Genomic DNA, 57,671 nt, shown 5'->3' with positions numbered 1-57,671 from the left:
TAAATATGCACAAAATACTCATTGAAACAAATCTCCCCGCTAGATCATCGGAGGAAGGTTAGACTGTCCCGCGGATTTGAAGGGCAAATCACAATAAGCATCAATCTGACGTACCGCGGTACTCCGGCATTGTCGCAACGCCGTCGGCTGAAACTCCGGTACGTCGAAGTACGGTCCGAACGGTCTCGACCAGAATTTGACTGTCGAGAGCCAGGGAACGATTATCGACATAGTAGATGTCGTGAGAGAATTTCGCCTCCCAGGAGATTGCGTTTCGTCCACGAACTTGTGCTAAACCAGTAATGCCAGGCCGAACAATATGTCGGCGCTTTTGCTCTGGACTATACAAAGGCAAATACTTCGTCAACAGGGGGCGAGGACCGACGATGCTCATATCACCCTTGACGACGTTCCATAACGTCGGCAACTCATCGAGGCTCGTGGAACGCAGAATATTTCCAAATGGCGTCAATCTCTGCTCATCAGTGACCAGGCCGTGTTTCTCATTTGGGGTCTTCATCGTTCGAAACTTGAGCAATGTGAAAATTTCACCGTTAAGACCGGGGCGTTCCTGTCGAAACAGTATTGGTCGTCCAACTTTTATCAAAACCAACACGGCTAGAGCGCCCAACAACGGCCCAGTCAATACAATACCCGTCGTCGCGACGGTAAAATCCAAGAACCTCTTCATGCGGTCGTATCCTGATTTTTGAACTTTCATTTCAGGCGCGCCTCACAGCAAAGAATGAATCGAGTGCCTCCAGCACTCGAGAAATGTCATCGTCCTTCAGGACAGACCCACTTGGCAGAGTTAGGCCATTCTCAAAGAGATACTGTGAATTGCCATTCACTAGCGCCCTTTGACCTTCGAACACAGGTTGCAAATGCATTGGCTTCCATAGTGGTCGGCTCTCAATTCCAGTAGCGGCCAAATGTATCTGAAGTTCGCTGGCGTGTAGCCCCGTAATCACAGGATCAATCACTATGGCGCTGAGCCAGCAATTGTCGTCATTGTAGTCCTCGCCTCCAAAAAGTTCGACGCCTGCAATGCCCTGCAAATGCGAGTGGTAGGCCCTGCGGTGGCGGCGTCTGACAGCGATCATCGAGTCGAGCCGACTCAATTGCGCACGTCCCAAAGCAGCCAAGATGTTACTCAAGCGATAGTTATAGCCAATTTCAGTGTGCTCGTAGTGAAGGACTGGCTGCCGAGCCTGCGTAGCGAGGTACCTAGTCTTTGCAGCGACATCACCATTGTTAGTCGTCAGCATTCCCCCGCCGGAGGTGGTCATGATTTTGTTGCCGTTAAAGGAGAAGGCCGACGCCAGCCCCCAGCTGCCGGCGGCTTGGCCGCGATGCGTCGCGCCGAGCGACTCGGCTGCATCAGAGATCACTGGGATGTCATAAGCTGCAGCCAGGCGACAAATATCCGTGTAGTTTACAGTCTTGCCAAGTAGATCAACTGGTACGACTGCAGCCGGTCGGACGCCCTCGGCTACGAGCTGAACCAAGGCCGTCTCAAGGAGTTCGGGATCCATGTTCCCGGTTTCTCGTTCGCAGTCGATGAATACGGGTTTGGCGCCAGTATAGGAAATCGCGTTGGCTGTTGCGGCGAACGTCATCGATGAAGTGATGACTGCATCCCCCGGCTGTACCCCTGCGACCAACAAGCCAAGGTGAAGGGCTGCCGTACCAGAGCTCAGCGCAATGGCGTGCTCCGCTCCGACACGATCTGCCATTTCGCGTTCAAAAAGGTCCACATCAGGCCCGAGGGGTGCCACCCATCCGGACTGTAAAGCCGCGAGCACATACTGCTCTTCGAGGACGCCGACATCTGGGCCTGACAACAAAACTTTTGACATTACTAACATTCCTCTTCAGAGACTGAACCGAACCCGCGGATGAGCGGGAATAGACATCAAACGCCCACCACTCGCAAAGTCAGCGGGCAGGAACGCCCATCACGACGGCGCCTTCCGCTACGTCTTTCACGACAACCGCACCTGCACCAACAACCGCTCCGGCTCCAATCGTTAGCCCTTGGAGGACAACGGAACCGGCGCCTACTAAGACACCCCGTTCCACACGAACTCCTCCAGAAATAATCGCGCCTGGGTTCACAGACACGCAATCGTCGAGGAATGCGTCGTGTCCCAGAATCGCAGCGGGGTTAATGTGGACATTCTTACCGAAGGTGACATTGGTAGAGATCTGAGCTCCTGCGCAAACGATAGAACCTCCCCCTGCATGGAAAGCAGAACCAATTACAGCTTTGGGATGAAGTGCTGTTGCAGGGACCATTCCCATTTCGCGGCAGCGGACATCCAGTCGAGTTCTCACTGCTGGATTACCTACGCCGATCAGAAATCGTGAGCCCTGGGCGAGGCGCGATAGCGCTTCCTCAACTTTTCCGAGGTAGCGGATCCCCCTGGCCTCCAGGAGGGCCAGATTTTCTTTCGAAGGATCGTCGTCAACAACTCCCGAAACGACGAAATCTGCGTTCTTACACACCGTGTACTGTGCTTCCACCACATCCAGGGTCTCGCGACCAAATCCGCCCGCACCGACAACGACCAAATCGGACATTTTCAACAAGATAGGACTTTCGGTTGGACCAGTTAACTCACTACTAACCAAGCGATTCACTCCAATATCTCTTGAGCACGCGCGTTGACGGCAGGGGCAGTCCTGGACGCGGCTAATCAATTAGCTCGAGTTTCCCAAAGACGACTCCACCCGATACGACCCCTGAACATTCGTTCTGGCAGAGGTCGCTGTCGCCCATTCCTCCTTGCTGAGGTCTGATCTGCGTAGAGGGGGTACGGCGGTGTGGGTTATCTTTTCGTGGAATGGGCGCTCATCGAGTTCGGTGGCCCCGATCAGATCTTCATGCAGCTTTTCGCCATCCCGCAGTCCTGTAAAAACAATCTCGACATTCTTGCCTGAAGCAGCAATCATTCGTTGGGCGACATCCAAAATCTTTACGGGCTCTCCCATATCCAAGATCAAGACCTCTCCAGGCCGCCCGATTGCCCCAGCCTGGATTACTAGCTCACAGGATTCCGGAATGGTCATGAAGTACCTGGTGACGTCCGGATCGGTTACCGTCACGGGTCCCCCCGCCTCAATCTGTGCAATGAATGTAGGAAGCATTGAGCCGCGGGAGCCGATCACGTTGCCGAAGCGTACTGAGAGGTAGGTCTGCTTCGTTTCTTCTGCTGCGGCCGATGCGAGTCTCTCCGCCAACCTCTTCGATCGTCCGAGGACGCTTGCTGGGTTCGCAGCCTTATCTGTGGAGATATTCACGAACGTTTCAACACCGACTCGTCTTGCAGCATCAAGGACATTCAGTGTTCCGATAACATTCGTTTCCCAGGCTTCTGACGGATATTGCTCGAGCATGGGCAGATGTTTGAGGGCCGCGGCATGGAAGACAACTTGGGGTTGCCGCGAATCGAAAATGCGAGCCAGCGCTATAGTGTCCCTAATGTCGGCTAAAACCACATCGTTACTGTCCAACAACCCGTGGCCAACGATTGACATCTGAACGCCATGCAGCCCTGATTCATCGCGATCCAACATGATTAGCTCACTGGGTGAGAATTTCGTCAGCTGTCGGCAGAGCTCGGATCCGATCGAGCCGCCCGCTCCCGTTACCAAGACGCGTTTCCCCGCAACATATCCTGCTATGGACTCAACTGCGGTATCGACGGGGTGTCGTCCGATCAGATCCTCGATGGCCACATCGCGGAGGTCTGCTATTTTCACCCCACCCTGCAAAATGTCGGACAACATCGGCAAGACCATCATCCTAAGTCCCGCCTCATCGGCACGGTCCGAGACCGTCCTGATGAATTCGGCGTCCGCCCGCGCGATGCACAGGACTATCGCTGATGCACGTTTATCTCTGGCAATTTTCGCGAGCTCGGATCCACGTCCGAGTACGGAAAGATTTGAGACCCTGAGATGCCTCTTGTGCGGATCATCATCGATAACGCCAACGGGGAGATACGGAGAATCTGGGTCGCTAAGCATTCGTTTGACGAGGTATTCGCCAGTATGTCCTGCACCGTAGATGAGGGTCCGTTGCGCGGTTTCTCCCGGTCGAAACCGCCTTTCAGAAACCAATCGTTGCAGGTGCCGGCTTCCTCCCATCAAGACGAATGCGATAGGAAGGGCCACCAATGCTGTACTGCGGGGTAGGCCTGCTGGATTCAGGAGAACCAAACTAACCAGCGCGAGTCCTCCAGCCACGGACGCTACAGTGGCAAGCAAGGTCTGAGCTTCATGGAAGGCGCCCTGCTGATGCTTCCCCCTGTAGAGCGCCAGACCCCAACCGATGCCGGCTTGCAAGACAATTGCAAGGATGGCCAACAGGCCCAGAGCGAACCAGTTGACCCGTTCAGCGACGAAATCGAATCGGAACAGCACAGCCACAGTCAACGCTATGACCCAGGCTTCGGCGTCCACTGTGTACTGCAACACTCTGAAAGCCCAACGCGTGCTTCGTTCGCCCGCGTATGTGCGCTTCAAGGCTGCGTCCATCGGTCCCAAGTGTCCCCCAAAGAGTTTTGCGTATTTGTCAGTTGTCGAGAGTGCGAGGCCATTTCGTCTCAGCTAGCGAACCGAACGTGTCCCGCCACTACTCGTCATCGTTGCTGCCGGTACGCCGACTCAATTAAAGCACTTTGCGACGGTGGCGCCGACAACGTCGCTTTTTGTGACTAGTAAACCTTTGCATACGTCGTATGCATGGCGATTCGCGGGTCAAATCTGCGGGGGGGCATCATGTCTAGGCGCCTCCGCGAACCGTCAAAGATGAAATGCCTCGCGCCAGCAGGGATAAGTCCTGCAGGTAGGATGAACGGAGACTATCGTCGTACAACCACCTCCGAAAGGGGCTCAACCTTGGAGCTGAAGGACTATTTGCGTGTTCTGCGACGGAGTTGGGTTGTCGTTGTCGCATGCGCTTTGATCGGCATATTGGGGGCCGGCGCCGCGTCTCTTCTGGCCAAAGCTAGCTATATATCTGAAACTCAGTTGTTTGTGGCGCTCCAAAACTCTGGGACAGTTAGCGAATTGCAGCAGGGCAACATTTTCTCCCAGGCGCGTGTGCAGTCATACGTCAAGACTGTCGGTACTCCAACTGTCTTGCAGCCGGTCATTGACGGCCTTGGACTAAAAGTCACACCACAGATTCTTGCAAAGAGCATTACGGCGTCATCGGACGCCAATACTGTGCTCATTAGCATCTCAGTCTCAGCTGAATCGCCTGAGCAGGCCGCAGCAATTGCTCAGGCTGTCGGAACCAGCCTGGTGAATGCTGTGGACCAGCTCGAAAAGCCCTCCCTCGGGGAAGTCTCCCCAGTTCGATTGTCTATCGTGACACCAGCCACTGCACCGGCTTTCCCGTCCTCGCCGAATGTGAAGTTGAATATTGTTTTAGGGCTATTCTGTGGTCTGGCTGTCGGGGTTGCACTGGCGGTCCTCAGGTCCGTTCTTGACACGAGGATCAAAGGTGAAGCCGATCTGCGCCGGATCACAGATGCGGCAATCCTCGGCGGCATTAGCTTTGATTCAGACGCTGCCAAGAAGCCTCTCTTGACCCAGACAGCACACCAAAGTCCACGAGCAGAATCCTTTCGTCAACTTAGGACGAACCTGCAGTTTGCGCACGTTAGTCACGACTCCAAGACGGTTCTGGTCACATCCTCTGTTCCTGGTGAAGGCAAGAGTACAACTGCGACAAACCTGGCGATCGCACTGGCTCAGTCAGGTCAGAGTGTCGCGCTGGTGGATGCTGACCTACGCAGGCCGATGGTGGCAGAATACCTCGGTTTGGAGCGCACCGTTGGACTCACAACCGCACTACTAGGCACAGCAAGCGTTGATGAATTGTTGCAGCCCTGGGGCAGTAGTCAGCTGTATGTGCTGGCCGCTGGACAAGTTCCGCCCAACCCTAGCGAGTTGCTGGGATCGCAAAAGATGAAGGATCTCATAGGAAGCCTCGAAAGTTCGTTTGATGCTGTGGTCATCGACGCGCCACCTCTGTTGCCTGTTACAGACGCAGCCGTCCTCGCACAGCAGGTCGGCGGGGTAGTTATCGTTGTTGGAGTACAAAATGTTCGTACTACCGACTTGGAACGCTCCCTAGCGGCCTTGGAAATGGTCGAGGCGGACCTACTTGGCGTGGTACTAAACCGACTACCGACCAAGGGTCCGGACGCCTACTCGCACAGCTACTACTCTTACGAAACCGCGTCGACTGAGCCTAAGCCTGGGCGTAATCCACGATCGAATACAAAGCCCTCGCGAAAGCAGGTCAGCGATCGCTTCGATGTCGAAATACTCGGGGGCGACACCCGGGAACCGACCCGGCTCAGCAACGGACGGGGCCAAGAACGCAGTGCGCGTTAATAGTTTGCATAGTGACCATTCCCAAACCAGCCAAGCCGTCGCCGGGGGCTAGGCGGCGTGCGGACACATCGACGCGCCAGCCGACGAAAGCTTAGAACCGTCGCGAGATCAACGGCTGCGCTGGCGATCCTCGCAATAGTCGTCGCGACGGTCTGCGGCTGGCTCGCATACCGTGCACTCGAACTCAGGGCAGAATTGAGCGCAGCGAGCCAACTGCTTCCGCAGTTAAAAAGCCAGGTGCTCGCTCAAGATGCCTCCGAGGCGGCGAAGTCGCTTACGCTAATTCGGTCCCACACTCTCGCGGCAAAATCGGCGGCAGCAGATCCCCTGTGGAAAGCAGCTGGGGTCATTCCATTGTTCGGACCAAACTTCTCGGCTCTCACTGAGGTTGCACTCGCGGCGAATGAGGTTATGGATGGCACGGCAGACCCGATGGTGCGGGTCTTCGATTCCTTGGACGCCGATGCGCTGACACCCGTTAACGGCAAGTTCGATGTTGGACCCCTCGCAGAAGCTTCGCCAACCATAGTGGATGCTGCGAACACCGTTTCTCGCGTCCACATGCGTTTGGGCTCGATCGACACCACTAAGTTGATTCCGCAGATCGCAGAACCGCTCTCAGCGCTCACTAGTCAACTAGATGAACTTCGGGCGACCATGGAATCGGCCGCCAACATTTCGAAGGTTCTGCCGTCCATGATGGGCGAAAACGGGCCCAGGAACTACCTAATTCTTGTCCAAAACAACGCGGAAATTCGTGCTACCGGGGGGCTCCCAGGAGCACTGGCCCTCGTTCGTGTTGATCAGGGATCAGTGGAACTTATTGATCATTCAAGTGGTTCAGCTCTGGGTAAGTTCGATCCGGCCGTGGATGTCGATGACGTTCAGACGACAATATTCTCTGAGCGGCTGGGCAAGTACATCGGCGACGTCAACCTCACTCCTGACTTCCCCACCGCGTCCCGAACTGCCAAAGAAATGTGGGAAACGCGTTATGGCGGATCAATCGACGGTGTGGTGGCCATCGACCCCATCGTCCTCGCACACATCTTGGAAGCGTCTGGGCCAATCCCGCTTGACGAATTCGGGGGGTCCGCCGTGCCTGTCGGGTTGCCGACCGCACTCACTTCGCAGAACGTCGTTCCAACGCTGCTTTCGGATGTCTACCGCAATTTCAAAACCAATCGGTTGCAGGACGAATACTTTGCCGGTGCTACACAGGCCATTTTTGAGGCGCTTGCCTCTGGTCAGGCCTCGGGCGCGAAACTTTTGAAAGCCTTGTCGCTGAGCTACGAAGAGAACCGGCTGCATGTTTGGAGCGACCACGATAAAGACCAGGACGTACTGAGCGCCACCTACTTGGGAGGTTCCATCTCGGGCACGAGTGCGCTTGGGCCGGCGTTCGGCGTCTATTTCAATGACGGCACGGGCGCCAAGATGGACTACTACGTGCAACGAACTGTGCAGCTGATTGAGGTTTGCACAAACAATGACTATGCCGAGTACAAGGTACGAGTTAGAACTACCAACACCGCCCCAGCTGACGCGGCGAGTTCTCTACCGGTTTCGGTGACGGGGGACGGTAGGTACGGCCCACCTCCTGGCTCAGTTCAAACCAACGTAGTGGTCTACGGCCCAGCCTTGTCCCACGTTGATACTGCTACAGCGGACGGACAAATGGTTGGCTTTGGATCCCATAAACATGGCGATCGCCCGGTCGGCATTGTCACCACCCGGCTAGCGCCGGGTCAGTCTAGCGAAGTTGAAATGAGCTTCGTCAAGGTGGTACAACACAATGATCCGGCTCTCTCTGTCACACCAACTGTGCAGGAAGTCAAAGATGTGATGCTGCCCATAGAATATGCTCGGTGTCGCTAGAAACTCACATATACCTTAACAGTTGGTAAACCGATTGGATTGACGTTGCTCACAATCCTATGCGGATGGTAGATTCTATGAGGGTTCAAGACTCGACATATCTGCATAGGTCTCGTGCGGAGAGGAAAATCCTCAATTCGGGTACATCAAATACTTACGTCTCCGGGGGGACACCAATGAAGAAAACACTCGCAACACTCGCTCTTGCAGGCTCACTTGCACTTGTTGGCGTCGCGCCGGCACTGGCGGTTGGCTACCCAGCCAGCGAACCCGCAGCCGCCGTCGACGATGCAGCAGTTGCGCCCGGCGAGCAGCTTATTTTTAGCGGCGGCGGAATGCTTGCCAACGAGCCGGTTGACGTCACCGTCACCCTCATCGATTCTGCAGCACCGGCGGCCGGCACCCAGAGCGTCGGCGCAAAGATCAACGTCTTCCTGGCGCCAGAGACCTTCTCAACCACGGCCAACGCCGAGGGGAAGTTCTCCCTCCCTCTCAGCTTCAGCGACAGTGGTACATACTCGATCACCGCCACCGGCCGCATTTCCAAGACCACCGTGGGACCCGTCACTGTACAGGTTGACACCACGTTTGCCGAGGCCGGCGCAGGCGCTTCCCTCCCTAACGCCAACGGTGGCGCCGCCCTGGCCAACACCGGCGCTGACGCCAGCCTGCTCCTCTGGGGCGCAGCGGGGGTAGGCGTGCTCGGCTTGGGCGCTGCTGGCGTTATTCTTGCTCGCCGGAACAAGGCAACTGCTAACGCATAGCCTTTAACGCACTCAGGGTGGGTGTTTCTTCGGAAATCCGGAGGAGCACCCACCCTCTGCATTTAAGGTTTCGACGGGCTCAACCACCGAACGGTCAGGTTCAACACCGAACTGTGGTATTTATTAGCAGTATGGGGCGACATTGGCGCAGAACACCTTGGCAGTTCGATTTCTCCTTCCCCTGTCCCACTCGCAGGAGCTCCCCTACTTACTCTTGGTGCTGTTGGCCGGGGCTTCGCTGGCAGTGGCCACGTTTGCACTGCTGAGAACCAACTAAGAGCCCCTTGAGCGACTCAAATAGCCCCAGGCTGTGGCGGTGGCGTGCTGTCCTCTTGGCCATGCTCCTTCCGCTGGCTCTGATCGCGTTCTGGACCAGCCCTGTGGATCAACCCGTGCAGGGTTAGCTCGCCAGTGTCCTGAGATTCCTCCATGACCGCGGAATTCCCACCTAGTTCAATTACCAATTCGTCGAAGCATCCGCCAACGTAGCGCTTTTCATTCCCTTCGGCGCAGTTGCGGCCCTGGCATATCCGAAAAAACGTCATGGCAGATCGGAATTTTTGGACTGGTATCACACAGGTGCATCGAACTAGGCCAGCTGCTGCTTCTTCACAATCGATTCGTGAGTCCGCTAGATCTTGTCACAAACACAAGGGGGGGGCTGTAATTGGCGCCCTCTTGGTCGCTGAGGCCCTTAAACACCTTCAGGCCCGCCGTTGGTCAGCGGCCGGCCTGTATGGAGGAACAGAAGCATCAGGAGTTACCCGACGAAGGCCTTCAGCCAGGTCTTCAAGTCCTCGCCGAACTCCACGCGCTCCGAAGCCAGCGTGATGACTGCCTTGAGGTAGCTCAGCTTGTCGCCGGTATCGTAGCGGCGGCCCCTGAAAACCACGCCTTACACGCCCGAGCCATCACCCTCGCTTGCGGCCAGGGTCTGGAGGGCATCGGTCAGCTGGATCTCCCCGCCGTGGCCCGGCTCAGTGTTCTCCAGAACGCCGAACACCGACAGATGCAGCACGTACCGGCCGATGACGGCCAGGTTGGAAGGCGCTTCGCCTACAGCAGTCTTTTCCACCAGACTGTTGACCCGGACGAAGCCTTGGCCCTTGATAGCGGTGATATCCGCACAACCGTAGGCGCTGATCTCAGAAGGATCGACCTCGATCAACGCGATAACGGAACCGCTGGTCGTCTGCTGCACCTCCATCATGGTGGTGAGAAGGGTTTCAGCCTCGTCGATGAGGTCGTCACCAAGCAGCACGGCGAAGGGCTCATTTCCCACATTTCGACGGGCTCAATCACCGGGTTTCGATGGTTTCGACAGGCTGGTTTCGACAGGCTCAACCACCGAATATGGGCGCCCGCTTCTCCTGGAACGCCCTGAAACCTTCGGCATAGTCGGCACTTTTGCAAAGCCGTGCCTGCTCGGCGTTTTCCTCGGACATCGCGTCCCACAGGCCGAGCCGCTGGTCGCGGATGTGCGCCACCAGCTCCTTGCTCGCCGTGAACGCGCCCGTGGCGCCGGCGGCAACCTTCGTCACAATTTCCCGGGTGTTGGCCAACAGTTCATTCGCCGGCATGGCCCGGCTGAACATCCCCTGGGCCACGGCTTCCGTGCCTGACATGAGCTCGGCCGTGTAGATCAGGTCCAGGGTCCGGTGCATGCCAAGCCGCTCGGTGAAGTACCAGTGCCCGCCCGAATCCAGCGTGGCGCCCAGCTTGGCGAACGGCGAGCCGAACTTGGCGTTCTCCGCCACGTACACCACGTCCGTGGCCAGCAACAGGCCCAGCCCCACGCCCAGGCAGGCGCCATGGGCGGCGGCGAACGTCGGTGCCGGGAATGCGCTCATCTTCTTCAGCAGCGGCTGCACCAGCCCGCCCAGGTATGCTTCCGCGTCGTCCGTCTCCGGCGTCACGCCCGAGATGTCCCGGCCGGCGCAGAAGGCGCGGCCCTCTCCCCTGAGCAGCAGCGCCCGCACCTCACCGCGCGTGGCGGCGGCAGCGGCGTCGTCGTACGCCTGTGTTAAATCCGCGAGTGCATGCTCGTCGAGGGAGTTCAGCTTGTGGGGCGCGTCCAGAACGATTTCGGCGACGTTGTTGGCGATGGAGAGGGAGATCAAGATCATGGGTTCCTTAGACGTCGAAGTCGACTGTTACTTCTTTGCTGGTGGGGTGGCTCTGGCAGGTCAGGACGTACCCCTTGTCCAGTTCATCCTGCTCCAGCGCGTAGTTTTCGTCCATGGTCACGGTGCCGGTGACCAGTTTGGCGCGGCACGTGCCGCACACTCCGCCGGCGCAAGCGAACGGCACATCCGCGCGGACCCTCAGGGCCGCGTTCAGGATCGACTCGCGGGCGTGCGTGGGGCTGGCCACGTCGCCCTGCAGGCCGTCCAGCTTGAACGTGATCTTGTAGGTCTCCTGCGATTCGTCCACCACCACCGGACGGCCGGCGTGGCCCTCCGGGCGGTCCGGCTTTCCGCTCGTGAACAGTTCGAACCGCACGTGCTCCGGCTTCACGCCGCGCTCGGCCAGGGTGTCCCGGCACAGCTGCACCAGCTCGAACGGCCCGCACAGGAACCACTCGTCCACATCGTCCGCGTGGATGGCGGTGCCCAGCAGCTGCTGGAGCTTCCCGGCGTCGATCCGTCCGCTGAGCAGCGGCGCGATCCGCTGCTCGCGGGACAGCACGTGGTGGATGGCCAGCCGCTGCGGGTACCTGTCCTTCAGGTCCGCCAGCTCCTCCAGGAACATCACGTCCATGGCGGCCTTGTTGGCGTAGATCAGGTCAAAGCGCGTCTCCGGGTTGGCCGCCAGCAGCGTGCGGGCGATCGCGATCACCGGGGTGATGCCGCTCCCCGCCGCGATGGCCACAAACGTGCCCGCCCCCTGCGAGGCCGCCTCCCCCGCGAGCTCCTCCGGGTGGTTCATGGAGTTCATGACGTTCTGCTCCACGGCCTTGCCGTCCCGGCCGTGTTTGGACACAAACGCGCCCATGGGGCTCATGACGTCCAGGGTGTCCCCCGCCTTCAGCTCCGCGTTGGCCCACGTGGAGAACAGCCCGCCCAGGTCCTGCTTCACGGCCACCCGGATCTCGCTGCTGCCGTCCGGGAAGCTGCGCGGCTCGGCACAGATGGAGTAGCTGCGGCGGATCTCGTGCGGCTCGCCGGTCTCATCCGGCAGCGTGGTGCGCAGGGCCACGTACTGGCCCGGCAGGTAGTCGAACTGGCCGGCGAGCTCCTGGGGGACGCCGAAGGTCACCTCGATGGCGTCCTCGGTCAGCCTTCTTACCTCGGTGACGGTGAGGGTATGGAAGGACGGACGACGGCGGCCGCTGGCTAGCGCCGATTCGGCGGCGGTCTGGCGCACAACAGGCATGGGGATTCCTTACAGGACTTTGAAGTAGTCGAACGGTTCCAGGCAGTCCTTGCAGACGTACAGCGCCTTGCAGGACGTGGAGCCGAAGCGGGTGAGCTCCCTGGTGTTCAGGCTGGAGCACTGCGGGCATTTCACGGCCATCTGCAGGCGGACGGGGCCTGCGTGGCGGGCGGCTGCTGCCATGCCCGACGGCGGGGCGATGCCGTACTCCTTGAGCTTGGACTTGCCTGCGTCCGTCATCCAGTCCGTGGTCCAGGCCGGGGCGAGCACCAGGTCCACCTCTGCTTTGTAGCCTTCCTTGGCGAAGGCTGTCTTCAGGTCGTCGCGGATGGCGTCCATGGCCGGGCAGCCCGAGTACGTGGGCGTGATGGTGACCCGGACTTGTTGGTTCTCTGTCACTTGCACGTCGCGGAGGATCCCCAGGTCCTCGATGGTGAGCACCGGGATCTCGGGATCGCAGACCGTGGCGGCGATCTCCCACGCCTGCTGCTGGTGTGTCTGCTCTTGCGCAGCGATGGCCACGGCGGTCACCAGCTTGCTCCGGGGTACTCGCGCGCCAGCACCTGCATCTCCGCGAGGAGGTAGCCCAGGTGCTCGGAGTGCCGGCCATGCCGCCCACCACCGGGGGCAGCGGGCACGACCGGAACCTCCAGCTCCGCTTCCGCGAGGATCTCCCCGGTCAGGCGGTCAAAGTCCGCTTTCAGGCTGGAAGGCTCGACGGCGGCGCCGGTTTCCGTCAGGCGCGTGGTCAGCTCGTCGTCCTGGAAGAGCTCGGCGACGTAGGGCCACATCTGCTTCAGGCCCTGGATCATCCGTGTGCGGGATTCGTCCGTGCCACCGGCCAGGCGCAGGACCCACTGGGCACTGTGGTCCCGGTGGTAGTCCACTTCCTTCACGGCCTTGGCAGCGATGGCGGCGAGTGTGGCGTCTGTGGATTGCGTGAGCCGGCGGTAGAGCTCGAACTGGTAATAGCTCACCACGAACTGCCGGGCGATGGTGGCCGCGAAGTCGCCGTTGGGCTGCTCAAAGATGGCGGCCGACCGGAACTCGTGCTCGCGCCGGAAGTACGCCAGCTCGTCCTCGGTCTTGTCCCAAGCACCGCCGGCATAGGTGAGGAAGCTACGGGCATGGCCCAGCTGGTCCAGGGCGATGTTGCCCAGGGCCACGTCCTCCTCCAGCTCGGGGCCGCGGGAGATCCAGTGGCCCAGCCGCTGCGCGAGGATCAGGCCGTCGTCCCCCAGGCGCAGCGCGTACTCGGCCACGTCCTCAGTGGGCTTGGCCAGGCCGGTGCGGACCTCTAGGGCGATGTCCTCCGGGCGCAGGGCGTTGCCGGGCGTGATGCGGGTGGCGGATTCCCCGCCCATGGGTGCAGAGTTCACAGGTGCTTCACCCCTTCGCTCTTGGTGTAGTACGTGGCATGCCGGTAGTCCTTGCCCTGCGGGGACTCGAAGAACGAGCCCTTGGAGTCGGGATCGCTGGCGGCGATGGCGTCCGCCGGGACCACCCAGATGGACACACCCTCGTTGCGGCGTGTGTAGAGGTCGCGGGCGTTGCGCAGGGCCATGGCGGCGTCCGGCGCATGCAGGGACCCGGCATGGACGTGCGACAGGCCGCGGCTCGACCGGACAAAGACCTCCCACAGGCCCCAGGCCCTTTCGGTGGTTGAGCCTGTCGAAACCTCCGGGCCTTGTGTCTCGCTCATGCTGCGTATTCCTTTGTCTTCAGTGACTGTTTTGCTGCATACGCCGCTGCTGCTTCGCGGACCCAGGCGCCGTCGTCGTGCGCTTCCCTCCGGCGCTCAAGGCGCTGGGCGTTGCAGGGGCCGCGGCCGGCGAGGACTTCGTGGAACTCGTTCCAGTCCAGCGGGCCGTGCTCCCACTTTTTGGTGTCCTCGTTGAAGCGGATCTCGCTGTCCGGGAGGGTGAGGCCCAGCACGCGGACCTGCTCCACCATCATGCCCACGAAGCGGCTGCGGAGTTCATCGTTGCTGAAGCGCTTGATGTTCCAGGCCATGGACTGGCGGGAGTTGGGCGAATCGTCGTCCGGCGGGCCGAACATCATCAGCGCCGGGGCGTACCAGCGGTTCACGGCGTCCTGGGCCATCTGCTTCTGCTCCGGGGTGCCGTGGGCGAGTTCCAGCAGGATCTCGAAGCCCTGGCGCTGGTGGAACGACTCTTCCTTGCAGACGCGCACCATGGCGCGGCCGTAGGGGCCGTAGGACGCGCGGCACAGCGGCACCTGGTTGCAGATGGCGGCGCCGTCCACCAGCCAGCCGATGGCACCCATGTCCGCCCAGGTCAGGGCCGGGTAGTTGAAGATGCTGGAGTAGCGGGCCTTGCCGGCGATGAGGTCGGCCATCATCTTGTCTCTCGTTTGACCGAGCGTCTCGGCGGCGGAGTACAGGTAGAGCCCGTGGCCGGCCTCGTCCTGGACCTTCGCCATGAGGATGGCCTTGCGCTTCAGGCTCGGGGCGCGGGAAATCCAGTTGGCTTCCGGCTGCATCCCGATGATCTCCGAGTGGGCATGCTGGGAAATCTGGCGCAGGAGGGTCTTGCGGTAGGCGTCCGGCATCCAGTCTTTTGGTTCAATGCGGGAGTCCTCGGCGATCACGCGGTCAAAGTTGGCCTGACCGTCCGCGTCTTGGCGGTCCTTGTCCTGGCTGTCCGCGTTGCGCTGGGCGTTGGCTTCCATGGTTGCTCCTATGCACCTGCCTGGATTGGTTCGATTTATTTACCGACCGTTCGTTCAGGATATGCGCAGGGCGCGGAGGGCGTCAAGGAGGGGCCCAATCAGGCTGGAGCCGATACGGCCGCAATACATAATTGCCTGAATACACGTGCTGATGTACCTTAGCTCTTATGGAAACCCTTACGCATGCCCCAGTGCTGGCCCGGTTCGGCTACGCGGTCTCCGACCCCACCCGGGCGCGGATTCTACTGGCCTTGGCAGATGCGCCCACGTACCCGTCGGACCTGGCCGAATTGCTGGGGGTTTCGCGGCAGAGCATGTCCAATCACTTGACGTGCTTGCGGGGCTGCGGCCTGGTGGTGGCTGTCCCTGATGGCCGGCGGACCCGGTATGAGCTCGCTGACGCCAGGCTGGGCCACGCGATCAGGGATCTGCTCGGTGTGGTGCTGGCTGTGGATCCTGCCTGCTGCGCCCCGGACGGGACATGCCTGACATGACCACCACAGTTCAGCCTGCGTCTATGCCCGCCCGCCGTGCCGTCCTGGGCCGCCGCATCCGGCTGTTCGCGGCCGCGACCATCACCTACAACGTTGTCGAGGCCACCGTCGCGCTCTGGGCGGGCAACGTGGCCCACTCCTCGGCCCTCATCGGCTTCGGCCTTGATTCGGTGATTGAAGTCGCTTCCGCGGTCGCCCTGTCCTGGCAGTTTTCCGCGAAGGACCCGGAACGGCGCGAACACCTAACCCTGCGGATCATCGCGGTTTCGTTCTTCGCCCTGGCACTGTTCGTCGCCTTGGACTCGGTCAGGTCACTGTCCGGAGGCGGCGAGGCACAGCCTTCCACTCCGGGCATCGTGATCGCCGCCCTAAGCCTGGCCATCATGCCCGTCCTGTCCTGGCTTCAACGCCGCGCGGGCCGTGAACTTGGCTCCCGAACCGCCGTCGCAGATTCGAAACAGACTCTGCTGTGCACCTACCTCTCCGCCGTCCTGCTGGTGGGCCTGGTCCTCAACAGCGCCTTGGGATGGTGGTGGGCGGATGCCGGCGCGGCGCTGGTCATCGCAGGGATCGCCGTCCGTGAGGGCATTAGCGCCTGGAAAGGGGACGCCTGTTGTGCCTTCCCACGGGCGGGGGCCCGAGCCGGGGCAGGGCGCGATGGGAAAGCTGATGATTGCTGCGCCGCCCCTGAACGGTGCACCGGCGAGCCGGACAGGGACAACATGAGAATAGAACTACTCCACATCGATGACTGCCCCAACACGGCAAAAGCACTCAAGCAGGTGGAAGCTGCCCTCGTCGCCATGGGGCGTCAGGACATCCCGGTCCATTTGCGGTACATCAGGACTCCGGCAGATACGGCCGGCACCCGATTTGCCGGTTCGCCGACCATCACAGCAGACGGGGCCGACATCTTCCCCAACGGAACGCCGACGAGTGAACTCGCGTGCCGGATCTACCCCACCCCCGGCGGTCTTGCAGGCGCTCCGACCGTCGACCAGGTAGTGGAGGCACTGACCGGCCGTGGCCTGCGATCCGACCTCCCTCGGAGTACCAGCGCGCGATCTCTTGACTGACATACCCCCAGGGGGTATATCTTTGGGTGTTGTCAGTGAAGTGGTATGTCCCCCGGTCAGGCTTCTGCCGGTTGGGGATCGGCGTCTCCTCTAGGGAGGAATCATGGAAGACCATTCGCAGCACCATGGCGGCCATGCCGGCCACACGGGCGAGCCAAACAGCTCCCCGGCCGCTTCCGCCACGTCGGTCGCGGAGCACCAGCACACCGGCCATGAGATCCACGATGACCATGCCGTGCACAGCCACGGCCAGCACGCCGGTCACAGCACCGCGATGTTCAAAAACCGGTTCTGGCTCACCCTGGTCCTGTCCGTCCCCGTCGTGTACTTCAGCCCGATGGTCGGCCACATCCTGGGATACATGGCGCCGATATTCCCCGGCTCCATCTGGATCCCTCCAATCCTGGGCACGGTGATCTTCCTCTACGGCGGCCAGCCGTTCCTCAAAGGCGGCCTGCAGGAGCTGAAGAATCGACAGCCCGGGATGATGCTGCTGATCGCGATGGCCATCACCGTCGCGCTTGCCGCGTCCTGGGTCACCAGCCTGGGTATCGGCGGGTTCGACCTGGACTTCTGGTGGGAACTCGCGCTGCTCGTGGCAATCATGCTGTTGGGCCACTGGATCGAGATGCGGGCCCTCGGGTCAGCGCAGGGCGCACTGGATGCCCTCGCCGCGCTCCTTCCCGACGAGGCCGAACGCATCACCGACGCCGGCACGGAAACTGTTCCGGTCTCTGCGCTCCAAGAAGGCGACACCGTTCTGGTCCGCTCCGGCGCCAGGATGCCCGCCGACGGAACGGTCGTGGACGGTCAGGCCGAGTTTGACGAGTCAATGATCACCGGCGAATCCAAAACCGTTCTCCGCAGTCCCGGGGACACTGTCGTCGCAGGCACCGTCGCGACGGATAACAGCGTCCGGGTCCAGGTCACAGCCGTCGGTGAGAACACCGCGCTGGCCGGTATCCAGCGCCTGGTCGCCGAAGCGCAGGCGTCCTCCTCCAGGGCCCAGGCCCTGGCGGACCGGGCCGCGGCCTTCCTGTTCTACTTCGCCGCCGGCGCCGGCGTCATCACCTTCATCGTCTGGACACTGCTCGGTAGCGTCCCGGAAGCTGTCACCCGCACCGTCACAGTCCTCGTGATCGCCTGCCCGCACGCTCTCGGTCTGGCCATTCCACTGGTCATCGCCATCTCCACCGAACAGGCCGCCCGCGCCGGGGTCCTGATCAAAAACCGGATGGCCCTGGAACGGATGCGCACCATCGACGTCGTCCTGTTCGACAAGACCGGCACCCTGACCACGGGCGAGCCGGACCTGAAGGACGTCGCCACCGTCCAAGGCGTGGACGCCGACTCGTTGCTGGCCCTAGCCGCTGCGGTGGAGTCCGACAGCGAACACCCTGTCGCGCGCGCTATCGTCAGGGCTGCACGGGAACGGAACCTGGCCATCCCGCAGGCCACGGACTTCAGTTCCCTGACGGGCCGCGGCGTCCGCGCAACCGTGGACGGTCGTTCGATTCACGTCGGCGGGCCCGCGCTGTTGCGCGAACTAGGTACCGCCGAACCCGACGCTGTGGCCGCATCCACCCGTTCCTGGATGGGCCGCGGCGCCGCGGTGCTGCATGTCGTCGACGAAGGACGAGTTCTGGGGGCCGTCAGCCTTGAAGACAGCATCCGGGCCGAATCGAGGCAGGCCGTCACCGCGCTGCAAAACCGGGGCGTCAAAGTCGCCATGGTCACCGGTGACGCCCGCCAGGTCGCCCAGGCCGTCGCCGAGGACCTGGGCATCGACGAGGTCTTCGCCGAAGTCCTTCCGGCGGATAAGGACAAGAAAGTCGCCGAACTGCAGGCCCGCGGGATGAAGGTCGCGATGGTCGGCGACGGCGTGAACGACTCCCCCGCCCTGGCCCGCGCCGAGGTGGGAATCGCGATCGGCGCCGGCACCGACGTCGCCATGGAATCGGCCGGGGTGGTCCTGGCCGGGAACGATCCGCGGGCAGTGCTGTCCATGGTGGACCTGTCCCGGGCGAGCTACGCGAAAATGTGGCAGAACCTGATTTGGGCCACCGGTTACAACATCCTGTCGGTGCCGCTGGCCGCCGGCGTCCTGGCGTTTGCCGGGGTGGTGCTCTCGCCCGCGGCCGGGGCCGTGCTCATGTCAGCGTCCACGATCGTGGTGGCCCTGAATGCGCAGTTGCTGCGGAGGGTGAAACTCAATCCCTCCCGCGTACGTTGAACCAGAAGCGCTGACCGGCCGGAAAGGACCCGGACGGTAGCCTTGAAGACGGATCAGACCAGCACGGAAGGAGGAACGCCATGACCGCAGTGCTCCGCGGCCCCGTGACGGCGTTCCTGCTCCGCGCCGGCATCATCACCGCCACGCTGGCCATCCTCGCCGGGATTTTCGGCATGCACGTCATGACCGGCAATCACTCCATGCACTCCCCCGCCGCCGGGCACACACCTGCCCCGGCCGTGAGTGTCGGGGACAGGCACGCCAACCACAAAACCACGGCGCCCCACGCGGAACCGGTTGCCTCAACAACAGCGGCGGCTGCGGGACATCGGGGCTCTGCGGCTGTTGCCGCAGGCCCGGCGTCGTGCACGTGCTCTGCTGACTGCGCCAGCATCCAGGCGATGAGCGCCGCATGCACCCCCTCCGCCCAGACAGGGACACTGGCTGCCCCTGAACCCGCGCAGGGCACCCGCTACATGGATGGCCATGGCGGGCTGCCCGACCCGGTCGGTGCTTCCTACGCCTATCTGCCCGGCGGTCCTTCCCCGGGTGAGCTGTCCATCAGCCGGACGTAGAACTGGGCACACCGCCGTCCCCACGGCACAGCCCCGTCATGAAGCGAGCCCGACCGAGGCTTCCCGGCATCTGCAAGGATGCTCCCCCGCTCACCGGCCCCTTGCGGTCGAGATTTGAAGGACCTGATTTCCCATGAATAAGAAACTATTGACCCTTTCAACAACGGCCATTGCGGCTGCCATTGCCTTGGCCGGGTGCTCATCCGGTTCCGGATCCGGGAGCACGCCCGGAATGAACCACGGCAGCTCCAGCGGCGCGCCGGCACCGTCAGCGGGACACAACTCCGCTGACGTGACGTTCGCCCAGATGATGATCCCCCACCATGCCCAGGCGGTGGAAATGGCAGAAATGATCCTCGCGAAAAAGGACATCCCCGCCCCCGTCACCGCGCTGGCCACCAAAATCAAGGAAGCGCAGGGCCCGGAGATCCGGACCATGACCGGCTGGCTTGATGACTGGAACGAACCAGCAGAAATGGCCGCCGGCCACGCCGGGCACTCCATGGACGGCATGCTGGACGACGCCGCGCTGAAGGAACTCGACGCCGCGCAGGGCACCGAGGCCGCCAAACTGTTCCTGAAGCAGATGATCGCCCACCACGAAGGCGCCATCATGATGGCCAACACTGAAAAGACCGGCGGCAAAGACCCCAAGGCCGTGGACCTGGGCAAGCAAATCGTGTCCGCGCAGGAAACGGAAATCAAGGAAATGAAGGACCTCCTGGCCACGCTCTGACGAGTCGATCACGTTGGCGCCGGCCTGACCGGGCCGGCGCCACATTGTCCCTGATTTCCCTTCACCCTTTGGAGTTAGCCATGTTTTTCCTCTCCCGCACGATCAGACGCGGCGCAGTCCTGGCCGGCGCCGCGGCCACCCTTCTCGCTATTGCCGGCTGCGCACCGGCGACAAACCAGACCGCGCCCCACACGACGGCAGCCGGGAGCCCCCTTCCCAGCACACACGTCCACGGACTCACCGTCAGCGGTGACACCGTCCAGGTACTGCTCGCAACCCACGACGGCCTCTTCGACGTCACCACCAGCCCGGCGACAAAAATCGGTGGCACCAACGACCTGATGGGATTCACCGCCGGCCCCGCCGACGGGGTCTTCTACGCTTCAGGCCACCCGGGGCCCGGCTCAGACCTGCCCAACCCCATGGGCCTGCTCAAATCCTCCGACGGCGGCACTACGTGGGAGCAGCTCTCGCGCCAGGGTGAATCCGACTTCCATGCCATGACCACCACCCAAGCGGGGATCGTGGCCTTCGACGGGACACTGCGGACCAGCGCCGACGGCGAGACCTGGAACACTATCCCCGCTGACTTCGCCCCCGCCGTCCTCGCGGGTCATCCGGACAGCAGAACCCTCCTGGCGACCACGCCCGACGGGGTCCAGCGTTCCACCGACGCCGGCAGCACGTGGGAGCCCGTGAAAGACGGCCCGGTAATTCAGTTCGCCGCGTTCGCGCACCCAGCCGAGGCTGTGGGCGTTGAACCCGACGGTACGGTGCACTACTCTGCCGATGCCGGAGAGACCTGGACAAAAATGGGCAGCATCGACGCCCAGGTCATGGCAATCGCCGCAGTCAAGGGCGCCGACGGCAGACCATGGATCTGGGCCGCTACCGCCGACGGGATCCTTGTCTCCACCGACGGAGGAACGACATTCCGGCCTGCGGACGCGGGATAGCCCCACCTTCCGCCGTTCAGCGCGGACTCAATGTCCGGGAGGGGCAGCCGGCGGGGCGGGCTGCCGGGGCGACTGCCGCCGTCGGACGTTTCTCCCCACTTCCTCCGTCCGGGACACGCAAATGCACGGTGTGTCCCGGGCTTGCGGTGGTCTTTTGGTAGGCAACTGGGCAGCAGAGTCACGATTTCGACAGGCTCAATCTCCAGGTTCTGGCGCGGCCGATGACCGTCGGTGCCAGGCTGCAGAGTGCCCAGTACGCGGAGCCTGCGGCCAGTGAGGCCACGACGGCGAGCGCGGGGCTGAGCTCAACTAGCAGCGGGTAGACCAGCCAATGCACCAGATAGATGTGCAGGGACGCGCTGGCCAGCAGAACGGTGAGGCGCCGGAGCCCGGCCGGGACGGGAATGCTGGGCAGCCACAGGAGCAGGAGTATTCCGGCCAGGACAGTCAGTTCACGGGCGGGGTTGTCGAAGAACCCCGGGATGGTCAAAGCGGCAACGACACTCACGGCGCCTCGCTGAAGGACATGACGGGCCCGGGCAACCGCCCATCCCAGCGCGAAAAGCCAGAATATGGGCGGTGTGTGCGGAACTCCCGGCTCAAAAAGCTCATAGCGGGTGAGCAGCCCGGCGGCGAGCAGCACTAGCGGAAAAAGGAACGGGAAGCGCTTATCGGCACGGCTTACCCAGGGCACGGCGAGCAGGGCCGTCATGCTGACCAACACGTAGACGAGCACCTCGATGAACCAGAAATGCGACCGGGTGGTCACCTCCTCGGGTCCGATAATGGCGTTGAGGAGGACGATATTCGCCAGGCTGTATCTGTCGGTGATCAGGTAGGCGAAGCCGATGAAGGCCATGCTGGGGATGATGACCCTGGCCAGGCTGGCCACTTGCCTCCGCAGCCGCGGCATGCGTTCCCCGGACAGCTGGAACCGGGCGAAGTTAAACCCCGCCACAGCCATGAGCACGTGGGCGGCACCCTGCCAGTGCAGGAATCCAATATGGGTGCTGACAATCAGGAAAATGGAGACCGCCCGCAGCACGATGCTGGTTTCAAGCCGGGCGAAGGGGCGGCGCTTCCGCGGCCGCGGCTGTTCAAGGCGGGCCCCCAGCACTCCCACCGGGGTGATGTGCCAGTCCGGGGGCAAATGCCCCAAAGCCTGCTCAAGCCGAACGGACGCCGCCACATACGAAAGGGAGTCCCCGCCGAGCGAAACGAACGTGTCGTCGTCGGAAATGTCCGTCAGCTCCAGCGTGTCTTCAAAAATGCGCACCACACTGTCCTGCGGCCTGGCTCCGGAGTTCGCGCTGGACGGCGCGTCTTGAACTGTGGGACCGTCCTGTTTGGCGAGCGCCAGGACGGCCGGGTAGTCCAGCTTGCCGGACGCCAGGCGCGGAAGCTCCCGGACGGCATGGACTTCCAGGGCAGCGCGTGGCAGGCCTATGCCCTGGGCGAGGAGCTTGCCCAGCAGTGCTGGGTCGTGTTCACCCTCGACGGCGACGACGAGTCCCTGGTCCGTGCCTGCGCTCGCGGCCTGAATACCAAGGTCGGCAAGGATCCGTTCCACCTGTCCAAGGTCGACGCGGAGGCCGACGATCTTGACGAACCGGCTGCGCCTTCCCACTACCTCGTACAGTCCGTCAGCGTTCTTGCGCGCCAGGTCTCCGGTGCGAAGTTCATCCACCGTCCGCCCGAGGCCGAGGTCCTCCGGCGTCTGGGCGTAACCCAGCATCACGTTGGGCCCGGAATAGACCAGCTCCCCATGCTCCAGTCCAGGGACCGGGTCTATCCGGAAGGCGCCGCCGGGGATGGGAATTCCGATGGCCCCGGGCGCCGTACCCGCCAGCCGCGGAGGGAGGTAGGCCATGCGCGCGGTGGCCTCCGTCTGGCCGTACATCACAAAGAGATCCCAGCCGCTCCTTGCGCCCAGTTCTGCGTAACGCCGGACCAGGTCCGGGCCGAGCCTGCCGCCAGCCTGGGTCACATACCTGAGAGTGGGCAGATCCATGGCGGCGAACCCCACCCGCTCAAGCAACTCGAAGGTGTAGGGAACGGCTGCGAACGATGTGGCACCCCCGCTGCGGAACAGATCCCAGAAGCAGGGGTCCACCACGGACAGATCCGTCAGGACCAGGCTGGCACCACGCAGCAGGTGGCTGTTGATCACTGACAGTCCATAGCAGTAGGACATGGGCAGCGTGGTTATTGCCCGGTCATACTCCGTGATGCCGAGGTATTCCGCGATGGACTCTGCGTTCTCCTGGAGGTTCTCATAGGACAGCCGCACAAGCTTGGGTGAACCGGTGGACCCTGAGGTGCTCAACAGAAGGGCCAGGTCCGGGTGCAGCGTGTGTCCGGTGCCAGGCCGTCGCTCCTCCAGCACTGTCCGGCCGTTCGCGGAACTAAGGATAACGTCCGGGTCATAGGCCGCGACCAGGGACTCTAGGGCGGCAGGCTTGTCCGCGGGCAGGAGGATCAGCGGATGACCGGCGGCCATGGCCGCCAAGTACCCCACCAGGGATTCAACATCGTTACCGGCCGTCAGGGCAACCAGGCGACGTTCGGTACCGAGTCGCCGGCCCACCTCCTTAACACGGTCGGCCAGTTCCCGATACGTCAAGACACCATTGCTGGTGGCAACGGCAGCCCTGTCACCGTTGCTCGCGAGGTTCGAGGCAAACGACAGGCGTTGAAGGTCAAGTTGGGTGCTCATAGCGTGTGGTCCATAGGTGTCTTCGGCGATTTAGGGAAGCCTAACCTTGGAAGAGTACACCGGGCATTGCTGAATTAAGAAAACAAAATGTACCCTATTTCTCCAGCTTCTGGTCTAATGCCCAGGCATGGGGCCGACTAGGACCAGCGTTCGACGTCGGCTCGCATGTGGATAAGCTGATTCCCTTGGTTCGGGCAGACTGAGCATCGCGGGGTACTGCTCACGAACAGGCACTGGGATCCGATCCGCGGCAGTGTTCAGGGCGTACAGCCCCAGATTGACCGGCGCCTAGCAGGCAAACTCCCTGATCCATGCGTTGATTTCAGAGATCGCCTCGTCGAGGGCGACCGCAATGCCAAGATCATGAGCAAGTGCCCCGTAGTCCGTCCCCCAGTCCAGATGCCGTTCAACCTCAACTGGCCAAGAGGCTGCCACAACGCCGACCGCAGCCGCCGTTTTTGCCCGGCTTTCAAATACGTCCTTGCAGGCATCATGCAGGCCGGCCGTACCTCGCACCTGATCAAACACGTTCTGTTTCAGGAGGTGGATGTCCAGCACATCCCGTTCTCGAGTTGCTCGCCCTGGTCCGGTGCAGGCGTGCAGCTTCTGCGCGACCTGATACTCGGGTGCGATGCTGGCAAACTGATCAATAGGTGTTTCGACGCCAAAGGGCTCGAGTCGCGGGGCTGGGACCGAACCGACGACGGTTGCCACGGCGCCCTCGGCGAAAGACACCTCGAGCTTGATCTTGCGCAGCAGCGAGTTCGCAAAGAAGACCTGGATTTCGTACTGGCGAGGGTTTACTGCCGCCAAGTCGACCTGCATCTCGCGGTCACCCGGCTTTACGTTGAATGTAAACAGCCCGAGCGATTCGGCCAGCGATTCGCCTAAGAAGACGTGCAGTTCGTCTGCGGTTTCGGTGTAGAAGGTATCGATATCCTGCGTAGATCTTGAGTGCGGATGCATGGACCATTCCAGATATGCCCCGCCCTTCAACCGGATCATCGGCTGTCCATCTACCCCTTTTCGGCGTTGAAGGGCCGCCACCAATACACTTCCGCACACAGTCCAGGTGGTGATCTGCTCCGGTTCTCCCGTATCCGCGTTGCGAATTCCCGCTTTCAGCGATGTCGCAGTTCGGGAGGGTTTCTTCTTCGGTTCCAGATCTTGGTATTTCATCGCCGCCCTATGTTTTCTAATTCAGTGCGCAGTTTTTGTGCTTGGCTTTCCACCAGAAGTTCCCTGCGCACGGCCGTGTCGACGGCTTGCCGGGCGAGATCAAGGCGCATCCCATTCTCGGCAGCCCGCCTAATAGCCTGCGGGATGCTCGCAATGGGAAGGCCTCGGTGGTAATCAACCTCGACCCGCCCTTTATGAAGACGGAACACCGGCCTGCCTTGGCGGCGGACGCGGACGCCAGGAGCAACGACGACGTGAATGGCTCGCGGATTGACGTCGCACAGGTCCAACATCGCCAAAACAGTTTCCCCGTCCAGCGCAGCTCCCCGCCCAGCCCAGAGCAGGGCCAACCGGAGCTCGGTGGTGTCATCCGTGGGAAGGTCCGGGAACCGGTAGACGCCATGCAACTCGTGCACGAGCCGGCCTTTGTATGCCATTTGAGGTAGCTCCTTTGGGTCCATCCCAACGGCGGCGGCATCATCGGGAACGACAAAGCCGCCCTTGTCCATCGCAATCTCTCGCAGCTCACTGACCATGGTCATGCCAAAAGTATAGCCGATTGGCTATACTTTTGGCAGTTTTTGTTCCAAAGCTTCTGTCGAAAACCCCGGGAGTGTCACGCCAACAGTCCTGGGCGCCGTCTCCGTCCATGGCAAACCGGAGAGCGGGAGAGTTCCCAGAAATTGGTGGAAGCGAGTTCTGCGACGATGGCCCGGGATTTCGACAGGCTCGACCACCGGGAGTGGAGCGCTACTAGACTTGCCTCATGACACCGCAGGAGCTGGCCAACCTGGTCCATTTGCGCCGGGCCCGTGACCTGATCGACCGCGAGTACGCCCGGCCACTGGACGTGCCCACCATGGCCGCCGGCGCACTCATGTCCGCTGCGCACTTCTCCCGCCAGTTCAAGGCTACCTACGGTGAGACGCCCTACAACTACCTCATGACCCGGCGGATCGAACGTGCCATGGCGCTGCTGCGGGCCGGTGTGAGCGTGACCGACGCGTGCATGGAGGTGGGCTCTACGTCGTTGGGTTCGTTCAGCTCGCGGTTCACCGAGATCGTCGGCATAACGCCCAGCGCCTACCGGGCCCGCGAACACCACGCCGTGAAAGCAATGCCGACGTGCATCGCCCGGCAGCACACCCGGCCCGCCCGCAAACCGAGCAGGATTGAAGAAGCCTCTTCATAGCCACTCCCCTAGCGTGGGAGACATGAACATTTCATTGAAGTACGCACACGTCACCGTCAACGATCTCGATGAGTCCCTCGCCTTCTACCGCGACGCCCTTGGTCTGGAAGTCCGGAACGACGTCGGCTCGGACGGACAGCGCTGGGTCACGCTTGGCAGTGCCGCCCAGCCCGACCTTGAGATCGTCCTCTCCCCTCCCCACGCCGGCCGCTCCCAGGCCGACGGGGACGCCATCCAGGAGCTCCTCACCAAGGGCGTTATGCCCATGCTCGTGTTCAACACGGACGATCTCGACGCCACCTTCGAAACCCTCCGGGCGTCAGGCGCCGAGGTGCTCCAGGAACCCATCGTCCAGCCGTGGGGCCCACGCCAAGCTCGACCACCGGAGGACAAGCTCAATCACCGGCGGACCAGCTGTTGCTTATACGCAGCATAGGCGTAGATATTGCATATAAGCAACTTGAATCATAGAATTGCTTATATGCAAAATGTGGTCCAGATTGCGATCCGCGACTCCCGGTTCTCCCGCCGCGAGCTGGCCAGACGAGCCGGCGTGTCAGCCTCCACCGTCACACGGGTTGAGAAGGGCGACATCGACCCGACCCTCGGCATGGCCACGCGAATCCTGGCCGCGGCCGGCCTGCAGCTTCCGTCCCGGCCTGAGCCGCTCTGCGATGTACGCGCGCTTCATGCTGCCCGCACGATCCTTGAAGACGGCACCTCCTATCCGGCTGCGGACGCGGTAATGATCGAGACACTCATGCGCTGGGCCAGCACTGACGGAACCCCTCGCCCCAGGTCACTCGCCAGAGAGGCAGGTGCGGCCGCTCCCCCGCCCCTCCGCCCCGGCGCCGTAGAGATCACCAGTGACTGGAATTTCCTGCGCATCTGCTCGGCCGTGGCCGCCACGAGAAAGGGTTGGGCCGCCAGCGGCGCACCGGCCGCGGCACGGATAGGGGCAGAAGGGACGCCCGGGCCCATCATCCTTTACGTCGAGAATCCTGCCAGGGTCGCGTCCATCATCAACCGCCCCGGTTCGGCCGCGGTGGAGGTTCTCCTGCTCCCCCTCGACGGCGCCAGCGAAGGCGGCGCGTGGAACGACGAAGGGATCGTCTGGGCAGACCCGATCCAAATCATCCTCGACTGCTACGGGATGCCGGCCACGTATGACCTTGCCGAGGAACTCACGAAAGACTGGGCGCACCATGACTGAGCAGGCACGATGGGGCGTCGGCACCAACCAGTACAAGAAGCGACCGCCACGTCCACGCGCCCAGCAGCCGTCCCCTGGCCTGCTCAAGTCGGCAGGGAAGGACCAGGTGGATGAGCTTGGCTTTTCCTGGGACTCATCTGGCATACCCTGGGACGAAATGCCCGGTATGGAGGTGCCACGCGCTCTCACCCGCTTCGAGGCGCAGTTGGCTGGCCATGTGTGGGACGCTGCCGCCCTGGAAGGCAACCCCTACACCCTCCCGGAAGTCCAAACACTCCTGGAAGGTGTCACAGTCGGCGGACACCGGCTCGACGATGAGAAACAGGTCCTGGCCTTGGCCGAGTCCACGCGTACGTTCCGCGACCTTGTTCGGGACGGGACCTTCGAACTTTCCAAGCCTTTGTCAGACCGCCTTCACGGAATAGTGGCACCCCATGAGGCCGTAGAGGCAGGGCACTTCCGTGGCGAGGGGTCCGTGCGGGGTGGCGGAACGGTCAACCTGGGTGAAGCCGGCACTTTCAAAGCCACCGGCTGCGAAGATGGCGGGGAGGAGCTGCGGGCCGAATACACCCGCGGACTGGCGTTCCTTTCCGGGGTGAAGAATCCGATAGAACGGGCTGCCGCCTACTTCTGCTTCGGGACCCGGCACCAGTTCTATTTCGACGGCAACAAGCGCACCTCACGGCTGATGATGAATGGTGTCCTGCTGAGCTCCGGGCACGACGCGATCTCCATTCCGTTTAGCCGCCGACTTGAGTTCAATCAGAGCCTGGTGACGCTCTACGCGGACGCGGACGCAACGTCGCTCATGGAGTTCATCCTCGACTGCCGGCCTGAAGGCTAGCCGACGGTGGTCCAGCTTGTCGGGACCCGGGGATTTCGACGCGCAAATTCGTTCTCGACGCGGACGTTCCTCTACACAGTCCGTATTCCGCGTGCGCCAGGGTAGCTGTGCGTCGGAAACGAACAAGCGCCTCGCCAGGACTTCTCCACATAGCGACACTCACCCCTCCCGGCGAGGGCGCGCAGCTGGCATCTTCGTTACATGACCGACCTTCCACCGCTTCTCTTGGCCCCGGAATTCCCACCATCGGACTGAACCACCCGGTCCAGGCCCTCACCATGAAGAACGACGGCGGCCGGTCACGTGCTGGAGTCCGCCGCACCTTTGAAAGCAGGCCAAGGTTGTTGGCGAATTCGATGGCGAGGAGAAACACCTCAAACCCGAGTACCGTCGTACGCGTTATGCGGTTTTCGACGCGCAAACCCGAGCGTGACCCGCAGATTCCCTGGCGCCACCGGTATTTAGGTAGCGACACGGAACCTGCGTAGCGACAAGGAATCTGCGTAGCGCCAGGACGACGTCGGCACCCAAGCCGGGTGCCGACGTCGTGCGTTAGCCGATTTCGACAGGCTCAATCACCGGGGTGCCGGCGAGCCGGAGCCAGGTGTCCACCACGGTGTCGGGGTTCAGGGAGACGGAATCGATGCCCTCCCCGACCAGCCACTCGGCGAAGTCGGCGTGGTCGCTGGGACCCTGGCCGCAGATGCCGACATACTTGCCGCGCGCCTTGCAGGCCTTGATGGCCATGCTCAGGAGCTTCTTGACGGCAGGATCGCGCTCATCGAAGCCGCCCGAGACAATCGCGGAATCCCTGTCCAGGCCCAGGGCCAGCTGGGTCATGTCATTGGAGCCGATGGAGAAGCCGTCGAAGTAGTCCAGGAATTCGTCCGCGAGCAGCGCGTTGGACGGAATCTCGCACATCATGATCACCTCGAGGCCGTTCTCGCCACGGACCAGGCCGTTCTCCGCCAGCAGATCGATGACGCCGCGGGCCTCGTCCAGGGTCCGCACGAACGGGATCATCAGCTTGACGTTGGTCAGCCCCATCTCGTTGCGGACGAAGGACAGCGCCTCGCACTCGAGGTCGAAGCAGTCCCGGAAGGACGGCTCCAGGTACCGGGAGGCGCCGCGGAAGCCGAGCATCGGGTTCTCTTCGTGCGGCTCGTAGGCCGGTCCGCCGATGAGGTTGGCGTACTCGTTGGACTTGAAGTCGGACATGCGCACAATCACCGGCTCCGGCGCGAAGGCCGCCGCGATGGTGGACACCCCTTCGGCCAGGCGCTTGATGTAGTAGTCGCGCGGGCTGCTGTACGCGGCGATCCGTTCGCGGATTTCCGCGGCCACTTCCGCCGGCTGGCTGTCCAGGTTCAGGAGCGCCTTGGGGTGGATGCCGATCTGGCGGTTGATGATGAATTCCAGCCGGGCCAGGCCCACACCGTGGTTGGGCAGCTGCGCGAAGGTGAACGCCTGCTCCGGGGTTCCGACGTTCATCATGACCTTGACCGGGGCCTCCGGCAGCTCGGTGATGGCGGTTTCCTCGACACTGAAGTCCAGGAGCCCTTCGTAGATGGTCCCGGTCTCACCGTCGGCGCAGGAGACGGTCACCTCGAGGCCGTCGGCAAGGGAATCCGTAGCACTTCCGGTGCCGACGACGGCGGGGATCCCCAGTTCGCGGGCGATGATGGCCGCGTGGCACGTGCGTCCGCCGCGGTTGGTGACGATGGCGGAGGCGCGCTTCATGATCGGTTCCCAGTCCGGGTCGGTCATGTCCGCGACGAGGACGTCGCCCGTCTTGAAGGCGGCCATCTGGTCGATCGAGGTGAGGATGCGGACGCTGCCGGCACCGATGCGCTGGCCGATGGCACGGCCTTCGGCCAGCACCCGGCCGGTTCCGTTGAGGCGGAAACGGCTCAGGCTACCGGCGGCCCGGCGGGACTGCACCGTCTCCGGGCGTGCCTGCAGGATGTACAGGCCGCCGTCGGTCCCGTCCTTGCCCCATTCGATGTCCATGGGACGGCCGTAGTGGTTCTCGATGGCGACGGCGTGCCGGGCGAGCTGTTCGACGTCGGCGTCGCTGAGGCTGAAGCGGCTCCGCAAGGAGGCCTCCACCGGCACAAAGTCGATGGTCCGGCCGATCTCCTGGCTGTTGGTGTAGGTCATCTGGAGGGCCTTTTCGCCCAGTCCGCGCTTGAGGATGGCGGGGCGGCCGGCCTGCAGCGCGGGCTTGTAGACGTAGAACTCATCGGGGTTCACGGCGCCCTGGACCACGGCCTCGCCCAGGCCGTAGGAGGACGTGACGAACACGGCGTCCTGGAACCCGGACTCGGTATCCATGGTGAACATGACTCCGGAAGCCCCGACGTCGGAGCGCACCATCCGCTGGATGCCCGCCGAGAGTGCCACCTCGGCGTGTTCAAACTTGTGGTGCACGCGGTAGGCGATGGCCCGGTCGTTGTAGAGGGACGCGAACACGTCCTTGATGGCGATCAGGATGTTCTCGATGCCGCGGACGTTCAGGAAGGTCTCCTGCTGCCCGGCGAAGGAGGCATCCGGGAGGTCCTCCGCCGTGGCGCTGGAACGGACGGCCCAGGAGAGGTCCTCGGAGCCCGCGTGCTTGTCCACCAGCTGCTGGTAGGCGTTCCGGATCTGCGCCTCGAAGTCCGGCAGGAAGGGCGTCTCGCGCATCAGTGCCCGGATCTCCTTGCCCGCTGCTGCCAGGGCCGTCACGTCATCGGTGTCCAAGCCCACCAGCCGGTCCGCGATCTTCTGGTCCAGGCCCGAGTCAGCCAGGAAGCTGCGGTAGGCGTCCGCCGTCGTGGCAAAGCCGTCCGGGACCTGGACGCCGGCTGAGGTGAGGTTCTGCACCATCTCGCCGAGGGAGGCGTTCTTGCCGCCTACCCGGTCCAGGTCCTTGAGTCCGAGTTCTGAGAACCACAGGATGTCAGTTGTCATATTTGCTGCTCCTTTGCAGGGATGATGGCATGCCGGGGCGCTGCCCGCTCGCGGCTGTGGCCGGTTGGTGGGCGCGGATCCTGTCTACAGTGACAGGTCCACAGCACTCATACCAACATGATGTGCGCCACACCGGGCTTGTGAAATTTTTCCCTAATGTTTGAGGTTCATCCGCTGCAGGATGGTGGCGGCCATTTCCTCCACGGACACGGTGGCCGAATTCAAGTACGGGATCCGGTGGGAGACGTACAACTGCTCGGCGCTGCGCAGCTCGAAGCCGCACTGCCGCAGCGACGCGTACGGTGAGCCGCGGCGCCGCTCGGTGCGGATCTGGCTCAGCCGCAGGGGGTTGGAGGACAGCCCGAAACACTTCTCAACAAAAGGCCGCAGCGGCTTGGGCAGCCCTTCCCGTTGGAAATCCTCGTCCACCAGCGGGAAGTTCGCGGCGAAGATGCCGTGCTGCAGCGCCAGGTACATGGTGGTGGGCGTTTTTCCGCAGCGGGACGGTGCCACCAGGATGACCTGGGCCTTTTCCAGCGCCCGCAGGCTCTGGCCGTCGTCGTGTTCCATGGCGTACTCGACGGCGGCCATCCGGGATTGATACCGCTCCGCGTTGCCGAGGCCGTGGGCCCTGCCGGGTTCCGCGCTGGCTTGGGAGCCGAGGGCTTCCTCCAGCTGTCCCACATGCGTCCCGATCAGATCCACGATGATCCCCTGGCACGTTGCAATGGCCTGTCTGATGTCGCTGCTGACGGCCGTGGAAAAGACGATGGGCCGCGGGCCGGTGGCGACCAGTTTGTCGATGGTGCCCACCACGGTCCTGGCCTGTTCGGCGGTGGTAATGAACGGGATCGTAATGCGGTCAAAGTTGTTCGCGGGGAACTGCGTCAACAAGGTGTTGCCGAGCGTTTCCGCGGTGATGCCGGTGCTGTCCGAAAGGAAGTAGACAGGCCGAATCTCGTCATTGGTCATGAAGGCATTCCACCATCCGGTGGTTGAGCTTGTCGAAACCCGGGCTTTTACCCGGCAGAAACACTGCGGCAACCTGGCCGGGGCATGCTGGGCAGACGGGGACAACCAGCAGGGGGCACAGCATGATCACTGACAAGGTGCAGACGGTAAGAATCCAACCCGGCGACCACATCGAGGCGTGGCACAACGGCAAGCTCTTCCACAAAGGCCGGGTGACCGACGTCGTACATTCCCTGGAACTGATCTGGATCCGGGACGCGCGGACCGGCACGCGGAAGCTGCTGGATCCTGACGCCCTGGAGATCATCCGGGTGCGGGACTAGCGTGGCGCCTGGTGGGCCGCCCGGCTGCGGCGGCCCGCCAGGACAGACAAGAGCCGCGAGAGCTGGGCAGCACGTTGGCACCTTTGGAGTGACGTCATGCCTGTGCGGGCCGTATTTCCGCCGGGCCCGGCTCGGCAACCGGCGCGATGAGCTCCTGGATGCCACCGATATGATCGCGCATGGCCTGCTCTGCGGCCGGGCCGTTCCCTGCCTTGAGCGACTCGACGATGGCCCAGTGTCCCGAGAGCGAGGCGGACTTACGGCTGGCGCCCTGGAATCCGAGCCGGCGTGAAGAGCGAGCCCAGTCGCTCACGATGCGAATGAGCATGGACAGCAGCGGGTTGCGCGCGATGTCAGCCACCATGACATGGAATTCGACGTCGAGCTCGAGCAGCTTTGCGGAGCTCGTCTCCTGCTCTGCGGTGCGCAGAATGGCTTCAAGCTTCCGCAGGTCCGACGGCGTCGCCTTGGCCGCCGCGAGCGCCGTGACTCCGGGTTCGATGGAGCAGCGCATCTCCATGATCTGGTTGAAGTCCTCCTGCGCCGCACTGAATACCGAGGAGAGCTCCTCCGCCTGTTTGGGGGTCGAGGATTCGAGCACGATGGTCCCTCGGCCCGGGCGGCGACTCACGAGACCGCGAAGCTCCAGCTCCAGCAGCGCCTCGCGTAGCGTCGTCCGTGAGACTCCCAGTGTCTCGGCCAGGACGCGCTCGGCCGGAATCTTCTCGCCGCGCGGGAGCTCGCCGCGGACGATCATGAGTTCCAGCTCGGCAGCGAGATTGCCGCCCATGGAAACCCAGCCATGACTCACTCCGGACCAGTCGACCACCGTGCACCTCGTATCTACCGTTTCGTTTGCGATTACAGTCTAGCCGTGGCATATTGGTCGGACCAATAGACCAATGGTGGTCTTGATCACAACTACGGAGTGAAATGGAAAAGGTACTTACGCAGCAGACAGAGCAAGTCGGCGGCATGTCCCGCTGGCGTCGGATTGCCGGCGTTGCGGGTCCAGGGTTCATCGTGGCCGCTGCCGGCGTCGGCGCCGGAGACCTCATCGCTTCCCTTAACGCCGGTGCCAGCTTCGGGCTAACCCTGGCGTGGGCCGTCGTCGTCGGCTGTTTCATCAAGTTCATCGTGACCGAGTGCATCGGCCGCTGGTCGCTGGCGACCGGCATCAGCCCGCTGCGCGGTTTTCACCAGCTCAGCAAGATCTTCACCGGCTACTTCGGCATCTACTCGATCATTCTGGGCTTCTTCTACGGCGCGGCCATCGCCGGGGCGCTCGGACTCACGGTGCACGCGATGTTCCCGGCGGTAGACATCAAACTGGGCGCCATCGTCGCTGTCCTGCTCGGCCTGGGCATCCTGTGGATCGGCAAGTACAGCTCCTTCGAGAAGCTCATGTCCTTCTTCGTCGCGGTCATGTTCATCTCCATCGTGGGCGCCGCAATCCTGACCAAGCCGGACCTCAGCATCCTGCTGAGCGGCCTGACACCGCGCGTCCCGCAGGACGGAACCTTCTACGTGCTGGGCGTCATGGGCGGGGTCGGGATGTCGATCGGCCTGCTGTCCTACGGCTACTGGCTCCGCGACCGGGGCTGGAATGGTCCCAGCTGGATCAAGACGATGCGCCTTGACCTCGTCATCGGCTACGGCATGACCTTCATCTTCATGTTCGCCATGATGATTGTCGGCGCGGCCTTCCTGCAGGGCAGCGGCACCGAGGTCGGCGGACTGAGCGACCTCAACGCCCTGGCCAACCCCTTCGCCGAACGCTTCGGCGAGCCCGCCAAGTGGCTCCTGCTCATCGGCATGTTCTCCGCCGTCTTCAGCTCGCTCATCGGCGGCTACAACGCCCTGGCCAACGTCTTCAATGACATCTTCAACATCTACCGCAAGACCGACAAGGAGCGGGACGAGAACGCCGTCCGGTCCGTGCCCTTCCGCGCCTACATCCTGTGGATGTGCCTGCCGCCCCTGGCCATGCTGTTCCTGGACAAGCCGGTCACGCTGGTCCTGATCTACGCCGCGCTGGGCGCACTGCTCATGCCCGTCATGATCGGCGGGCTGCTCTGGCTCATGAACTCCAAGCGCCTCGACAAGAAGTACCGTAACGGCTTCGTCATGAACGCATCGCTGGTGCTTGGCCTCGTCATGTTCATCGGCCTGGGCCTCAACGAGCTCGTCAACCTCTGATCCGGGGCTCCTACGACTCCCGCACACACAGCCTAGAAAGGCAGCTGCAATGAATTTCTCCACCCGCCCCGAACTTGCCGGGACGTTTGGTATGGTCTCCTCCACGCACTGGCTGGCATCCCAGGTCGGCATGGGGGTGCTGGAGCGCGGCGGAAACGCCTTCGACGCGGCGGCTGCGGCGGCCTTCACGCTGCAGGTCGTCGAGCCCCACCAGAACGGCCCCGGCGGCGACCTGCCGCTGATCTTCGCCCGGGCCGACGATAAGAAGCCCACCGTCTTGTGCGCCCAGGGCCCCGCCCCGGCCGCCGCGACACCGGAGGCCTTCGCGGAGCTGGGGCTGGATATGGTGCCCGGCACCGGGCCGCTGGCCGCGGCGATCCCCGGTTCGACCCTGGGCTGGATGACCTTTGTGCGGGATCACGGAACCCTGAGCCTGCGCGAGGTCCTGTCGATGGCCGCGTCCTACGCCGAGAACGGCTTCCCCGCCGCGGCCAAGGTGGTCGAGTACATCAAACGGATGGCGCCGCTGTTCCGCGAACACTGGACGCCGTCCGCCGAACTCTACCTGCCCGGGGGCCGGGTTCCGGTCGAGGGGCAGCTGCTCGTCAACAAAGCCCTGGCCCGCACCTACGGGCGCCTCATGGACGCCGAAGACGCCGCCCTGCTCGACGGCGGCACCCGGGCGGAGGGCTTCGACGCCGCGATCCGGGCCTGGACGGAGGGCTTCGTGGCCGAGGCCATCGCCGAGTTCGTCAAGACACCATGGCGGGACTCGAGCGGCGCCGATCACGCGGGCCTCCTGACGCGTGAGGACCTGGCGTCCTGGCGCCCGCACTACGAGGCGCCCGTGACCCTGGACTTCCGGGGCCACACCGTCTGCAAGACGGGCTTCTGGAGTCAGGGTCCCGTCTTCCTGCAGCAGCTCGCGCTGCTGGACGGGATGGACGTCGAACCGGGCACGGCGGACGGCATCCACACGATCCTGGAGGCCACCAAACTGGCCTTCGCGGACCGGGACGCCTGGTACGGCGACGCCGCCGACGTGCCCTCGGATACCCTCCTGTCCCCCGAGTACACGGCCGAGCGCCGGAAACTCATTGGGGCCACGGCCTCCATGGAAATCCGGCCCGGCAGCCCCGACGGCCGCGAGGCGATCCTGCCGGAACTGCGCGTCACGGGAGACTTCGACGCGAGCGGGCTCAGCGGCGTCGGCGAACCCAACGCCGTCGCGGCCCTGCTCGACTCCGGCCCGCAGGCCAATGGGGAGGCCCGCTCGGACACGGTGCACGTCGACGTCGTCGACCGCTGGGGCAACATGGTCTCGGCCATGCCCAGCGGCGGCTGGCTGCACTCCTCCCCCGTCATCCCGGAGCTCGGCTTCCCGCTGGGCACCCGGCTGCAGATGGCCTGGCTCGAGTCTGGCCTGCCCAACACCCTGGCGCCGGGCAAGCGCCCCCGCACTACGCTTTCGCCGACCCTGGTACTGAAGGACGGGGAGCCCGTGCTCGCCTTCGGCACCCCGGGCGGCGACCAGCAGGACCAGTGGCAGCTGCATTTTCTGCTCAATCATCTGCTCGCCGGGATGAATCTACAGGAGGCGATCGATGCGCCGTCGTTCCACAGCACCCATTTCCCCAGCTCCTTCTTCCCGCACGAGCATCAGCTCGGCGTCGTCGTGATCGAGCGACGGATCGGCGCGGACGTCGTGCGCGAGCTGCGGGCGCGCGGGCACCTGGTCGGTGAGGCGGGCGACTGGGAGATCGGACGAATGTGCGCGGTCTCGCGGGATCCAGCGACGGGCATGGTGCGCGCAGCCGCCAACCCGCGCGGCATGCAGGGCTACGCGGTGGGGCGCTGACCATGACCGTGACGGATACGGCCCCGAGCCGTCTACGGCGGGCGCCGGCCCGCGTACCGGAGGCGCGGCTTCACTTGTGGCTCATGCTCATCCTGACCTTTTCGACGGGCGTCATCGACGCCGTGGGCTATCTAGGCCTGGACCGGGTCTTCACGGGAAACATGACGGGGAACGTGGTCATTCTGGGGATGGCGCTGACCGGCACGACCAACCTGCCCGTCCTCGGCCCCGTGCTGGCGCTGGTCTTCTTCTTCGGCGGCGCCATGATTTCCGGGCGCATGCTGCGGGGCAAGTCCGAGGGCTGGTCCGGGCCGACCTCTTTGGCCGTGGGCCTGGTCAGTCTCCTGCTGTTGGCCGTCTCGACCGGCCTGTTCTTCTTCGGCACACATGCCTTCCCGCACCTGGCCGAGGCCGTCACCTCCGTCCTAGGGCTGGCCATGGGCATCCAGGCGGCCGCGGCACGGCACGTCAAGGTCGTGGATGTCACCACGGTTGTGGTGACATCCACACTGACGGGACTAGCCGCGGACTCCCGTTTCGCGGCCCGCAAGGGGCAGGACTGGGCCAAGCGGCTGCTCGCCGTAATGCTGATCCTGCTCGGCGCCCTGGCCGGCGCGGCGCTCCTGACCGTGGCCATGTGGCTGCCCATCCTGCTCTCCGGCGTCCTCACTGCAGGCGTGGTTGTGGCGGGCCATCGCCGGGTCCGGGCAGACGCCGTCAAGGAACTGAGCTAGGGCATGTCTCGTAGGCCGAAGGTTCTGCGCGGCCGGATAGCTTGTGAGGGCCCACCGTTCGGCCTAGATTTGGGCATGACCAATTCGCCCGAACATGAGCTGCTCATTGAGCTGCAGGACCTGATTATCGGCACGGGATCGGTGGCTGACTTCCTGGGCGGGCTCTCCATCATCGCGGCGGCCGCCCTAAGCCGCTCCGCCGGCGCCACGGTGGAGTGCGGGGTCACGCTTAAGCGCGCCAGGAAAACCACAACGGTGGGCGGGAGCACCGAGCGCGCCTTCCACCTGGACCGCATCGAACAGGCCGTGGGCGACGGGCCCTGCATCGCAGCGCTGAAGGCAGCAACCCCTGTCCTGCTGGCCGATGTCCGCACCGACCCGCGCTGGCCCACCTACCAGGAGCGCCTGATCGAGGAGGGCATCCACAGCGTCCTGGGCGTTCCGCTTGAACTCGGCGAAAACGCGGCCGCAGTCCTGAACTTCTTCGCGCCGGCCACTGGCGTATTCACCGAGGAGACCATCAGCGAGGCAGCAAGCTTCGCCGACGTCGCCGGCAGTGCCGTCCGCCTGGCAGTCAGGGTGGGAACCGCAGAGAGCGCCGCTGATGACCTGAGCGCGGCGATGATGAGCCGTACTGCCATCAACCTTGCCTGCGGCATCATCATGGCCCAGAACCGCTGCGGCCAGACCGAGGCGATGTCCATCCTGATGAAGGTCTCCAGCCACCGGAACCAGAAGCTCCGGGACGTGGCCGACGAGATCGTCCGGAAGGTCTCGGGCGAGGAAGCCAGCACGTACTTCGACATGTAGGGACGCCAACGAAACCCGGGCCTGGGGGCTACCTGCCCGCCCTGGAAAAAAGCGAGTACTCACTACTCGTGTGCCACCCCGACAGGGCCTTTTACGATTAGGGCGTACCGACACATGGGGGCTGGGCATGATGATCGATCAACAGGTGGACTGGCGCGTCTCGGGGGTCCTGCTGGATATCCGCGGACACTCGGAAGCGGCATCGGCGTGCGCACTGGCCCGGATTGCGGCGTCCGCCGTGAGCGAGATCGCCGGCTACCCCGTGGAGAGCACGTTGACGCTCGTGCGGCCGGACGGGACGCCCTTCACAGCGGCAACCACCGACGCCGCCGGTGGCCTTTCCCGATGGGACCAGCTCGCCGGACGGGGTCCCACCTCGCGGGCACTGGGCGGCCGCCTGACCATCATTCTCAATGATCACTGCCTGGACAGGCGCTGGGACGAGTACCCGGCCAGTCTCAGGTCAGCCGGCTTCCGCTCCGCCGTCGCCGTGCCATTGCGGCTGGAACGCGGCTACCGGGCCGCACTCACGTTGTATTCGGCGGAAACGAACGTCTTCACCCCGGTTGTCGCCAGCCAGGCGCTGTCGTTCTCCGACGTGGCGGCCACGAGCCTGGTCCTGGCACTGCAGGTCCGGGCTGGCCTGGCCCAATCCGCGGATCTCCGCGCAGCCATGGCGAGCCGCACCGCGGTCAACGTCGCCTGCGGCGTAATCATGGGCCAGAACGGGTGCTCCTACGAGGCGGCGTTGCAGATGCTCACGCTCGCATCGAGCCATCGGAACCTGACCATCCGCGACGCCGCCGAAGGGATGCTGCGCACGCTCCCGGGCGGGGTTCCGCCCACACACTTCCAGCAACGCGCCTGAGGCAGCGTCCCGCCGTCGAACACTACGGCGGCCCGCAGCCCGGATGCGGCCCCACCCCACTCCCCCGAATGTAGGTAGCGCTAAGTCGTTATGAGGCTCATAACGACTTAGCGCTACCCAGTTGGGCGGGGACGCGGTTTCGACAGGCTCAACCACCGCGGGTCAGCGCAGAACCACTGTGCGCCCGCCGTCGAGCATTACCCGGCCTTCACAGTGCCACCGGACCGCGTTGCTCAGCGCCTTGCACTCAGCGTCGCGGCCCACGCGCACCAGGTCATCGGCCGTGTACGTGTGGTCCACGTCGATGACCTGCTGGGCGATGATCGGCCCCTCATCCAGCTCCGCGTTGACGTAGTGCGCCGTGGCGCCCACGGTCTTGACGCCGCGGTCGTAGGCCTGGTGGTACGGCTTGGCGCCCTTGAAGCTGGGCAGGAACGAGTGGTGGATGTTGATGGTCCGGCCCGTCAGCTGGGCCGACAGCTCGTCGCTGAGGACCTGCATGTAGCGGGCCAGGACCACCAGCTCCACATCGTATTCGTCCACGAGCTCCAGCAGGCGCGCTTCCTGCGCCGGCTTGGTCTCCTGGGTGACCGGGAGGTGGAAGAACGGGATGCCGTGCCACTTCACCAAGTCCTCGTGGTCCGTGTGGTTGGAGACCACGGCCACGATTTCCACCGGAAGATCACCCGTGCGGGCCCGGAACAGCAGGTCGTTGAGGCAGTGCCCGAACTTGGACACCATCACCAGGACCCGGCGCTTGCGGCCGTGCGGCTCCAGCTGCCAGTTCATGGCCCACTCAGCGGCCAGCGGCTCGAAGTCCCGGCGCAGGTCCTCCGTGGTCAGCGGCTGCTTGCCGGATTCGAAATGCACCCGCATAAAGAACTGCTGGGCCTGGCGGTCACCGAAGTGCTTGGTGTCGATGATGTCGCAGTCGTGATCCAGCAGGTACCCGGTGATCGCGTGGACGATCCCCGGGGACTCGGCGCAGTTGACGGTCAGAACATGTTCGGTTGCCACTTAGTTCTCCCGCGGTGCCTTCGCATCGGCCAGCTCAGCGTCGGCCAGGGCCTTCTCCTCTGCCACTACCTTCTCGCCGGCGAGGTCCTTCTGGAACTCCGCGTAGCGGGCCAGGTGGGACGGGCGCTTGCGCAGGATGACCCAGGCGACGCCCAGCAGGATGAACCAGATGGGGGTGACCAGCAGCGCCACCAGCGTGTCCGGCTGCGTGGTCAGTGCCCACAGGACGAAGGCGAAGAACGCGAAGACCACCCAGACCATGGGGACGCCGCCGGGCATTTTGTACTTGGATGACTCGTGCAGGTGGGGACGGCGTGACCGGAACTTCAGGTAGCTGGCCAGGATGATGGACCAGACAAAGACGAAGCAGACGGCGGAAACGGTGGTGACCATGTCGAAGGCCTTGCCGATGTCCGAGCCTGCGTACATCAGGATGACGCCGGAGAGCAGCAGTATGCAGGAGAGGAACAGGGCGTTCTGCGGGACCTTGCGGGCGGACAGGCGGCTGAACAGGGTGGGGGCGTCGCCCTCCTGGGCCAGGCCGTAGACCATGCGGGACGTGGAGTAGATGCCGGAGTTGGCCGAGGACATGGCCGAGCTGAGCACCACCAGGTTCACCACGGTGGCTGCTGCGCCGAGGCCGGCCAGGGAGAACATGGCGATGAACGGGCTGTGGCCGGCCTGGAACTGGGTCCAGGGGGTGACCGACATCAGGATGATGAGGGCGCCAACGTAGAAGAGCAGGACGCGGATGGGGATGGAGTTGATGGCCTTGGGCAGGTTCTTCTCCGGGTCCTTGGCCTCGGCGGCGGTGGTGCCCACGAGTTCAATGCCCACAAACGCGAACACGGCGATCTGGAAGCCTGCAACGAAGCCCATGAATTCGTTCGGGAACATCCCGCCGTGGCTCCACAGGTTCGTGAAGGTGGCCGGGCCGGCGTCGGACTGGAAACCGCTGAAGATCATAAACAGGCCCACAATGATGAGCGCGGCGATGGCGATGATCTTGATCAGCGCGAACCAGAACTCGGTCTCACCGAACGCCCGCACCGTGGCGAGGTTCAGGAGCAGGAGGATGGCCACGGTGACCAGGCCCGGGATCCACAGCGGCAGACCCGGCCAGAGTTCCTTCGAGTAGCCGGCGATGGCGATCACGTCCGCGATGCCGGTGATCACCCAGCAGAACCAGTAGGTCCAGCCGGTGAAGAAGCCGGCCCAGGGGCCCAGCAGGTCGGCCGCGAAGTCGCTGAAGGACTTGTAGTTCAGGTTGGACAGCAGCAGTTCGCCCATGGCCCGCATGACGAAGAACAGCATGAAGCCGATGATCATGTAGACGAAAATGACGGACGGGCCGGCGGCCGAGATGGTTTTTCCGGAGCCCATGAACAGGCCCGTGCCGATGGCGCCGCCAATGGCGATCAGCTGGATGTGCCTGTTGCTGAGCTGGCGTTCAAGGTGGGGCGTTTCCGGGGTGGTGACGGTTTTAGTACTCACGTGCTGCTCCTCGAATCGATGCTGGCTGGAGTGCCGTTGGGGATGACGCGGGGCCCACTTCGTTGGGGACCGCATCGAGGTTGTTGAAGCTGTAGAGGTGGATCCCTGCGATGCCGGGCTGGCTTTCGAGCCCGGCCACCAGGGTGTGGGGTGAGTAGCGGTCGCCGCTGAGCAGCTTGCGCGCCAGCGGGCCTTTGCGGCTAAGGAACTTCAGGGAACTTCCGACGCCGATCTGCGTGGCAAGTGCCAGCAGCTTGGTCCGCGGGACGGACCCCGCCACGCCCGCCCAGACGGGCAAGTTCACGCCTTCGCGGCGCAGCAGCGCCGCGTAGTCGAGGATTTTGGGGGCGTCGAAGCACATCTGGGTGACCACGTGCGTGGCCAGGTGCTGCTTGTCCTGCAGGGCGTCGAGCAGGTCCAGGGCGGCCACCGTCGGGTGGCCTTCCGGGTAGCCTGCCACTCCGGCGCGCATCCGGCCACCGGTGTACTGGGCGATGTCCTCGAGCAGCGGGAGGGCTGACTCGTACGGTCCGGCGGGCTGCTTCCGATCGCCGCCAATCACAAACACCTCGCCGATGCCGGCGCCGTCGCACTCCCGCATGATCCGGGTCAGTTCGGCCCGGTCATGGATGCTGCGCGCGGCCAGGTGCGGGATGACGGTGTAGCCGAGGGTGCTCAGCTCCACCGAGGTGCGCATGGTCCGTTCGATGCCGTGGTGCGGCAGGCACGTCATGGTCAGCGTGGTGGTCAGCGGAACCAGCGCCTGGACCTTATCAACAATCCCGGTTGAGGGGATGATTTCGATTCTTGTAGGGAACATCTTCGGTCCTTTCTGGGTCTCGGCTCTGAATACAGGGGCGGTCAGCTGGCGTGGGCTGCCAGCAGTGAGCTGGCTTCCTGGCGGGTGCTGCCGGAGGACTCGATGTGGGCGAGTTCGGCGGGGATTTCCCAGCCCTTCTTGCGCATCGCGGTGGCCCAGAGCCGGCCGGCCCGGTAGGAGGAACGGACCAGCGGGCCACTCATGACCCCCAGGAAGCCGATCTCGTTGGCCTCGTCCTGGAGGTCCACGAACTCCTGCGGCTTGACCCACCGGTCCACCGGCAGGTGCCGTTCGGAGGGGCGCAGGTACTGGGTGATGGTGATCAGGTCACACCCGGCCTCGTGCAGGTCCCGCAACGCCTCGGAGATCTCCTCGCGGGTCTCGCCCATGCCCAGGATCAGGTTGGACTTGGTCACCATGCCCAGCTTGCGGCCCTGGGTGATGACATCCAGGGACCGGTCGTACCGGAACGCGGGCCGGATGCGCTTGAAAATCCGGGGCACGGTCTCGACGTTGTGCGCGAAGACCTCCGGCTTCGAATCACAGATCGCCGCGATGTGCTCGGGCTTGCCGGAAAAGTCAGGGATCAACAGTTCGACGCCGGTGCCCGGGTTCAGCTCGTGGATCTTCCGGACCGTCTCGGCATACAGCCAGACACCCTCATCGGCCAGGTCATCCCGGGCCACCCCGGTGACCGTGGCGTAGCGCAGCTGCATGGCCAGGACCGAGCGGGCCACCTTCGTGGGCTCGAACATGTCCACCGGGGACGGCTTGCCCGTGTCGATCTGGCAGAAATCACAGCGCCGGGTGCATTCGGACCCGCCGATCAGGAACGTGGCTTCCTTGTCTTCCCAACACTCAAAAATGTTCGGGCAGCCGGCCTCCTCACACACCGTGTGCAGGCCTTCCTTCTTGACCAGGTTCTTGAGCTGGACATACTCCGGACCCATCTGGACCTTCGCCTTGATCCACTCCGGCTTCCGCTCCACAGGTACTGCAGAGTTACGCTGCTCAACGCGCAGCAGCTTCCGGCCTTCTGGTGCCAGTGTCATCAGTTCTCTTCCCTTAGCATTCCACTACGTTGACGGCGAGGCCGCCCATGGCTGTTTCCTTGTACTTGGAGCTCATGTCCCTGCCGGTCTCGCGCATGGTCACGATCACCTCGTCCAGGGACACGCGGTGCGTGCCGTCGCCCCAGAGCGCCATCTTCGCGGCGTTGATGGCCTTGGCAGCCGCGATGGCGTTGCGTTCGATGCACGGCACCTGGACCAGCCCGCCGATGGGATCGCACGTCAGGCCAAGGTTGTGTTCCATCGCGATTTCCGCGGCGTTTTCCACCTGCTGGGGTGTGCCGCCCAGCACCTCGGCGAGGGCGCCGGCCGCCATGGACGACGCCGATCCCACCTCGCCCTGGCAGCCCACCTCGGCGCCCGAAATGGACGCCTGTTCCTTGTACAGCACCCCGATGGCACCGGCCGTGAGCAGGAACTTGACCACAACGTCGTCGCGGTCTTCCTGCGTGGCCTTGTCCATGCCGGGTGCGAAATGCAATGCGTAGTACAGGACTGCGGGGATGATGCCTGCGGCGCCGTTGGTGGGCGCCGTGACCACGCGGCCGCCGGACGCGTTCTCCTCATTGACCGCCAGGGCGATGAGGTTCACCCATTCCTGCCAGTACTTCGGGTCCCGGTCCTTGTCCTCCTTTTCGAGGCGCTCGTGCCAGTCCGGAGCACGACGGCGGACCTTCAGTCCGCCGGGCAGCAGCCCCTCGCGCTTGAGGCTGGTTGCCACGCACTCCTCCATCACGGAGTAGATGTGCAGCAGGCCTTCGCGGATTTCCTGTTCGGTGCGGGAAGCGCGTTCGTTGACGAACATGATGTCGCCGATGGACAGGCCCTTGGACTGGCACCGGCCCAGGAGTTCCGCCGCGGTGCGGAAGGGCAGCGGCAGTTCCTTCTTGGACTCGTCCAGTTCCTTCAGGGCCGCGTCCTCTTCGCCTTCGCGGACGATGAAGCCGCCGCCGACGGAGAAGAACGTGGCCTTGTGCAGGACCTCGCCTGCCTCGTCAGTGACCGTGAAGGTCATGCCGTTGGTGTGCCGCGGCAGGACAGTGAGCGGGCGCAGGACCATATCCTTGACGCCGTACGGCAGGGGCACGGAACCGGCGAGCTGGAGGGCACCGGTCTCGGCGATGGCGGCGAGCCGCTCCTCCACCTCGGCCGGCAGGATCTTTTCCGGGTGGAAACCCTCCAGCCCCAGCAGGATGGCCGTCATGGTGCCGTGGCCATGGCCGGTTGCCGCCAAGGACCCGTACAGGTCCACCCGCAGCCCGGCCACCTTGTCCAGGCTGCCGGAGCCCTTCAGCTCCTCGGCAAACACCGCAGCAGCCCGCATGGGCCCAACGGTGTGAGAGCTCGAAGGCCCGATCCCGACGGAGAACAAATCAAAGACTCCAACGGCCATGTGCGTTTCCTAACTAAGTATTGGTATTGCGGTTCCCGGTGGTTGAGCCTGTCGAAACCCGACGGGCCCAACCACCGGAAGGGGCTACAGCCCCGGGTAAAGCGGGTGGGCGGCGGCGAGTGCCTCTACCCGGTGACGCAGGCCGGAAAGGTCCGCGTCGGCGTCGGCAATCAATGCCTCGGCGATGATGTCCGCAACTTCACGGAAGGCTGCCTCGCCGAAACCACGGGTGGCCAGCGCGGGGGTGCCGATCCGGAGGCCGGAGGTGACCATCGGAGGGCGCGGGTCGAACGGCACGGCGTTGCGGTTGACGGTAATGTCAATCGCGGCCAGGCGATCCTCGGCCTGCTGGCCGTCCAGCTCGCAGTTGCGTAGGTCAACCAGGACCAGGTGGACGTCGGTGCCGCCGGAGATCACGTTGATGCCCTTGGCGGTGACGTCCGGCTGGACCAGGCGGTCGGCCAGGATGCTGGCGCCAGCGAGGACGCGCTCCTGGCGTTCCTTGAACTCCGGCGTCGCTGCGATCTTGAAGGCCACGGCCTTGCCCGCGATCACGTGTTCCAGCGGGCCGCCCTGCTGTCCGGGGAAGACAGCCGAGTTGATCTTCTTGGCGATCGCGGCGTCGTTGGAGAGGATGATGCCGCCGCGCGGACCGGCGAGGGTCTTGTGCGTGGTGGACGTGGTGACGTGGGCGTGCGGCACCGGGCTGGGGTGCAGGCCAGCCGCCACCAGACCGGCGAAGTGCGCCATGTCCACCATCAGGAAGGCACCCACCAGATCGGCGATCCGGCGGAACTCGGCGAAGTCCAGCTGGCGGGCATAGGCCGACCAGCCGGCAACGATCAGCTGCGGCTTGTGCTCCAGCGCCAGGCGCTCCACCTCGGCCATGTCAATGGTGTGGGTGTCTTCGCGGACCTGGTACGGGACCACGTTGTAGAGCTTGCCGGAGAAGTTGATCTTCATGCCGTGGGTCAGGTGGCCGCCGTGCGCCAGGTTCAGGCCCATGATGGTGTCGCCCGGCTTGATCAGCGCGTGCATGACCGAGGCGTTCGCCTGGGCGCCGGAGTGCGGCTGGACGTTGGCGAACTCGGCACCGAACAGGGCCTTGACGCGGTCGATGGCCAGCTGCTCGATGACGTCCACGTGCTCGCAGCCGCCGTAGTAGCGCTTGCCCGGGTAGCCCTCGGCGTACTTGTTGGTCAGGACCGAACCCTGCGCCTGCATCACGGCAACGGCTGTGTGGTTCTCGGAGGCGATCATTTCCAGGCCATTCCGCTGGCGGCGCAGTTCGTCGTCGATCTTGACGGCGATCTCCGGGTCCAGCACCGACAGGTCGGTGTCCAGGCTCGCGGAAACTACCTGCTCAAAGACTGCGGTGCCTGCTGCAGCCGGGCTCACAGTTCGCCACCGTTTACTTCGGCGTATTCCTGGGCGGACAGCAGCGGGCCCTCGGACTCGACGGTCACCTTGAACAGCCAGCCGGCACCGTACGGATCGGAGTTGATCAGTGCGGGATCGCCGACGGCGTCTTCGTTGATTTCCGTGACCTCGCCGGTCACCGGGGAGTACAGGTCAGAAACGGACTTGGTGGACTCGATCTCGCCGCAGGTCTCCCCCGCGGTGACCGTGGAGCCAACCTCGGGCAGGTCAATGTAGACGATGTCGCCCAGCGCCTCAGCGGCAACAGCGGACACACCAATAACGGACGGACCAGAGCCATCAAAGGCGATCCACTCGTGCTCGGCGGAGTACTTCAGTTCAGCGGCAACCTTAGCCATGTTCATAATTCCTTAAGTTCTTGGGTGTGTGGACGGGGTTTCGACAAGCTCAACCACCGGATGAGGCGGTGGGGCTGGCATCCGGCGGACCCGGTGATCGAGCCTGTCGAGATCCAGGGGTTTCGACAGGCTCAACCACCGGGCTGTGGTTACTTTTGGCGCTTGTAGAACGGCAGTGCGACAACCTCGAAAGGTTCTGCCTTGCCGCGCAGGTCGATGTCCAGGACGGTGCCAATCTCGGCGTGCTCGACGTCGACATAGGCCATCGCCACCGGGTAGCCGAGGGTGGGGCTGGGCTGGCCGGAGGTGACTTCGCCAACCACGGCGCCGTCCTTGAGCACCGGGTAGTGCCCGCGGCCGGCGCGACGGCCCAGTCCCTTCAAGCCCACAAGCTTACGCTTTGATCCGGCTTCCTTGGCGGCTTCCAGGGCGGACCGGCCCACGAAGTCGCCTTCCTTGCTCTTGAGCGCCACAACGCCACCCAGGCCGGCGTCGAACGGTGACCCGTCGAGAGACAGTTCGTTGCCGTAGAGCGGCATGCCGGCTTCCAGGCGGAGCGAATCGCGTGAGGCGAGGCCGCACGGAACGATGCCGAACTCAGCCCCTGCTTCGGCGACGGACGCCCACAGGGAGGCGGCGCCGTCGTTCGCTACGAAGAGCTCGAAGCCGTCCTCGCCGGTGTAACCGGTGCGGGCCAGGATGACGTTGTGGCCGGCCACGGTGAGCTCGTTGAACGCGTAGTACTTCAGGTCGGTGACGAGCGCGTGCTGGGCCTCAGCGGTCAGCTTGAGCAGGATGGCCTCGGCCTTGGGGCCCTGGACCGCGATCAGCGAGGTGATGGCGGAGGCGTCCTCCACCTTCACGTTGAAGGCCACGGCGCGTTCGGCCAGGGCGACGGCGACGGTGGGGGCGTTGCCCGCGTTGGGGACCACGAGGTACTTCTCGTCGCCAAAACGGTAGACGATGAGGTCATCGATGATGCCGCCGTCGGCGTTGCAGATGAGCGAGTACTTGGCCTTGCCGTCCGCGATGGCGGAGAGCTTGCCCACGAGCGCGTAGTCCAGGAACGCGCCGGCTTCCAGGCCGGAGACCCAGACTTCGCCCATGTGGGAGAGGTCGAACAGGCCGGCAGCGTTGCGCACCGCGTGGTGCTCGGCCAGCTCGGAGCTGTACTTCAGGGGCATCTGCCAGCCACCGAAATCGGTGAAGGAAGCGCCGAGTTTCTTGTGCTCTTCGTAGAGAGCGGTGTAGTTCTCAGTCATTGTTAAAGCCTTTCACAGGAAACTAGTTCGCGAATTCTTCGATGGGCGGGCAGGAGCAGATCAGGTTGCGGTCCCCTGCTGCGCCGTCGATGCGGCCGACGGGCGGGAAGTACTTGTCCTGCTTGAGGTGGTGGACCGGGAAGGCGGCCTGCTCCCGCGGGTATTGACGGTTCCAGTCGGAGGTGACGACGGCGGACGCGGTGTGGGGTGCGTGGCGCAGCGGGCTGTTCTCCACGGTGAAGTCGCCGTTGGCCACCTGGTCGATTTCCTTCCGGATCGTGATCATCGCGTCGATGAACCGGTCGATCTCCACGAGGTCCTCGGACTCCGTCGGCTCCACCATCAGCGTGCCCGCAACCGGGAACGCCAGGGTGGGGGCGTGGAAACCGTAGTCGATGAGGCGCTTGGCCACATCCTCCGCGGTGACGCCCGTCTTCGCCGTCAGGTCGCGCAGGTCCAGGATGCACTCGTGCGCCACCAGCCCGCCCTCACCCGTGTAGAGGACGGGGAAGTACTCGTTCAGGCGGGCCGCAACGTAGTTCGCCGCCAGCAGCGCCGACTTGGTCGCCTCGGTCAGGCCTTCGGCACCCATGAGCTTCACGTAAGCCCAGGAGATGGGCAGGACGCCTGCGGAACCGTAGTTGGACGCGCTGATGGCCACGCCGTGGCCGGCTTCGTGCGCCGCCTTGTTGGCATCACCGGGCATAAACGGTGCCAGGTGCGCCTTGGCCGCGACCGGGCCAACACCGGGGCCGCCGCCGCCGTGCGGGATGCAGAAGGTCTTGTGCAGGTTCAGGTGCGAGACGTCGCCGCCGAACTTGCCCGGCTGGGCCAGGCCCACGAGGGCGTTGAGGTTGGCGCCGTCCACGTAGACCTGGCCGCCGGCCGCGTGCACGGCGTCGCAGATTTCGGTGACGTCGGCGTCGTAGACGCCGTGGGTGGAGGGGTAGGTGATCATGATCGCCGAGAGCGCGTCCTTGTTCGCCTCGATCTTGGCGTAGAGGTCCGTGTGGTCGATGCTGCCGTCCGCAGCGGTAGCCACCACAACCACCTTCATGCCCGCCAGGACTGCGGAGGCGGCGTTGGTGCCGTGGGCCGACGCAGGGATCAGGCAGACGTTGCGCTGGTCATCGCCGCGGGACAGGTGGTAGCCGCGGATGGCCAGCAGGCCTGCGAGCTCGCCCTGGGACCCGGCGTTCGGCTGCAGGGAGACCTGGTCGTAGCCGGTGATTTCCGCGAGGTCAGCTTCCAGCCCGCCGATGAGCTCGCGCCAGCCCACGGTCTGGGAATCCGGGGCGAACGGGTGGATGGAGGCGAACTCCGGCCAGGAAATGGCCTCCATCTCTGCCGTGGCGTTCAGCTTCATGGTGCAGGAACCCAGCGGGATCATGGTGCGGTCCAGCGCCAGGTCCCGGTCACTCAGCCGGCGGATGTAGCGCAGCAGCTGCGTTTCGGAACGGTGCGTGTTGAACACCGGGTGCTGCAGGTACTCGGAGGTGCGGAGCACCGATTCGGGCAGTTCAAAGCCCTTCGCATCCACAACCGGGCCGGCACCGAAGGCGACGGCGATGGCGGAGAGGACCTCCGTCGTCGTGGTTTCATCAGCGGAGACGCCGATGGTGTCACCGTCGATGTGGCGCAGGTTGATGCCGCGTGCTTCGGCGGCGGCGATGACCTTGGCTGCCTTGCCCGGGACGCGGACCGTGACGGTGTCGAAGAAGGCCTCGGTGACCAGTTCGCGGCCGGCGACCTTCAGCGTGGTGGCCAGGGTGCGGGCGTTGTTGTGGACCTGCTCGGCGATGGCCTTGAGTCCGTCCGGGCCGTGGTAAACGGCGTAGAACGAGGAAACGATGGCCAGCAGTGCCTGCGCGGTGCAGATGTTGGACGTGGCCTTCTCACGGCGGATGTGCTGCTCACGGGTCTGCAGTGCCAGACGGTACGCGGGGGTCCCGGCGTCGTCCTTGGAGACCCCGACGAGGCGGCCCGGCATGGAACGCTCCAGGCCCTTCGCCACCGCCATGTACGCCGCGTGCGGGCCGCCGAAGAACAACGGCACACCAAATCGCTGGGTCGAGCCGACGGCGATGTCCGCGCCCTGCTCCCCCGGAGGGGTGATCAGCGTCAGCGCCAACAGATCGGCGGCAACGGTCACGAGGGCGCCGCGCTCCTTGGCTTCCTTGATGATGTCTGCATGGTTGAAGACCCGGCCCGACACACCCGGCTGCTGCAGGACAACACCGTTGATAACGCCGTCGGGCAGGCCCTGGGACAGGTCAGCGACCTCCACCTCGAACCCGAGGGCCTCGGCGCGGCCCTTCACGATCGCGATGGTCTGCGGCAGGCAGTCGGCATCCAGGACGGTCTTGCCGTCCCGGGCTTCCTTGTTCTTGTTTGCCCGGCGCATCATCAGCACGGCCTCGGCCACGGCGGTGGCCTCATCCAGCAGCGACGCGTTCGCGATCGGCAGGCCCACCAGGTCCTGGACCATGGTCTGGAAGTTCAGCAACGCCTCCAGCCGGCCCTGCGAAATCTCGGGCTGGTACGGCGTGTACGCGGTGTACCAGGCGGGGGCTTCGAGGATGTTCCGGCGGATGACCGCGGGCGTGACGGTGTCGTAGTAGCCCTGGCCGATCATCTGCACAGCCGTCTTGTTCTTCGCCGCGAGCTTCCGCAGCTCGGCAAGGACCTCAACCTCACTCAGGGCGTCCTTGAGGGCCAGCGGCTTGGCCTGGCGGATGGAGTCGGGGACGGCAACGTCCACGAGGCCGTCAACGCTGTCATAGCCGACGGCCTTGAGCATGGTGTCGATATCGGCCTGGCGGCGCGCACCAATATGCCGATCGGCAAAGGTGGAAGGGGACGACTGGATGGTCATGAAGGAACTCCATAATTCAGGTGGCGCGCTGGGTACGCCACATTGATTCGGGTTCCTCCCCGCTCTGTATTGGACCTGAGAGTTTCCGCGCCCACCTGCTTGCCGCAGGGTGACGCTTGCACCGTCGGTGAGCCCGTTGCCGGACTACTTTCCAGAGTTGCCTGGCCGCGGCGGTACGTGGGCCTGAGAGATTCCTGGGGAGGATTTGCTCCTACGGCGCCTGCTGAACGTACCGGCAGGACTCTCCCGCCGCAGATCAAAAGCATGTGCCATTTTGTCCGTGACACGTCTCACAGGTTAGCCGGATTTCAGGCCGCGTGCAAGATTTCCGGTGGCACCGGCGTCGGATCACCATCGATTGCTCCGTGAAAGCCCTTTGGGGAGCCATAAGGGCCTTTACGGAGCAATCAATGGGAAATCGATCGGCCCTGATGTGTTCACCGCGTGAAACGATGTGCTTATGGAGACTCCAGGGACGTTGAACGCGCATCGCCTTGGCGACGAACAGCCTTCCGAAGCGGACATCGATCTGTACCGAGTGCTCAGCGCGGACATCTCGGCCGGCGTCGCCGTGGTTTCTACATCGCTGAACAAGCGCGACTACGCAGCAACAGTGACTGCTTTTCTCTCCGTCTCCTATGATCCGCCTACGATGCTTGTCAGTCTCTATGCGGGCTCACGCATTGGCGAAGCAATTGCCACGACGGGTACCTGGGCGTTGAGTCTGCTGCGCAGTAAGCACCAAGGCGCGGCGGATTGGCTGGCCAGTCCAGTGACCCCAATAGAGGGCCTGCTGTCCCAGGTTCCCTACCGCCGTGGCCCCGCCACCGGATCGGTGATCCTCGACGGATCGATCGCGTACTTCGAGCTGCGAACGGTTGCCATCCATCCGGCGGCAACGCATCTGCTCATCGTGGGAGAGGTACTTGCGATGGGTAGTGACGCTCCGGCGGCGGAAGTACCGGACCCGCTCATACATTTTGCTTCTGCCTACTACCGACTGGCGCCCTAGAAGTTACCCACAAACGCGGCGAAGACTACTGATCTCCAGGGGCGAAAAGTCAAAGACGCCTTCAGGAAACACTGATCCACGAGGCCGGAAAGCGGGGATGCAGTCCGGTCGGACGCACGCCCCGCCTTGGCTACGCCGTGGCAGCACCCCGGCTGGATCCTCAGGCGTCCTGCAAGCCTGAGCCTGCAGGACACTGTGGTGAGACACCGGACTTCAGCCCGCCTCAACGGCGGTCAGCCGTGGTTGCTGTTCAGGTCGCGGCGGGCAGTGCGTCCGGGATCCGCGGTTTCGTGTTTCCTGTGAAGGTGAACGTCGCGTCGTCGCCTTCGCCGTCAACGTCGACTGCGATGATGTCGCCGGGCTTGAGCTCGCCGAAGAGGATCTTCTCGGAGAGCTGGTCCTCGATCTCGCGCTGGATGGTGCGGCGCAGCGGCCGGGCACCCATGGCCGGGTCGTACCCACGGGTTGCCAGGAGCACCCTGGCTGCGGTGGTGAGCTCGATGCCCATGTCCTTGTCAGCAAGGCGCTGCTCGAGGCGGCCGACGAACATGTCCACGATCTGGATGATTTCGTCCTGGGTCAGCTGCGGGAAGACGATGACGTCGTCGACACGGTTCAGGAACTCGGGGCGGAAGTGCTGCTTGAGCTCCTCCGTGACGCGGGCGCGCATCCGGTTGTAGCCGGTCTGGGTGTCTGTGCCGGACTGGAAGCCGGTGGCAACGCTCTTGGAGATGTCCCGGGTGCCCAGGTTCGTGGTCATGATGATCACGGTGTTCTTGAAGTCCACCACGCGGCCATGGGAGTCGGTCAGGCGGCCGTCTTCCATGATCTGCAGGAGTGAGTTGAAGAGATCGGCGTGCGCCTTCTCCACCTCGTCGAACAGGACCACGGAGAACGGACGGCGCCGGACCTTTTCGGTCAGCTGCCCGCCCTCGTCGTAGCCGACGTAGCCCGGAGGGGCACCGAAGAGCCGCGAAACAGTGTGCTTCTCCGAGTACTCGGACATGTCCAGCGTGATGAGGGCATCCTCCTCGCCGAACAGGAACTCGGCCAGGGCCTTGGCCAGCTCGGTCTTGCCCACACCGGTGGGGCCGGCGAAGATGAACGAGCCGCCCGGACGCTTCGGGTCCTTCAGGCCGGCACGGGTGCGGCGGATAGCCCGCGAAACCGACTTAATCGCCTCGTCCTGGCCCACGACGCGCTGGTGCAGTTCGGCTTCCATTTTCAGCAGGCGCGAGGACTCTTCCTCGGTGAGCTTGAACACCGGGATACCGGTGGCATTCGCCAGCACCTCCGCGATCAGTTCCTCATCAACTTCGGAAATGTCATCCATGCCGCCGGACTTCCAGTGGCGTTCCTTCTCGGAGCGCTCAGTAATGAGCTTCTGCTCCTTGTCGCGCAGCGAAGCGGCACCCGCATAGTCCTCCGCATCCAACGCGGACTCCTTCTCCATTTTCAGCGCAGCGATCCGCTCGTCCATCGCCTTGAGCTCCGGCGGGGCGCTCATCCGGCGGATACGCAGCCGGGCGCCGGCCTCATCGATCAGGTCGATCGCCTTGTCCGGCAGGAAGCGGTCCGAGATGTAACGCTCCGAGAGGTTCGCGGCGGCGACCAGCGCGCCGTCGGTGATGGTGACCCGGTGGTGCGCCTCGTAGCGGTCCCGCAGGCCCTTGAGGATCTCGATCGCGTGCGCGACGGAGGGCTCCTTGACCTGGATCGGCTGGAAGCGGCGCTCCAGCGCGGCATCCTTCTCGATGTGCTTACGGTAGTCATCCAGCGTCGTGGCACCGATGGTCTGCAGCTCGCCCCGAGCCAGCAACGGCTTAAGGATCGAAGCCGCGTCGATGGCACCTTCGGCCGCACCGGCACCGACAAGGGTGTGGATCTCATCAATGAACAAAAGAATGTCCCCGCGGGTGCGGATTTCCTTCAGGACCTTCTTCAGCCGCTCCTCGAAGTCACCGCGGTACCGGGAGCCGGCCACCACGGAGCCCAGGTCAAGCGTGTACAGCTGCTTATCCTTGAGAGTCTCCGGCACATCGCCGCGGACAATCGCCTGGGCGAGGCCCTCGACGACGGCCGTCTTCCCGACCCCGGGTTCACCGATCAGCACCGGGTTGTTCTTGGTGCGGCGCGAAAGGACCTGCATAACGCGTTCCATCTCGGACTCGCGTCCGATCACCGGGTCCAGCTTGTTCTCGCGCGCAGCCTGGGTGAGGTTGCGGCCGAACTGGTCCAGGACCACCGAACCCGCAGGAGTTACCTCCGCCTGGCCCGGGCCGACGCCGGCGCCGGTGGTTTCCTTGCCCTGGTAGCCGGAGAGGAGCTGAATGACCTGCTGGCGGACGCGGTCCTGGTCTGCCCCGAGCCTGACCAGCACCTGGGCGGCCACACCCTCACCCTCACGGATGAGGCCCAGCAGGATGTGCTCCGTGCCGATGTAGTTGTGACCCAGCTGCAAGGCTTCGCGCAGCGCCAGCTCCAGCACCTTCTTGGCCCGCGGGGTGAAGGGGATGTGCCCGGACGGGGCCTGCTGGCCCGGGCCGATGATCTCCTGCACCTGCTCGCGCACGCCGTCGAGCGAAATGCTCAAGGACTCAAGAGCTTTGGCGGCAACGCCCTCACCTTCATGGATCAGACCCAAGAGGATGTGTTCGGTACCAATGTAACCGTGGTTCAGCATGCGTGCCTCTTCTTGGGCAAGCACAACTACGCGACGGGCACGGTCCGTAAATCGCTCAAACATGTCACCACACTCCTGGCTGCCGCCTACCTTGATGCTACGTCGCCTCAGGCCTACATGGGGGGTGTTCGCCGAGAGACAGGATATTAGAGCGTTAGGAAGGCAGACTTCTCCCGATCCCTGAGCTGTCGGAAGCCTACACTCACGTCAACGTGGGCTCTGGTGCGAGGGAATCGCCGGGAGTAGCGTTCTTTCCAAGAAAATCTCCGTCTGACTGGGCTCCAGACAAATCTGAGATTGTCAACTAAAGATGGCCCCACTTCTGCAATTAGGAATGGCCCCACCTTCCGACCCGCCGATTCCGGATGCAACGATAGGTCACCACCGACCCAGGCAAGCGCGGCGGCGCCTTCGGTGGATTCACCACAGGCGCCAAAGATGGCAGCCGTTGACACTGAGGTGATGCGAGACATCAGCAGCCTTCCTCAACTTCTCCGCAGGATATGGGCAATTGCTGGAGAAACCATGGATCTGTCTGCCGCGCCGATGTTAACCTGACGCTCATCGTGGTTCTTCAATGGGGGAGAGAGCAATGCTCGGTACTAAATGGGGGATGATTTCGGCCGCAGCATTGGTGATTGTGCTCGTTGCACAGCTACTATCCGCCAGTTGAACAGTCTTATCAGCGATCAGGCCGGGAGCCTTGGGCTGCAGTATGTAGACAACTACGACGTTCCTAACGGCCATGAGCTCTGCGGAGAATTCGCCGCCCAGGAGCTATTCCTGAACGGCGCGAACATCGTTCTCGACAGGGAGGAGGGTTACCATCCGACAGCCTTCGGCCAGGGCCTGATCGCCGACAGGGTCAGGGCCTCGCTCCAGTCCGCTGAACCGGGCACCTATTACAACGTTCTCCCCGACCAAACCGTCACATCCACCTTCGAGGCAGCCGGCGGACCGGTGAGCCTCTCCACACAGTGGCCGGGCAGCGACGTTGTCCTCAGCCTGACGTCGCCTTCGGGCCGGGTCATCGACCGCAACGTCAACAGCGCGGATGTGCAGCACGAGGTGGGCCCCACATTCGAGAGCTACCACCTGGCATCCACGGAACCGGGCCTCTGGACAGTCAACCTGTATGGGGCACGAGTAGCCCCTCAAGGCGAACTGACCAGGCTGTCCGTGTGGCACGCACCGAAGCTCAACCAGAACCCGGTGGCCGCCCTCAGCTTCTCCTTGGACGGCCGCACCGTGGCGGTGGATGCCGGTGTCAGCACTGACGCGGACGGGAACGTCATCGACTATCTGTGGGAGTTCGGCGACGGCACGACGGCCACCGGAAGCAGTGTCACCCACACGTACACCACGGCCGGAACTTATCTGACCACTCTCGCCATCAGGGATGACAAGGGCGGAGAGGCATTCGCCGCGGCGGACCACACGGTGACAATCTCCAAGTATGACTTTGCCGGCTTCTTCCAGCCCGTAGCCGCCGCCCCCGCAGTCAGTGAAGTCAAGGCCGGCCGGGCCGTTCCCATGAAGTTCAGCCTGGGCGGGGATTACGGGCTCGGCATCATCCAGGCCGGCTCCCCCACCTCGGTGCGGGTGGAATGCCCGACAAATACACCGGTCAGCGCAGTTCAGGAAACCTCGACAGCTGGCGCCGGGACCCTGAGCTACGACCCGTCAAACCAGACGTACAACTACGTCTGGAAAACGGACAGTGCCTGGTCGGGCACCTGCCGGACCTTCAACATGGCCCTGGATGACGGTAGCGTTCACCAGTCCACGTTCAGGTTCATCAGGTGAAGAAGCAGTCGTCGATGCATCGTCGCTGGAGCGCGGGAATCGTGCTCTGGGCTCTACTCATCCTTGCCTTCATCGTCCTGATGGTTGTTGGCCTGCAGATGTCGTTCTTGTTCGTCTCCACACCCCAGCTGGAACAGCGGGCCGCCACAGGCAGACTGTTTATCTACGCCGGATCGCTATTGTCGCTCGGGGCTGCCTTCTGGTCCCACGCACAGCGTAATCCCCGGTGGGTGACCCTCAGCGTCGGGGCGCCGGCCGTTTTTGTAGGCGGGGCTGCGCTAATCCTACCGGACGGCCTGGTGTCCCACATGGCCGCAATCATCGCCCTCCCCGCCGCATTCGCCGGGCTCCTCGGAGGTGTTCTCGCCAAACCGCGGCCCTAGCCAACGCTGAGAATCTCCGATCCGTTGGATACCACTTTGGGGACGGGTCAGACTGCCAGACCCACCATACCTGCGGCGGTTAAGGCATCGCGGGGTGCCAGGATGCTGAGCCTGCAGTCGGTCTGGAACGGATCAGGTGCAAAGGCGTCACTGTTCACGGTGAACTGCGGACCGCAGGGACTCCGCCGACGGGAGCCCGGCGAGACCCCCTGGCCCCGGATAGATGCGGCAGGATAGCGCCGCATCGGAGGTCACAGGGAATAGGTCACGGCCGCCGGCAATGAACGACGGAGATCCCTGGAAGCCAAGCTCCATCGCTTCCTCTTCGGTGCGGACCACCCGCACTCTCAGCTGTTCGACGCTGTTCACCTCCGCGGCCAGGGCCAGGCGGAACAGCTCCAAGGCAGCTTCGCCGTTCGGACAGCCTGGGATGACGCGCAGTTCGTAGTCCTTCACGCCTGGTCCTTTCTGCGACCCATTGCCAGGGCCTGAGGTCCGGATCCACAACCGGCGCAGCAGCCCCTACCTGCCGCATCGTCGTGCGGCTTGCCCGGTTCCGGCACTGACACGACTCGGCCCTCCTCGCTGTCGTCGGCGATGGGGCGGCAGTCGTCTGTCTCGGCGTCGAGGGTGGACTCGGAGTGGGGAACGGTGCAGCATGCGTCACCCTTCCAGGCGTTGCTGCCTTCGCGGACGGCGATCACGGCGATGACCAGGGCGGCTCCGGCGTCGGCCCACCACCAGCCCAACGTGCTGTTCAGGACCAGCCCGCCCAGCAGGACGGCCGAAAGGTATGTGCACAGCAGCGTCTGCTTCGCGTCCGCCATCGCGGTCTTGGAGCCGAACTCCCGGCCGGCGCGGCGCTGCTGCCACGACAGGACGGGCATGATGGCCAGGCTCAGGGCGGCGATCACGATGCCCGGGGTGGAGTGTTGTGCTTCGCCTCCGCCGGTGAGGGATCGGGTCGCGTCCACGGCCACGAACGCGGCCAGGGCGAAGAAGGATATTGCGATGATGCGCAGCGTC

General features: G+C 63.7%; 49 protein-coding genes, 2 pseudogenes and 1 riboswitch (1 of these 52 cut by a window edge). Of the genes and pseudogenes, 22 read left to right on the top strand and 29 right to left on the bottom strand.

The window, feature by feature from the left end; genetic code table 11:
* Positions 1-100: 100 nt before the first annotated feature.
* The 4 genes from MUN23_RS13930 to MUN23_RS13915 form a co-directional block, all read right to left on the bottom strand.
* The gene (locus tag MUN23_RS13930) at positions 101-721 is read right to left on the bottom strand and encodes a sugar transferase (protein WP_305886565.1); all 621 of its coding nucleotides are present in this window, start codon (positions 719-721) and stop codon (positions 101-103) included.
* Position 722: 1 nt separating this feature from the next.
* Complete coding sequence (locus MUN23_RS13925) at positions 723-1,859, bottom strand: DegT/DnrJ/EryC1/StrS aminotransferase family protein (RefSeq protein WP_248759107.1); 1,137 nt, start codon at positions 1,857-1,859, stop codon at positions 723-725.
* 79 nt (positions 1,860-1,938) lie between these two features.
* Entirely contained in the window at positions 1,939-2,583 is a 645-nt protein-coding gene (locus MUN23_RS13920; protein WP_248759105.1) for a NeuD/PglB/VioB family sugar acetyltransferase, read from the bottom strand.
* A 120-nt stretch (positions 2,584-2,703) separates the two neighbouring features.
* Positions 2,704-4,542 carry a nucleoside-diphosphate sugar epimerase/dehydratase gene (locus tag MUN23_RS13915; RefSeq protein ID WP_248759101.1) on the bottom strand — a complete coding sequence of 613 codons (1,839 nt, stop codon included), beginning with the start codon at positions 4,540-4,542 and terminating at the stop codon, positions 2,704-2,706.
* A 363-nt stretch (positions 4,543-4,905) separates the two neighbouring features.
* Here MUN23_RS13915 and MUN23_RS13910 point away from each other — a divergent pair, with 363 nt between their 5' ends.
* From MUN23_RS13910 to MUN23_RS13900, 3 genes are all read left to right on the top strand, one after another.
* Positions 4,906-6,414 carry a polysaccharide biosynthesis tyrosine autokinase gene (locus MUN23_RS13910; RefSeq protein WP_248759100.1) on the top strand — a complete coding sequence of 503 codons (1,509 nt, stop codon included), beginning with the start codon at positions 4,906-4,908 and terminating at the stop codon, positions 6,412-6,414.
* Positions 6,415-6,609: 195 nt separating this feature from the next.
* Positions 6,610-8,292: a DUF4012 domain-containing protein gene (locus tag MUN23_RS13905; RefSeq protein WP_248759095.1), complete on the top strand. Its 1,683-nt coding sequence runs from the start codon at positions 6,610-6,612 to the stop codon at positions 8,290-8,292.
* 176 nt (positions 8,293-8,468) lie between these two features.
* Complete coding sequence (locus MUN23_RS13900; protein WP_248759093.1) at positions 8,469-9,056, top strand: LPXTG cell wall anchor domain-containing protein; 588 nt, start codon at positions 8,469-8,471, stop codon at positions 9,054-9,056.
* Between the two features lie 760 nt (positions 9,057-9,816).
* Here MUN23_RS13900 and MUN23_RS13895 read toward each other — a convergent pair.
* The 7 genes and pseudogenes from MUN23_RS13895 to paaA form a co-directional block, all read right to left on the bottom strand.
* Positions 9,817-10,350 (bottom strand): annotated as a pseudogene (locus MUN23_RS13895) (sugar phosphate nucleotidyltransferase); the annotation flags it as partial.
* A gap of 46 nt (positions 10,351-10,396) precedes the next feature.
* Positions 10,397-11,176 (bottom strand): enoyl-CoA hydratase/isomerase family protein, encoded by a 780-nt coding sequence (locus MUN23_RS13890; RefSeq protein WP_248764090.1) that lies wholly within the window; start codon positions 11,174-11,176, stop codon positions 10,397-10,399.
* Positions 11,177-11,189: 13 nt separating this feature from the next.
* Positions 11,190-12,431 (bottom strand): 1,2-phenylacetyl-CoA epoxidase subunit PaaE, encoded by a 1,242-nt coding sequence (gene paaE / locus MUN23_RS13885; protein ID WP_248759091.1) that lies wholly within the window; start codon positions 12,429-12,431, stop codon positions 11,190-11,192.
* 9 nt (positions 12,432-12,440) lie between these two features.
* Positions 12,441-12,962 (bottom strand): 1,2-phenylacetyl-CoA epoxidase subunit PaaD, encoded by a 522-nt coding sequence (gene paaD / locus MUN23_RS13880; RefSeq protein ID WP_248759088.1) that lies wholly within the window; start codon positions 12,960-12,962, stop codon positions 12,441-12,443.
* Positions 12,959-13,795, bottom strand: coding sequence for a 1,2-phenylacetyl-CoA epoxidase subunit PaaC (paaC, locus tag MUN23_RS13875; protein WP_248764089.1), 837 nt, complete (start codon positions 13,793-13,795; stop codon positions 12,959-12,961). Before paaC ends, paaD begins: the two co-directional genes overlap by 4 nt.
* 11 nt (positions 13,796-13,806) lie before the next feature.
* The gene (paaB, locus tag MUN23_RS13870; protein WP_058931481.1) at positions 13,807-14,133 is read right to left on the bottom strand and encodes a 1,2-phenylacetyl-CoA epoxidase subunit PaaB; all 327 of its coding nucleotides are present in this window, start codon (positions 14,131-14,133) and stop codon (positions 13,807-13,809) included.
* The gene (gene paaA, locus MUN23_RS13865; protein WP_248759085.1) at positions 14,130-15,122 is read right to left on the bottom strand and encodes a 1,2-phenylacetyl-CoA epoxidase subunit PaaA; all 993 of its coding nucleotides are present in this window, start codon (positions 15,120-15,122) and stop codon (positions 14,130-14,132) included. Before paaA ends, paaB begins: the two co-directional genes overlap by 4 nt.
* Before the next feature lie 167 nt (positions 15,123-15,289).
* On the opposite strand from paaA, the gene MUN23_RS13860 reads away from it, so the two are divergent.
* From MUN23_RS13860 to MUN23_RS13830, 6 genes and pseudogenes are all read left to right on the top strand, one after another.
* Positions 15,290-15,616, top strand: coding sequence for a helix-turn-helix transcriptional regulator (locus tag MUN23_RS13860; RefSeq protein WP_248759083.1), 327 nt, complete (start codon positions 15,290-15,292; stop codon positions 15,614-15,616).
* Positions 15,613-16,299: pseudogene (locus MUN23_RS13855) on the top strand (cation diffusion facilitator family transporter); the annotation flags it as partial. The gene MUN23_RS13860 and the pseudogene MUN23_RS13855, both read left to right, overlap by 4 nt.
* Positions 16,300-16,795: 496 nt before the next feature.
* Entirely contained in the window at positions 16,796-18,925 is a 2,130-nt protein-coding gene (locus MUN23_RS13845) for a heavy metal translocating P-type ATPase (RefSeq protein WP_248759081.1), read from the top strand.
* A gap of 80 nt (positions 18,926-19,005) precedes the next feature.
* Positions 19,006-19,500: a hypothetical protein gene (locus MUN23_RS13840; RefSeq protein WP_248759079.1), complete on the top strand. Its 495-nt coding sequence runs from the start codon at positions 19,006-19,008 to the stop codon at positions 19,498-19,500.
* Between the two features lie 133 nt (positions 19,501-19,633).
* The gene (locus tag MUN23_RS13835) at positions 19,634-20,236 is read left to right on the top strand and encodes a DUF305 domain-containing protein (RefSeq protein WP_248759077.1); all 603 of its coding nucleotides are present in this window, start codon (positions 19,634-19,636) and stop codon (positions 20,234-20,236) included.
* Positions 20,237-20,316: 80 nt separating this feature from the next.
* Entirely contained in the window at positions 20,317-21,192 is an 876-nt protein-coding gene (locus tag MUN23_RS13830) for a F510_1955 family glycosylhydrolase (RefSeq protein ID WP_248759076.1), read from the top strand.
* A 178-nt stretch (positions 21,193-21,370) separates the two neighbouring features.
* On the opposite strand, the gene MUN23_RS13825 is transcribed toward MUN23_RS13830, so the two are convergent.
* The 3 genes from MUN23_RS13825 to MUN23_RS13815 all read right to left on the bottom strand — a co-directional run bounded on the left by MUN23_RS13825 (position 21,371) and on the right by MUN23_RS13815 (position 25,629).
* Positions 21,371-23,908, bottom strand: coding sequence for an AMP-binding protein (locus tag MUN23_RS13825; protein WP_248759075.1), 2,538 nt, complete (start codon positions 23,906-23,908; stop codon positions 21,371-21,373).
* 288 nt (positions 23,909-24,196) lie between these two features.
* The gene (locus MUN23_RS13820; protein WP_248759066.1) at positions 24,197-25,087 is read right to left on the bottom strand and encodes a nucleotidyl transferase AbiEii/AbiGii toxin family protein; all 891 of its coding nucleotides are present in this window, start codon (positions 25,085-25,087) and stop codon (positions 24,197-24,199) included.
* Complete coding sequence (locus MUN23_RS13815; RefSeq protein ID WP_248759064.1) at positions 25,084-25,629, bottom strand: hypothetical protein; 546 nt, start codon at positions 25,627-25,629, stop codon at positions 25,084-25,086. Before MUN23_RS13815 ends, MUN23_RS13820 begins: the two co-directional genes overlap by 4 nt.
* 224 nt (positions 25,630-25,853) lie before the next feature.
* Here MUN23_RS13815 and MUN23_RS13810 point away from each other — a divergent pair, with 224 nt between their 5' ends.
* The 4 genes from MUN23_RS13810 to MUN23_RS13795 are packed head-to-tail and all read left to right on the top strand — an operon-like array spanning position 25,854 to position 28,336.
* A complete protein-coding gene (locus MUN23_RS13810) occupies positions 25,854-26,279 on the top strand; it encodes a helix-turn-helix transcriptional regulator (protein ID WP_248759062.1) in 426 nt (141 codons plus the stop codon).
* Positions 26,280-26,301: 22 nt separating this feature from the next.
* On the top strand, positions 26,302-26,715 hold the full coding sequence (locus MUN23_RS13805; RefSeq protein ID WP_248759060.1) for a VOC family protein: 414 nt from the start codon (positions 26,302-26,304) through the stop codon (positions 26,713-26,715).
* A gap of 45 nt (positions 26,716-26,760) precedes the next feature.
* Positions 26,761-27,492, top strand: a complete 732-nt coding sequence (locus MUN23_RS13800) for a helix-turn-helix domain-containing protein (protein WP_248759059.1) — start codon at positions 26,761-26,763, stop codon at positions 27,490-27,492.
* Entirely contained in the window at positions 27,485-28,336 is an 852-nt protein-coding gene (locus MUN23_RS13795; protein WP_248759058.1) for a Fic family protein, read from the top strand. The genes MUN23_RS13800 and MUN23_RS13795 overlap by 8 nt, the downstream gene beginning before the upstream one ends.
* Positions 28,337-28,888: 552 nt before the next feature.
* Here the strand turns inward: MUN23_RS13795 and ppsA are convergent.
* Both ppsA and MUN23_RS13785 read right to left on the bottom strand, forming a co-directional pair.
* Positions 28,889-31,288, bottom strand: a complete 2,400-nt coding sequence (gene ppsA / locus MUN23_RS13790; RefSeq protein WP_248759056.1) for a phosphoenolpyruvate synthase — start codon at positions 31,286-31,288, stop codon at positions 28,889-28,891.
* 153 nt (positions 31,289-31,441) lie between these two features.
* Positions 31,442-32,260: a pyruvate, water dikinase regulatory protein gene (locus tag MUN23_RS13785; RefSeq protein ID WP_248759055.1), complete on the bottom strand. Its 819-nt coding sequence runs from the start codon at positions 32,258-32,260 to the stop codon at positions 31,442-31,444.
* A gap of 122 nt (positions 32,261-32,382) precedes the next feature.
* Here MUN23_RS13785 and MUN23_RS13780 point away from each other — a divergent pair, with 122 nt between their 5' ends.
* Entirely contained in the window at positions 32,383-32,583 is a 201-nt protein-coding gene (locus MUN23_RS13780) for a hypothetical protein (protein ID WP_248759054.1), read from the top strand.
* 94 nt (positions 32,584-32,677) lie between these two features.
* On the opposite strand, the gene MUN23_RS13775 is transcribed toward MUN23_RS13780, so the two are convergent.
* Positions 32,678-33,394 (bottom strand): FadR/GntR family transcriptional regulator, encoded by a 717-nt coding sequence (locus MUN23_RS13775; RefSeq protein WP_248759053.1) that lies wholly within the window; start codon positions 33,392-33,394, stop codon positions 32,678-32,680.
* 122 nt (positions 33,395-33,516) lie between these two features.
* Here MUN23_RS13775 and MUN23_RS13770 point away from each other — a divergent pair, with 122 nt between their 5' ends.
* From MUN23_RS13770 to MUN23_RS13750, 5 genes are all read left to right on the top strand, one after another.
* Positions 33,517-34,782: an Nramp family divalent metal transporter gene (locus tag MUN23_RS13770; protein WP_248759052.1), complete on the top strand. Its 1,266-nt coding sequence runs from the start codon at positions 33,517-33,519 to the stop codon at positions 34,780-34,782.
* 49 nt (positions 34,783-34,831) lie between these two features.
* Entirely contained in the window at positions 34,832-36,640 is a 1,809-nt protein-coding gene (locus tag MUN23_RS13765; RefSeq protein WP_248764087.1) for a gamma-glutamyltransferase family protein, read from the top strand.
* An 83-nt stretch (positions 36,641-36,723) separates the two neighbouring features.
* Positions 36,724-37,374, top strand: a complete 651-nt coding sequence (locus tag MUN23_RS13760) for a YoaK family protein (protein WP_248759048.1) — start codon at positions 36,724-36,726, stop codon at positions 37,372-37,374.
* A 75-nt stretch (positions 37,375-37,449) separates the two neighbouring features.
* The gene (locus tag MUN23_RS13755) at positions 37,450-38,184 is read left to right on the top strand and encodes a GAF and ANTAR domain-containing protein (protein WP_248759047.1); all 735 of its coding nucleotides are present in this window, start codon (positions 37,450-37,452) and stop codon (positions 38,182-38,184) included.
* A 127-nt stretch (positions 38,185-38,311) separates the two neighbouring features.
* Positions 38,312-39,052, top strand: coding sequence for a GAF and ANTAR domain-containing protein (locus tag MUN23_RS13750; RefSeq protein WP_248759045.1), 741 nt, complete (start codon positions 38,312-38,314; stop codon positions 39,050-39,052).
* Positions 39,053-39,214: 162 nt separating this feature from the next.
* Here MUN23_RS13750 and purU read toward each other — a convergent pair whose 3' ends face one another.
* The 9 genes from purU to gcvP form a co-directional block, all read right to left on the bottom strand.
* Entirely contained in the window at positions 39,215-40,069 is an 855-nt protein-coding gene (purU, locus tag MUN23_RS13745; RefSeq protein ID WP_248759039.1) for a formyltetrahydrofolate deformylase, read from the bottom strand.
* Entirely contained in the window at positions 40,070-41,563 is a 1,494-nt protein-coding gene (gene cycA, locus MUN23_RS13740) for a D-serine/D-alanine/glycine transporter (RefSeq protein ID WP_248759036.1), read from the bottom strand.
* Positions 41,553-42,383, bottom strand: coding sequence for a methylenetetrahydrofolate reductase (locus MUN23_RS13735; protein ID WP_248759034.1), 831 nt, complete (start codon positions 42,381-42,383; stop codon positions 41,553-41,555). The genes cycA and MUN23_RS13735 overlap by 11 nt, the downstream gene beginning before the upstream one ends.
* A gap of 41 nt (positions 42,384-42,424) precedes the next feature.
* On the bottom strand, positions 42,425-43,435 hold the full coding sequence (lipA, locus tag MUN23_RS13730; protein ID WP_058931452.1) for a lipoyl synthase: 1,011 nt from the start codon (positions 43,433-43,435) through the stop codon (positions 42,425-42,427).
* A gap of 13 nt (positions 43,436-43,448) precedes the next feature.
* Positions 43,449-44,846 carry an L-serine ammonia-lyase gene (locus MUN23_RS13725; RefSeq protein WP_248759025.1) on the bottom strand — a complete coding sequence of 466 codons (1,398 nt, stop codon included), beginning with the start codon at positions 44,844-44,846 and terminating at the stop codon, positions 43,449-43,451.
* Positions 44,847-44,930: 84 nt separating this feature from the next.
* Positions 44,931-46,244 carry a serine hydroxymethyltransferase gene (glyA, locus tag MUN23_RS13720; RefSeq protein ID WP_305886564.1) on the bottom strand — a complete coding sequence of 438 codons (1,314 nt, stop codon included), beginning with the start codon at positions 46,242-46,244 and terminating at the stop codon, positions 44,931-44,933.
* Positions 46,241-46,624: a glycine cleavage system protein GcvH gene (gene gcvH, locus MUN23_RS13715; protein WP_248759021.1), complete on the bottom strand. Its 384-nt coding sequence runs from the start codon at positions 46,622-46,624 to the stop codon at positions 46,241-46,243. Before gcvH ends, glyA begins: the two co-directional genes overlap by 4 nt.
* A gap of 149 nt (positions 46,625-46,773) precedes the next feature.
* Positions 46,774-47,886: a glycine cleavage system aminomethyltransferase GcvT gene (gene gcvT, locus MUN23_RS13710; RefSeq protein ID WP_248759020.1), complete on the bottom strand. Its 1,113-nt coding sequence runs from the start codon at positions 47,884-47,886 to the stop codon at positions 46,774-46,776.
* Positions 47,887-47,908: 22 nt separating this feature from the next.
* Positions 47,909-50,761 carry an aminomethyl-transferring glycine dehydrogenase gene (gcvP, locus tag MUN23_RS13705; protein ID WP_248759017.1) on the bottom strand — a complete coding sequence of 951 codons (2,853 nt, stop codon included), beginning with the start codon at positions 50,759-50,761 and terminating at the stop codon, positions 47,909-47,911.
* A gap of 161 nt (positions 50,762-50,922) precedes the next feature.
* A riboswitch (glycine riboswitch) is annotated at positions 50,923-51,020 on the bottom strand.
* Positions 51,021-51,221: 201 nt separating this feature from the next.
* On the opposite strand from gcvP, the gene MUN23_RS13700 reads away from it, so the two are divergent.
* Positions 51,222-51,773, top strand: coding sequence for a flavin reductase family protein (locus MUN23_RS13700; protein WP_248759012.1), 552 nt, complete (start codon positions 51,222-51,224; stop codon positions 51,771-51,773).
* A 250-nt stretch (positions 51,774-52,023) separates the two neighbouring features.
* Here MUN23_RS13700 and MUN23_RS13695 read toward each other — a convergent pair whose 3' ends face one another.
* On the bottom strand, positions 52,024-54,519 hold the full coding sequence (locus tag MUN23_RS13695; RefSeq protein WP_248759009.1) for an ATP-dependent Clp protease ATP-binding subunit: 2,496 nt from the start codon (positions 54,517-54,519) through the stop codon (positions 52,024-52,026).
* 606 nt (positions 54,520-55,125) lie between these two features.
* Between MUN23_RS13695 and MUN23_RS13690 the strand changes: the two genes are divergently transcribed.
* Positions 55,126-56,262, top strand: a complete 1,137-nt coding sequence (locus MUN23_RS13690; RefSeq protein WP_248759006.1) for a PxKF domain-containing protein — start codon at positions 55,126-55,128, stop codon at positions 56,260-56,262.
* Positions 56,259-56,645 carry a hypothetical protein gene (locus MUN23_RS13685; RefSeq protein WP_248759004.1) on the top strand — a complete coding sequence of 129 codons (387 nt, stop codon included), beginning with the start codon at positions 56,259-56,261 and terminating at the stop codon, positions 56,643-56,645. Before MUN23_RS13690 ends, MUN23_RS13685 begins: the two co-directional genes overlap by 4 nt.
* A gap of 147 nt (positions 56,646-56,792) precedes the next feature.
* Here MUN23_RS13685 and MUN23_RS13680 read toward each other — a convergent pair whose 3' ends face one another.
* Positions 56,793-57,101 (bottom strand): hypothetical protein, encoded by a 309-nt coding sequence (locus MUN23_RS13680; protein WP_248759003.1) that lies wholly within the window; start codon positions 57,099-57,101, stop codon positions 56,793-56,795.
* A protein-coding gene (locus MUN23_RS13675) for a cation diffusion facilitator family transporter (RefSeq protein ID WP_248759002.1) crosses the window boundary here: on the bottom strand, positions 57,098-57,671 show its 3' portion. 245 nt of this gene lie beyond the right edge of the window; only the last 574 of its 819 coding nucleotides appear in the window; the start codon falls outside the window, past its right edge; it ends in the stop codon at positions 57,098-57,100. The genes MUN23_RS13680 and MUN23_RS13675 overlap by 4 nt, the downstream gene beginning before the upstream one ends.

Origin of the sequence: Pseudarthrobacter sp. SSS035 (assembly GCF_023273875.1) — a bacterium.
GTDB lineage: Bacteria > Actinomycetota > Actinomycetes > Actinomycetales > Micrococcaceae > Arthrobacter.
This window is presented reverse-complemented; position numbering and strand designations above follow the sequence as displayed.

What these genes read in the sequence shown, in the direction of transcription:
- MUN23_RS13835 (WP_248759077.1), top strand. Translation starts at nt 19,634, where the DNA reads ATGAATAAGAAACTATTGACCCTTTCAACAACGGCCATTGCGGCTGCC.
- paaE (WP_248759091.1), bottom strand. Translation starts at nt 12,431, where the DNA reads ATGCCTGTTGTGCGCCAGACCGCCGCCGAATCGGCGCTAGCCAGCGGC.
- MUN23_RS13725 (WP_248759025.1), bottom strand. Translation starts at nt 44,846, where the DNA reads ATGGCCGTTGGAGTCTTTGATTTGTTCTCCGTCGGGATCGGGCCTTCG.
- MUN23_RS13925 (WP_248759107.1), bottom strand. Translation starts at nt 1,859, where the DNA reads ATGTCAAAAGTTTTGTTGTCAGGCCCAGATGTCGGCGTCCTCGAAGAG.
- MUN23_RS13805 (WP_248759060.1), top strand. Translation starts at nt 26,302, where the DNA reads ATGAACATTTCATTGAAGTACGCACACGTCACCGTCAACGATCTCGAT.
- MUN23_RS13700 (WP_248759012.1), top strand. Translation starts at nt 51,222, where the DNA reads ATGGAGACTCCAGGGACGTTGAACGCGCATCGCCTTGGCGACGAACAG.
- MUN23_RS13750 (WP_248759045.1), top strand. Translation starts at nt 38,312, where the DNA reads ATGATGATCGATCAACAGGTGGACTGGCGCGTCTCGGGGGTCCTGCTG.
- MUN23_RS13845 (WP_248759081.1), top strand. Translation starts at nt 16,796, where the DNA reads ATGGAAGACCATTCGCAGCACCATGGCGGCCATGCCGGCCACACGGGC.
- MUN23_RS13800 (WP_248759059.1), top strand. Translation starts at nt 26,761, where the DNA reads ATGCAAAATGTGGTCCAGATTGCGATCCGCGACTCCCGGTTCTCCCGC.
- MUN23_RS13840 (WP_248759079.1), top strand. Translation starts at nt 19,006, where the DNA reads ATGACCGCAGTGCTCCGCGGCCCCGTGACGGCGTTCCTGCTCCGCGCC.
- MUN23_RS13760 (WP_248759048.1), top strand. Translation starts at nt 36,724, where the DNA reads ATGCTCATCCTGACCTTTTCGACGGGCGTCATCGACGCCGTGGGCTAT.
- MUN23_RS13735 (WP_248759034.1), bottom strand. Translation starts at nt 42,383, where the DNA reads ATGTTCCCTACAAGAATCGAAATCATCCCCTCAACCGGGATTGTTGAT.
- MUN23_RS13920 (WP_248759105.1), bottom strand. Translation starts at nt 2,583, where the DNA reads ATGTCCGATTTGGTCGTTGTCGGTGCGGGCGGATTTGGTCGCGAGACC.
- MUN23_RS13815 (WP_248759064.1), bottom strand. Translation starts at nt 25,629, where the DNA reads ATGACCATGGTCAGTGAGCTGCGAGAGATTGCGATGGACAAGGGCGGC.
- MUN23_RS13930 (WP_305886565.1), bottom strand. Translation starts at nt 721, where the DNA reads ATGAAAGTTCAAAAATCAGGATACGACCGCATGAAGAGGTTCTTGGAT.
- paaB (WP_058931481.1), bottom strand. Translation starts at nt 14,133, where the DNA reads ATGAGCGAGACACAAGGCCCGGAGGTTTCGACAGGCTCAACCACCGAA.
- MUN23_RS13915 (WP_248759101.1), bottom strand. Translation starts at nt 4,542, where the DNA reads ATGGACGCAGCCTTGAAGCGCACATACGCGGGCGAACGAAGCACGCGT.
- MUN23_RS13830 (WP_248759076.1), top strand. Translation starts at nt 20,317, where the DNA reads ATGTTTTTCCTCTCCCGCACGATCAGACGCGGCGCAGTCCTGGCCGGC.
- gcvH (WP_248759021.1), bottom strand. Translation starts at nt 46,624, where the DNA reads ATGGCTAAGGTTGCCGCTGAACTGAAGTACTCCGCCGAGCACGAGTGG.
- MUN23_RS13780 (WP_248759054.1), top strand. Translation starts at nt 32,383, where the DNA reads ATGATCACTGACAAGGTGCAGACGGTAAGAATCCAACCCGGCGACCAC.
- gcvP (WP_248759017.1), bottom strand. Translation starts at nt 50,761, where the DNA reads ATGACCATCCAGTCGTCCCCTTCCACCTTTGCCGATCGGCATATTGGT.
- paaC (WP_248764089.1), bottom strand. Translation starts at nt 13,795, where the DNA reads ATGGGCGGGGAATCCGCCACCCGCATCACGCCCGGCAACGCCCTGCGC.
- MUN23_RS13695 (WP_248759009.1), bottom strand. Translation starts at nt 54,519, where the DNA reads ATGTTTGAGCGATTTACGGACCGTGCCCGTCGCGTAGTTGTGCTTGCC.
- paaA (WP_248759085.1), bottom strand. Translation starts at nt 15,122, where the DNA reads ATGGAAGCCAACGCCCAGCGCAACGCGGACAGCCAGGACAAGGACCGC.
- ppsA (WP_248759056.1), bottom strand. Translation starts at nt 31,288, where the DNA reads ATGACAACTGACATCCTGTGGTTCTCAGAACTCGGACTCAAGGACCTG.
- lipA (WP_058931452.1), bottom strand. Translation starts at nt 43,435, where the DNA reads ATGACACTGGCACCAGAAGGCCGGAAGCTGCTGCGCGTTGAGCAGCGT.
- MUN23_RS13825 (WP_248759075.1), bottom strand. Translation starts at nt 23,908, where the DNA reads ATGAGCACCCAACTTGACCTTCAACGCCTGTCGTTTGCCTCGAACCTC.
- gcvT (WP_248759020.1), bottom strand. Translation starts at nt 47,886, where the DNA reads ATGACTGAGAACTACACCGCTCTCTACGAAGAGCACAAGAAACTCGGC.
- MUN23_RS13820 (WP_248759066.1), bottom strand. Translation starts at nt 25,087, where the DNA reads ATGAAATACCAAGATCTGGAACCGAAGAAGAAACCCTCCCGAACTGCG.
- MUN23_RS13860 (WP_248759083.1), top strand. Translation starts at nt 15,290, where the DNA reads ATGGAAACCCTTACGCATGCCCCAGTGCTGGCCCGGTTCGGCTACGCG.
- MUN23_RS13755 (WP_248759047.1), top strand. Translation starts at nt 37,450, where the DNA reads ATGACCAATTCGCCCGAACATGAGCTGCTCATTGAGCTGCAGGACCTG.
- MUN23_RS13900 (WP_248759093.1), top strand. Translation starts at nt 8,469, where the DNA reads ATGAAGAAAACACTCGCAACACTCGCTCTTGCAGGCTCACTTGCACTT.
- MUN23_RS13785 (WP_248759055.1), bottom strand. Translation starts at nt 32,260, where the DNA reads ATGACCAATGACGAGATTCGGCCTGTCTACTTCCTTTCGGACAGCACC.
- MUN23_RS13770 (WP_248759052.1), top strand. Translation starts at nt 33,517, where the DNA reads ATGGAAAAGGTACTTACGCAGCAGACAGAGCAAGTCGGCGGCATGTCC.
- MUN23_RS13795 (WP_248759058.1), top strand. Translation starts at nt 27,485, where the DNA reads ATGACTGAGCAGGCACGATGGGGCGTCGGCACCAACCAGTACAAGAAG.
- MUN23_RS13765 (WP_248764087.1), top strand. Translation starts at nt 34,832, where the DNA reads ATGAATTTCTCCACCCGCCCCGAACTTGCCGGGACGTTTGGTATGGTC.
- MUN23_RS13810 (WP_248759062.1), top strand. Translation starts at nt 25,854, where the DNA reads ATGACACCGCAGGAGCTGGCCAACCTGGTCCATTTGCGCCGGGCCCGT.